This is a genomic window from Nocardia salmonicida NBRC 13393 (assembly GCF_001613085.1).
Lineage (GTDB): Bacteria > Actinomycetota > Actinomycetes > Mycobacteriales > Mycobacteriaceae > Nocardia > Nocardia salmonicida.
In genome coordinates, this window is sequence record NZ_BDBR01000029.1 from 55923 (window position 1) to 112592 (window position 56670).

Consider the following 56670-nt stretch of genomic DNA (forward strand, 5'->3'; position numbering starts at 1 on the left):
CACAGAGTTCGATGACATCGGTGCCGTCGTGTACTTCCTGCGCAAGGTGATCTGGATGGTCCCTGGGTTCACTGTGGAGGGCTACCGCGACCAGTTGCGGCGGCTCCATGATCGAATCCAGCAGGAGGGGCCGTTCGTCGCGTACTCCAGCCGCACACTCACCGAGGCCACCAAACCATGACCCGCAGGGCTGTCAGGCTCCGGCCGCGTAGCCCTCGTTACCCATCGCCTGGGCCGCGAGGCTCTTGCGGTACTGCTCCAGCGCCACCAGGTCGCCGAACAACGCCATGTAGGTGTCGGGCTCCTCGCTGGCGGACAACCGCTGCAGCTTCGATTTGAGCTCGGCGATCTGGCGGCCCACCCAGGCTTCCTGGGTGCGGGCGAGGATGCCGGTGATGAAGCGCGGGGTGTCGTTCTGGGTGCGCACCGGGAGCTGCTCGTTGGCCAGTTCGGAGACCAGGGCGCGGATCATCAGGTCGTCGGTGTGGTCGGCGACGGCGGCAACCCATTCCGCGCCGCTGAGCCCGGCCGCCGTGCCGCCCGCCTGGGCGATCATGATGCGCACAGCCACGTAGGCGGGGTGGGTGAAGGCGGCGGCGTCGATGGCGTCGAAGGCGACACCCGCGATGCCTGGGTATTGCAGTGCGGCGCTGAGGGATTGGCGCTGCGCGAACAGCACCGGATCGTTGGGGGCAGGCCGCACCGAGGAACCCTCCTCGACGCGGGGCGCGGGAAGCGCCGCGGCACCCGACTTCAGGGCAGGCGTGGCATTGCCGCCCGCCCGGTTCTTCTTCGCCTCTTCACCGACCCGGCGCACGACCAGCTGGATGTCATCCCAGCCGACCCAGCCGGCCAGCTTGGTGGCATACCCTTTGCGGGTGGCGTTGTCCTTGATCTGAGCCACCACGGGCACCGTACGGCGCAACGCTTCGACGCGGCCCTCGACATCGTCGAGATTGTGTTCGGCGAGCAGACCACGAATCACGAACTCGTACAGCGGGGTTCGTCGTGCCACCAGATCGCGCACAGCGCTGTCACCGGAGTGCTGGCGCAACTCGCACGGATCCTGCCCGTCGGGCGCGACCGCGATGTAGGTCTGTCCGGCCAGTCGCTGATCGCCGCTGAACGCCTTCAACGCAGCAGCCTGGCCTGCCGCGTCACCGTCGAAGGTGTAGATGATCTCGCCGCGCCAGAAGTTGTCGTCCATCAGCAGCCTGCGCAGCACCTGCAGGTGCTCTTCGCCGAAGGCGGTGCCGCAGGACGCGACCGCGGTTTTCACCCCGGCCAGGTGCATGGCCATCACATCGGTGTAGCCCTCGACGACCACAGCCTGATGACCCTTGGAGATGTCGCGTTTGGCGTGGTCGAGTCCGAACAGCACCTGAGACTTCTTGTACAGCAACGTTTCCGGCGTGTTCACGTACTTGCCGGGCATGGTGTCGTCGTCGAACAGTTTGCGCGCGCCGAACCCGATCACCTCACCGCCGAGATTGCGGATCGGCCACAGCAGGCGACGATGGAACCGGTCGATCGGACCGCGCTTGCCCTGCTTGGACAACCCCGCCGCTTCCAACTCCTTGAACTCGAACCCCAGCCGCTGCAGATGCTTGGTCAGACCGTCCCAGCCCGCGGGCGCGTAACCGCAACCGAACTGCTGCCAGGACGCCTTGTCGAAGTTGCGGTCCGTCAGATATTTGCGGGCGGCCTCGGCCTCGGGTTCGTGCAGCAAGGCCATGTAGTACTCGTGCGCGGCGGCATTGGCGGCGACCAACCGCGAGCGGGTGCCGCGGTCGCGCTGCACCGAGGTGCCGCCACCCTCGTAGTTGATCTGGTAGCCGATGCGATCGGCCATCTGCTCGACGGCCTCGACGAAACCGATGTGTTCCATCTGCTGCAGGAACTTGTAGACGTCCCCGCCCTCACCACAGCCGAAGCAGTGGAACAGCCCGTGGTTGGGACGCACATGGAACGACGGCGACTTCTCGTCGTGGAACGGGCACAGACCTTTGATCGAGTCGGCGCCCGCGCGCTTGAGCGCCACGTACTCACCGACTACGTCTTCGATCCGGACACGTTCACGGATCGCCGCGATATCGCGATCTGGGATTCGTCCGGCCACGATGAGCGAGTCTAGTCGGGTCTGCTCAGCGGCAGTCCAGCGAGGCGGCGACGCGTTCGAACCGGCTCTCGGTGTAGGAGGCGATCTGGTCGATCACCACGCGCACGCGCGCGGCCTCGGTGGCGGCGGCGTTGAACCAGGGCAGCATCTGATCGTCGAGGTGGGCGGGCGCGGTGGTGAGCAGGCGGTCGGCCACGGCCTGTACGCGGTCGCGCTGGGTCTGCTGGCGGGCGAGGTGGCCGGGGTCGGAGCGCACGTAGCGCAACGCCACGGTCTTGAGGACGGCGACCTCGGCGGCCACGATCGGCGGCACGATCAGATCGGCCTCGTAGCGGATGAGCGGGCCTTGGCCGTAGCGCTCGTGGGTGGCCGAGATCGCGGCGGTGGCGAAGCGGCCGACCAGTTCGCTGGTGAGCCGCTTCAACGCCACCGAGGCGGCGAAGCTGCCGTCGTAGGTCGCGGCGTCGGCCACGATGTCGAGTTCGGAGAGCCGTTGGGCGGCGGCGGCGAGCGCTTCGATCGACTGGTCGGGGTGCTGGCCGTGGCCCTGTTCGGCGAGCGCGGCCTGTTCGGCCGGGTCGGCGAGGGCGCGCAGGTCGATGCGGCCGACGATCACGCCGTCCTCCACGTCGTGCACCGAGTAGGCGACGTCGTCGGACCAGTCCATGATCTGGCATTCCAGGCTCTGCTTGCGGTCGGGCGCGTCTTTGCGGACCCAGGCCAGGCGCTCGAGGTCGTCGTCGTAGGCGCCGAACTTGGTGCCGGAACCGCTTCTGCCCCACGGGTATTTGAGGGTCGCGTCCAGGGCTGCCCGGGTCAGGTTGAGCCCGAAGCTTTCGCCGTCGGCGTCGAGGATCTTGGGCTCGAGGCGGGTCAGGATGCGCAGGTTCTGCGCGTTGCCTTCGAAACCGCCGTACTCGTCGGCGAATTCGTCGAGCGCGCGTTCACCGTTGTGACCGTAGGGCGGGTGGCCGATGTCGTGGGCAAGGCCCGCCAGGTCGACGAGGTCGGGGTCGGCGCCGACCCCGTCGGCGATACTGCGCCCGATCTGGGCCACTTCGAGGGAGTGGGTCAGGCGGGTGCGCGGGGTATCGCCCTCGCGCGGGCCCATGACCTGGGTCTTGTCGGCGAGGCGACGCAGCGCGGCGGAATGCAGCACACGGGCACGATCACGGGAGAACTCACTGCGATGGCCCTTGTCCGCGGCACCTGGCCACGCGGTCTTGCCCGGCTCGTGGACCATGCGTTCCTGGTCGTGCGGGGTATAGGTCCGTGTCATCTCACTGTCCCGCCTCATAAGAGAAATCTGCCGAGAAATGAGTGAGCTGGTACCAGAGCAGCGCGCCGGTTTCGCGGGCGATGCCGTGGAATTGCGACTCCCTCGTGTAGACGGCCGGTCCGGTGCGGGTAGGTGCGGTCCACGCCTCCAAGCCTGCGTCGCGAGCCATCGTCCTGGTTCGCAGTGAATGCCACGGATCGCTCACGAGTACGGCTGATGACATGTCGCGCTCCCCCATCGCTGTCGCGACGGCTTCGATGCTGCGCAGGGTGTCGGACCCGGTCTCCACCGCGAGGATGTTCTCGCTCGGAACACCTTTGTCCTCCAAATACTGTTTGCCCGAAGCGGCTTCGGTGTACAGGTCGCCCTCTTGCTTGCCGCCCACGGTGATCACCGTGGGCGCCACACCGGCTTCGTAGAGCCGCCAGGCCTGATACAACCGCGCCTCGAACACCGACGACGGCGTCCCCGAATACTGCGCCGCGCCGAGCACCACGATCGCGTTCGCGGGGGTGTAGTCGTCGATCCGCGCGACCTGCCAGACCCGGACCGCCGTCCCGGCCACCAGCACCAACCCCATCAGCACCGCCCCGGCGATCAACCGGACGAACCACACCGAGACCGTCGACACCAGCCCGCGCGGATGCCTGACATCCTGGGCAGGCGCTGACGTTCGCGAGAAACCCGATTTCACCCTCGTCAGTCTGCCAGGTCGGTCCGACGCGTCGTGTGGTCAGCGGTCACCAGCGGATTCCGTTCCGGTGAACTACCGATCGGTGTCCACGAGATCGTCGCCGCGACGTCGACGAACGAGCGGATCAGCGGGGTGTGCGCGGCGCTGTTCCAAGCCAGCACGAGGCTGCTCGGCGGCTTGTCGACGAGCGGGACCACCACCAGCCCGTCCGGAACCGGATGACCGAGCGGTGTGAGTCCCACGGTGCCGTTCCACAGGACGGTTTGCTGACATTCGTGGACGGTCCGCACCACCGGCCCGGTGTCGGGATCGGTCGGGTGCGACCAGTAGCCGCGCCACATCGGGTCGGTGTCGGGAGGCAGCTGGAACCAGCGTCGATCTGCCAGCTCTCGCAGGTGCAGGTTCGGGCGGTCGGCGAATGGATCATCCACGCGCAGTACGACGCCGACGGGGTCGGTGCGCAGAACCTGTGTGGTGACGCCTGTTTCGTCGAAGGGCGTGCGGGTGAGAGCGATGTCGACGCGGCCGGCGCGCAGTCCCGCTGTCGGGTCGGCGAAGTCGCCTTCTCTGATGTGTACCTGCACGTCGGGGTGCGCGGCTCGGTAAGCGGCCGCCAGTCGGGTGCCTGCCTGTTCGGCGAAGGTGCCGATGGTGATGGTGGTGTCCGCCCCTGCGGCGACCGCGACCCTGGCGCGCACTCGATCGGCCTGGGCCAGCAGGTCGCGGGCCTCGTCGTAGAGCGCGGCGCCGGCGGGCGTGAGGGCGACGCCGGTCGATGAGCGGCGCAGCAGTTCGTAGCCGAGGTCGGCCTCGAGCTGCTTGATCGCCCTGCTCAGCGGCGGCTGGGTCATGTACAGCCGAGCGGCAGCGCGGCCGAAGTGGAGTTCCTCGGCCACCGCCGTGAAGTATCGCAGGAGACGGAGGTCCATGAGCTGCGACGATACCCGCTCGGTATCGGTCACGTCGGATCGGTCTTGGACGCGGCCCGTCTCCGATGGTCAGGTGGAAGCCATGAGCGTCATAGTCCTGATCGGGCGAATCCTGTTCTCCGCGTTGTTCATCGGCGCGGCTGTCGGCCATCTGAGTGCGGCGAAGGACACCGCGCGATATGCCGCGAGCCGTGGAGTGCCGTCGCCCGCCCTGGCGGTGTACGCCTCGGGTGCGGCCATGCTGGTCGCGGGGACGAGCGTGCTACTCGGGGCGTGGGGCGATGTCGGATCGCTTGTCCTGGTGGCGTTCCTGGTGCCGACGGCCTTCCTGATGCACGCTTTCTGGAAGGAGACCGATGCCGAGACCAAGCAACACGAAATGGTCCATTTCAACAAGGACCTCGCCCTAGCCGGTGCCGCGCTGGTCTTCTTCGCGGTCTTCGCCTACACCGCCGACCTAGGCCTGACTCTCACCGGACCGGCTCTCACGCTGCGCTGACTCCCGAAGCAGCCTCACCAACCCCGCGCACGCCATTCGGGCAGATTCGCCCGATCGGCGCCGAGAGTAGTGTCGTCACCGTGGCCCGGGTAGACGACGGTCTCGTCGGGGTAGCGGTCGAAGAGTTTGGTGGTGACGTCGGTGAGGAGGGTGTCGAAGTCGGCGGGACTGTGAGTTTTTCCGACTCCACCTGGGAAAAGTGAATCGCCGGTGAAGAGGTGGGTGTGGCCTGCGTTGTCGGTGAGGGCCAGGGCGATCGAGCCTGGGGTGTGGCCGCGCAGGTGGATGACGTGGAGGACGAGGTCGCCGATTTCGAGGGTGTCGCCGTCCTCGAGCAGGCGGTCGGGGCGGACCGGGATGTGGTCGGCGTCGAGGGTGTGGGCGGCAGTGGGGACGCCGAGGGACTTGGTGACCTCGGTCAGCGCCTGCCAGTGATCAGGGTGGCGGTGGGTGGTGACGAGCTGTTCGACCTGACCGGGGGTTTCGAGCGTGGTGAGTTCGATGATGCGCTCGGCGTCGTTGGCGGCGTCGATCAGCACGGCGGCGCCGGTGGCAGTGCTCTGGATCAGATAGGTGTTGTTGTCCATCGGACCGACGGACATCTTCACGATGCGGGCGCCGGGGACGTCGCGCTGCTGGGCGTCCTCGCCCGCGGTGACGTGACCTGTGTACTGGCGAGCGACTGTGACCATGCGTCCGATCGTAGAAGCCACGCGCTGCGATGTCGCGCTCGTGTCGGTCGCGACGGTTAGATTCGACACATGCCGCTGTCGAGTTCGGCCCCACGTTCGGTTTCCGTGCTCTGCGCGGTGTTCGCCGTGTTGAGTCTGCTGTGCGCGCCGAGTGCCGTCGCCGAACCGCCCGCGCGAATGGGTCCGCAGGTGGTCGACACCGCGAACGTGCTCAGCGCGGGCGACGAGGGGCGAGTGCTCGACGCGGTCGACACCCTCTACCGCGATCACCAGGTCAAGCTGTGGGTGATCTACGTGCGCACCTTCGGGTCGATGGCTGCGCGGGATTGGGCCGCCCGCACGTCCGACCTGTCCGGCTTCAGCGATCGCGACCTGCTGTTGGCGGTAGCCGTCGACGATCGCGGCTACTGGCTCGACGGCACCCTCCCCGACGGTGTGACCGACAGCGAATTGGACTCGATCCTCGCCGGTTCGGTGGAACCGGCTCTGCGAGAACAGAAGTGGGCGCAGGCTGCCATCGATACCGCCGAAGGTATCGGCTCCGCATTGAAGGGCACGAGCGTGCCGTGGGGCGTTCTGATCCTCATCGGCCTGGCCGTGGTCGTGGTGGCAGGCGGTCTGATGTTGTTCGCGCGCAAGCGCCGTGGCGACCGGGATCGGGCCGAACTGGCCAACGCGCGTGAGGTGGATCCGACCGACTCGGCGGCCCTGGCGAAATTGTCGCTGCCGACCTTGCACGCGCTCTCACGCGAGCGGTTGGTCGAGATCGACGATGCCGTGCGAACCAGTGGCGAGGAACTGACCTTGGCGACCAGCGAATTCGGTGAGACCGCGGTGACCCCGTTCCGCTCCGCGCTCGAGGCCGCCCGCGCCGCCACCGCGAAGGCGTTCACGATTCGTCAGCAACTCGACGACGCTGTCCCGGAGACGCCGGATCAGCAGCGCGCCATGCTCATCGAGCTGATCGCGACCGCGGGCAAGGCCGATCGCGAACTCGACGCGCAGGTCACCGATTTCGACGCTATGCGCGATCTGCTCATCGACGCGCCCGCCCGGCTGGACGCGCTCACCCGCGACATCGTCGAACTGACCGCACGCATGCCTGGCTCCGAGGCAGAACTCGCCCGGCTCGATTCGACCTACCCACCATCGGTCATCGCGCCGATCCACGACAACGTGCGCATGGCGAAGGAACGAATCACTTTCGCCGAGAACAATATCGACAACGCCCGCACCGCGCTCGCCCAGCCGGTCGGGCAGCAGGGTGGTGCGGTCGCGGCGATCCGCGCGGCCGAGGGCGCGATCGGGCAGGCCAGGACCTTGCTCGACGCGGTCGACCAGGCCGCGACGAATATCCAGCAGGCCCGAGACGGCCTCCCCGCCGCCCTCGACGAACTGCGCGCCGACCTGAGCTCGGCCAAGAGCCTCACCGAATTCGGCGGCGCCGACCTGGCCGCCGCCGTCTCCTCCGCAACCGCGGCGCTGAACACGCCGAACGCCGACAGCGATCCCCTCGGCGCCTTCCACAGCGCGGTCACCGCGGACGCCGAACTGGATCGGGCGATCGCGGCAGCCTCGGATCGCAAACTGGCCGTGGAGGATCTGCGACGCAGACTCGACCGCACCCTCACCGACGCGGCCGCGCGGATCGATGGCGCGACCTCGTTCATCACCACCCGTCGCGGCGGTGTCGATGCCGAGGCACGCACCCGGCTCTCCGAAGCGCAGCGTCATCTCGACGAGGCACGCGGGCTCGCGGCCGGTGACCCCGAACGCGCACTCGTCAGCGCACAGACCGCGGCCGACCTCGGCGGCCGGGCGATGCAGCAGGCGCAGGCGAGTGTTCAGGCGTGGGAGACCCGTCAGCCGATGTCGGGCGGCGGCTCCCAGACCGGTGCGGTGCTGGGCGGAATCCTCCTCAACGAGCTCCTGCGCGGCGCGATGAGCGGCGGTTCGCGCCGTGGCGGCTACGGCGGAGGCGGCGGTGGCTACCGCCCGGGCTCCTACGGCGGCTCGTCGGGATCGCGACGGGTCAGCCGGGGCGGCAGATTCTGAGCGCTTGACTCTCTCACTGTGTGAGGCCGTACACCGGAAGGCGTCATGTTCAGTATCGGAGATTTCGCCAGGCACGGTCAGGTGTCGGTGCGCATGCTGCGCCACTACGACGCGGTGGGTTTGTTGCCGCCTGCCAGGGTCGACGCGGCCACCGGGTACCGGTTCTACGCGGCGACGCAACTGGCTCGCCTCAACCGGCTCATCGCGCTCAAAGAGCTCGGATTCACCCTGGAACAGGTGGGCAGAATGCTCGAGCCGGGGCCCGACGCGGCAGAACTGCGCGGCATGCTCACCTTGCGCCGAGCCGAGTTGGAACAGCGGATCGCGGCCGACCGTTCGCGGTTGACCGAAGTCGAAGCGAGACTCCGAATCATCGAAAAGGAGGGCGTCATGCCCGATCAGGATGTGGTGATCAAGTCGGTGCCCGCGGTTAGGGTGGCCGAATCGTCCAGCTGGGCGTCGGGATTCGAACCCCAGGCGATCAGCCCGGTGATCGGTCCGCTGTTCAGCGAACTGTCCGACCGGCTGGCGAAGGCCGGGATCACGATCGCGGGTCCCGCGATCGCCTACTACGACGCGCGGGACGACGGGACGGTGGGCGTGCACGCCTGTGTGCCGGTGAATGTGGAACCCGCTGCGGCAGCGGACTTCTCGATCGTCGATCTGCCCGCGCTCGAACACGTGGCGACCACCGTCCATCACGGGAATGTGAGCGGAATCGGCTCGGCGTGGCAGGCGCTCGGCCGCTGGGTCGAGGACAACGGGTATCGGACCGGCGCACCGGTCCGCGAGGTCACCCTGCAATGGACGTCCGATCCCGATGGCTGGGTCACCGAGCTGCAGGAGCCCCTCGCTCCGCGGTGACGCGGGCCGGCGACCGCTGAACTCGAGCAGTCGCGGCTTCCTGACCGGCAGACGACCAGGACAGCTCTGACGCCACGGCGTCCAGCAGTTGGGAGGCGAGCGCGCCGCCGCCCAAACGGCCGATGGTCAGCCTGCCGAGATAGGTGTAGACGAGGAAGGTGACGGCCGCGGACGCCCCCGTCGACGGGCGGGGGTGTGCGGAGAGGTAGACGATCTCGTAGTCGTCGAGGATCAACCCGGCGGGGGCGCGGAACGTCGGCACCGTTCCGGTGTTGGTGAGGGCGATGTGGCCTGCGGTGGAGTGGATCCGGTGGGGTCCGAAGAAATCGGGGAAGTGCAGGACGGACTGTTCGATCACGCCCTCGGCCAGGTCGTCGTGCAGGCTCGTACCGATCCGGCGAGCGAGGACGACGAGGTTCTCGGTGTCGGCGGCGTCAGCGCGGAACGCGGCCAGGCCCGACAGGTTGGTGCCCGCGACCGCCTCGACCGGCGGGTCGAGTCGCCTGCGCAGATCGACCGGATATACGCACGAGACGCTGTCCGCACCGGAGAGATCGGCATAGGCCCGCAACACCGCCGCGGTGACCAATCCATTGACGCTCACCGCATGCGCACGAGCCAGGTCGAGCACCCGCGCGGTCGCGACGGTGTCCAGCTGAATCCGCGCCGGCCGCGCCAGCGAGGCCGGAGCCGCTTCCGACCGCTCGGCCCCGCTCACCGAGTCGGCGGCGACGAGCGGACGCGTCACCGGCTCGAGCCCCGACCGCCGCGCACGCCGGATATCGCGCTGTGCCAGCAACGCCTCGAGCGACACCGGATACTCCCCTGTCACGCCGCCGGTAGCCGAGTCCGCTTGAACCGCGATCCTCCCGGTCTCCACGTAGTCGGTGTAATAGCCCCACAACCGCGCGAACAGTTCCACACAGTGCCCCGCGTCGGCCACGCTGTGGTGCACGAACAACGTGACCCGTGCCCGATCCTCTTCGGCGAGAACAACATCCAGATAGGCCAGCTGATCTCCGGGGTCCATGGACTCGGCCGGAACCCTGACCTCGTCGGGATCGCCGAAACTCACCCACGCCCCGACGGCCTCGATATCCCCGGGACGCAACAGGATTCCGTTCTCCTCGGCATCCTCGACGATCCGGCACACCAGAATAGGGAACCTCCGCTGCAGCGCCGCGAAAGCCGCGCCGAGCCCGGCCGCATCCAGTTCCCCGAGCACCGTGACCGACCGTCCGGTGAAGGTGGCGTGCCGCACGAATCGTTGTTCCGACGGGTCGAGCACCCGCACCACGTCTTCCGGTTCCCACAGCACAACGAAGATCGTGAGGCAAGCGCGCACCCAACGCAAACCGTCAGCTACGCGGTGTGATCAACCGCCCACATCGCGGACGCGAACGAGCCCGCACCGAGTTGCCGGCGCGGGCTCGTTCGACGTGAAGAATCAGGCGCCGATCAGCCGGGCCGCCAGGTAGGACTCGACCTTGTCCAGGGCGATGCGCTCCTGGGCCATCGAGTCGCGCTCGCGGATCGTCACGGCATGGTCGTCGATGGTGTCGAAGTCGACGGTGATGCAGAACGGCGTACCGATCTCGTCCTGACGACGGTAGCGGCGGCCGATGGCGCCCGCGTCGTCGAAGTCGACGTTCCAGTTGCGACGCAACTGGGCGGCGAGATCCTTGGCCTTGGGGGTCAGGTCGGCGTTGCGCGAGAGCGGCAGCACCGCGGCCTTGACCGGCGCGAGACGCGGGTCCAGACGCAGGCTGATCCGCTCTTCGGTGGTGCCCTTCGCGGTCGGCACCTGATCGACGGTGTAGGCGTCGACCAGGAAGGCCATCAGCGAACGGGTCAAACCGGCCGCGGGCTCGATGACGTAGGGCGTGTAGCGGTCACCGCTGGCCTGGTCGCGGTAGCTCAGGTCGACGTTGGAGTGCTCCGAGTGCGTCTTGAGGTCGTAGTCGGTGCGGTTGGCGATGCCCTCGAGCTCGCCCCATTCGCTGCCCTGGAAGCGGAAGCGGTACTCGATGTCGGTGGTGCCGGCCGAGTAATGCGACAGCTTTTCCTTCGGGTGCTCGAACAGGCGCAGGTTCTCCGGATCGATGCCGAGGTCGGTGTACCAGGCCAGGCGGGTCTCGATCCAGTACTTGTGCCACTCCACGTCCTCGCCGGGCTTGACGAAGAACTCCATCTCCATCTGCTCGAACTCACGCGTGCGGAAGATGAAGTTGCCCGGCGTGATCTCGTTGCGGAAGCTCTTGCCGATCTGGGCGATGCCGAACGGCGGCTTCTTGCGCGCGGTCTCCTGGACGTTCTTGAAGTTGACGAAGATGCCCTGTGCCGTCTCCGGACGCAGGTAGTGCATGCCCTCTTCGTCGTCGACCGGGCCGAGGAAGGTCTTGAGCAGGCCGGAGAAGTTACGCGGCTCGGTCCACTTGCCGGGCTGGCCGGTGTCGGGATCGTTGATGTCGGCCAGTCCGTTGGCGGGCGGGTGGCCGTGCTTGGCCTCGTAGGCCTCGATGAGATGGTCGGCGCGGTAACGCTTGTGCGTGTGCAGCGACTCGACCAGCGGATCGGAGAAGGTGGCCACGTGGCCCGAGGCCTCCCAGACCTGGCGCGGCAGGATCACCGAGGAGTCGAGGCCGACGACATCGTCACGGCTGGTGACCATGGTCCGCCACCACTGCCGCTTGATGTTGTCCTTCAGTTCGACGCCGAGCGGACCGTAGTCCCACGCCGACTTGGTGCCTCCGTAGATCTCACCGCACGGGTAGACCAGACCCCGGCGCTTGGCGAGGTTGGCAACGGTGTCCACCTTCGACTTGGGTGCCACGCGAGATTTCTCCATCCACTGCGAGTCGGAATTGTTCGGCATGCCGTACCGGTGTTCGATGCGGCCTACCGTACGTAAGTGGGTCCAGCGTATCGGGACCCGTCCAGTGGGTTTGCAGCAGCCGAGGTGTCCGCGCGGCGCGTCATTTGACATGCGCAATTATGCATATCAAAATGGAATCTGTTTCCAATAAGGAGTTGGTTCATGACCACCGAGGCCGCGCCCGCGCACCCGCACAACCCGTACCACTCCCCCGCGCCCGCCGCCGTGCCGTCGCGCACGGTGCTCGAGGACGCGGGCGAGCTGCTGCGGGCACTGGCCGCGCCGGTACGCATCGCCATCGTGCTGCAGTTGCGTGAGTCGCCGCGCTGCGTGCACGAGCTGGTCGACACACTCGGCGTCACCCAGCCGCTGGTCAGCCAGCATCTGCGCATTCTCAAATCGGCGGGCGTCGTACACGGCGAACGCTCGGGTCGCGAGGTGCTCTACGAACTCGTCGACGATCATCTGGCCCATATCGTGGTCGATGCCGTCGCCCATGCCGAGGAAGGATAAACCGTTGGCAGACAACACCTCCGCGAAGCAGGTCGGGGTTCGCAGCACCCGCCAGCGCAGTGCCATCTCGGCCCTGCTCAGCGATACCGACGAGTTCCGCTCGGCACAGGAATTGCACGACGAGCTCCGTAAACGCGGCGAGGGCATCGGCCTGACCACCGTCTACCGCACCCTCCAGTCCCTCGCCGACGCGAACATGGTCGATGTGCTGCGCACCGACACCGGCGAATCCGTCTACCGCCAGTGCTCGAGCGGCCACCATCACCACCTGGTCTGCCGCCATTGCGGGCGCACCGTCGAGGTCGAGGGTCCGACGGTCGAGGCATGGGCCGAGAAGATCGCGAGCGATCACGGATTCACCGAGGTGAGCCACACGCTCGAGATCTTCGGCACCTGCCGCGAGTGCGTGCACAGCCGGACCGACGCGGACGAGGACGCGCCCGCCTCCGTGTGACTCACCTCACATGATGGAACCTTCGCTTCGTGTGCCCCGTCCAACCTTCACGAAGGGACCGGCCCGCACGGGCGCGTAGTCCTTCGGCATCGAAGGAGGGGCCATCGTGAGTCCGACTTTGGGCGTCGAGCCCGATCAGTTGAAGACCATGGCGACGACCTGGCGTCGGGAGGCAGGCGAAGTCGATGCGCTGAGCTGGGCGGCTTCGGCCGAGGCGACCGGTGACGGCAGCGACGTACTCGCCGCGGTACGGGGGCTGTCCGACCCGGCTTCGCAGGCGATGGACTCGATCGCGACCCGGTACACAACGCTGGCCGACCTCGTCGACAAGTTCTCGGCCGACATCCAGGCCAGGGACGTCGAGACCGCGGGCGAGATCGGGAAGCTCGGTACCCGCTGATGCGGCCCACGATCCCCCAACTCGACACCTGGAATCTCGAGGGCCTGCATCGTGCCGCCGAAGCGGCCCGCGCCAATGCCGATGTCCTCTCGACCTCGGTCGACGACTGCTCACGCGCGGTTTCGGCGGCGGGTAGCTGGCACGGGCAGACCAAGGACGCGGCCTCGCGACGCATCGATGAGGAAGTCGATCACGGGTACGAGGTGCGCACCGTGCTGCTGCGGGTCGCCGACGATGCCGAAGATGCCTATCTGGGCCTCGAACACTCCAAAACCTATGTGCTGGACCAGAAGAACCTCGCGGTCGCGCAGGGTTTCGCGGTTGGCGCCGACGGGCGGGTGACTCATCCCGATCCAGGCAAGGAAGGCGACGCTGGGGTTTTTCAGCTCAACCTGTTGAGTGGGTTGGACGAAATCGAGCGCCTCGACAATCTGTTCGGGGCGCGCCTGCGCGAGTCCGTGGGCGACCTCGGCGCGATGCGCGACGGTCAACCCGACATCACTCTCGCCGACGGGTCGGTCCAGGATCCGGATGCCGTGGCGATCCAGTTGGCAGCGATGTCGCCGGATGAACGGGCGACCTTCCTGGCCGGATTAAGTCTCGAAGCGCAACGCCAACTGGTGATCGCGGCGCCGGAGAAGCTGGGCAATCTGAACGGGGTGCCGTTCGTGATGCGGATCGAGGCCAACGAGATCAACGTCCGCAACGCGCTGACGTCGGAGAAGGCGAAGCCGAACCGCGACGAATCCCGGATCAAGCAGTTGGAGGCGATGCTGGCGCCGGTCCCGAACCCCGAAGGTGCGGGCACTCTCGACACCACCGCCGCGTCGACCGGCGACAAGGCGACGGCGCAACTGGGCATGGTCGACCGCAAGTTCGTCATGTTCAGCACCGAGGGCAACGGTCGAATGATCGAGATGGTCGGTGAGATGAAGTCGGGTGCACCCGGGGTCGGGGTGTATGTGCCCGGCACCAGCACCAATCTCAACGGTTCGGGGTCGAATCACGTAGCCGCATGGAATCTCGCCGATCAGACGGGCGGCCCGATCTTCCTGTACATGGAGGGCGACTTCCCGCAGAGTCTGACCAGCCTTTCCGATGGTGCGCCCAGCCCGAAATTCGCGGCCGACATGGCGCCTCGGCTCGTCGACTTCGGCCGCGAGATCGACCGGGAGGTAGGGGCGACCGCACCTGGAACGCCGGTCTCCTACGTAGGACATTCCTACGGCGGCTCGATCGTCGGGTCAGCCGAGCAGTTGGGCCTTCGGGCCGACCGTGTACTGCACGCCTCGTCGGCGGGAACCGGCGTGTTCGACGGTGGTTGGAACAATCCGAACCCGGATGTCCAGCGCTATTCCATGACCGCGCCCGGCGATCTGATCGGCGTCGTGCAGTCCTACCCTGAAGGCGGGCTGACCATTCCCGGCGGGATTCATCTGCCCGGCAATCCTCACGCCTCGGACGTTCTCGGTGGCGATCCCGATGAAGTACCCGGCGTGATCCGCCTGGACACCGGCTATTACAGCGACGAATCGACCGACCACCGCAGCGAGGTCGTCTTCGGAAGCGACGGGCACGGCAACTACTGGGACGACCCAGGCTCGACAGCGTTCGAGAACATCGTCGGCGTCATCAATGGATCGGACGCGACAGCCTACGTCGAGCGCGGGATCGAAACACGATATGTCGACATCGGTTTGGGCGACAACGGCGACGGTGGCAAGGAAGGATTCGATGCATCGAAGGCCGCCGCTGCCGCGGCCCTCGCGGATGCCTTCGGCAACCCGAACCTCGACCCGTACGCGAACCCTCGCGTCACCGACAACCCCCAACTCGGCGAGAAGATCGACATCACATGAGGACGGCCGTACTCGCGGTGCTTGCCACCGCGAGTCTGACCGGGTGCAGCGCCTTCATCAACGAAGGTCCGACCAACCAGGAGATCAAGGACACAACGGGGCTGACTGTCGCCGAAGCGGGTCCGATTGTCGAGCACAATCTCGAACTCGTCTGGCCGCAACAGGTTCGGATCCAACGCGCCCCGCTGCCCTATTCTGGCGTCGGCTGTCGAACCAACAACTCGATGATGTCGGAAGGGCCGCCGTGGCGGGTCCGCGTCACGATGGAGGAGGTGAACCCGCCCCAGGAGTTTGTCGACCGCGCGCTGGCCAACCTCGAAGTGATGACCACACGGGGATTCACACTCGAACCGAGCCGGCGGCCGGACGACGACCCGGCGAATCGGTTCTACCGCGATTCACACGGCTACACCATCTCGTCGTCCCGCGACACCTCCGTCGGGCCGACAAAAGAAGTGCGGTTCTCGATGACCGCGACCTCACCTTGCGCGGCGGAGTAGGACGGAACTGTCGCGATCAGCATCGCAGTGACTACGATCTCGGAGGCGGGGACGTCATGAACGAGCACTGGTTCTGTGGGAGGGACAAAGGCATGGCAGTTCGAGGTGCGGTGGCGAGAACGTTCGGTGTTGTCGTGATGGCGGGGTTGGCTGTGACGGGGTGCGGGGACGGGAAGCAGGGGACGGCTGCTCCGCAGACGAGCGGTGTGAGTGTGGCGGCGAGTCCTACTTCTGTGGATGCCGAGGCGAAGGTGTGGGATCCGTGTTCGTTGCCGGATTCCGCGATCACCGGGGCTGGTCTGAACGTCGGCAGTCGAAAGAACGAGGTGGCTGGGGTCGACTTCACAGGCTGGAAGACGTGTAGCTGGCAGGACTCTGCCAAGCAGTACACGTTCTCGGTCCTGTCGTCGGAACACACACTCGCCGAATCCCGAGCACGAACAGACTTCACCGACTTCGCCGAGACGACCGTGGGCTCGCACAAGGCGCTCCAACTTCGGACAACCGGATCCACGTACGAACTGGGTTGTACTGTCGCCGTTGAGGTCCCGAATGGGTCTGTCCTGTTCAGGCTTCTGAACCGCGTCAGCGCATCCTCGCCGCCTGCGCCATGTCCGGAGGTGCGCGAACTCACCGACAGCTTCGCTCGATACCTTCCCGAGAGCTAGTGGGTGACCATGCTTTTGAGCATCGACCCCGGCGAGTGGAGCCAACTCTTGGTTCAGGCGGAAGCCGGTCAGCTCTCACTCGATCCCGAAGTCGGCAAGAACCTGGACAGGGTGTGCGACGACCACCTGGATCGACTGGAAGAGGTTTACGCCCAGGTTGACCAGGTCCGCAATATCTCAGGCTTCGGCTCGTTCGATTCGAGTCAGACGCTGGAGCGGAAGTTCTCGCTGACCGCGTCAGGAGGCGACCGCCCGCTGGACGAAGTCCTCAAGAAGCACATCGAGGCTGTTCAGACAGCGAAAGAAGTTGTCGCCAAGGCGATTGCGAACTTCGTCGCCCAAGACGAAGCGACCGGCGCCGAGATCTCCGCGACGGGAGAACACCTGTGACCTACGAGGACTACAAGAGCAAGGTGATCGCCGCACAGGAGCAGTGGAACACCGAACGGGCCAAGATCTACGAGCGACAGATCGCGGGCAACTACTCCACGATCTTCGACGGCGACATCCAACCGCCGCATATCACCACCCCTGACAACTACGACAGCATGACCCTCGAGCAGATGCAGGCGGCGGTAGCGGCGATGAAACCGCGACTCGTCGATGACGCCGTCACCGCGTGGGCGAATATCGGTGGTGCGCTGATGGGCACGTTCACCGGTTTCAACCAGCAGTTCGCGCGCACCGTCACCGGCGCCGACGGACACAGCGGGTGGACAGGCGCGGCGGCTTCCGCCGCTGTCGCCGCTGTGAACAACTATGCACAGCAATCGATTCCGCTGTCTCAGGCCGCGACCGCGATCAGTCTTAAACTGAGCGAGATGCGCACCGGAATCGAACAGACCCAAGCGTTGATGCCCGGTCTCACCGAGCGCACCAACGTCACCGGCAAGTCGCTGCCCGCCGACGGCGTGATGAAGGTCGACGACCACAATCGCGACGAGGCCACCCAGGAGGGCAGGCGGATCCTGCGCTCGGTGTACGGCCAGGTCGCCGGTCAAACCGACAACGGCGTCCCCTTCCTGCCCACAGCACCGACCATCGCCGGCGATGACAGCGGACCCGGCAGCAATGGCGACACGAACACCTTTGGTAACCAAGGTGATTCGAACACCGATGGCAGCAAAGCCGAAGACCCGGCAACGGAAACGCCAGACGGCGGCGCGACGTCCGAGGAATTCGGCACCGAACCATCTCCCACCACAACGTCTTCGACCGACCCCGGCTCGACCGCACCCCAAAGCACCACCACTACAACGCAATCCATCACACCAACTACGACAGCGCCGACCGCCACAACGCCGACCAGCCCCGGCGCGGCGACGCCGGTCGTCGGCAGTCTCGGCGTCGGCGGCTCGGCCGTCGGCCGTCCTGGTGGCAGCAGCCAGGGCGGGAGCGGCTCTCCCCGGGGCAGCAGCGGAACCCCGACGAGCGCGTCCCCCGGCAAAGCAGTACCGGGCGGCCAGTCCCCCGTAGCGGCAGCCGCAGCTGGAACCCGCTCGGGCACAACTGGTCGCGGCGCGGCGGGTATGGGTGGCATGGGCGCCCCCGGCGCGAGGCGTGGCACCTCCGACGAGGACCGAACCAAAGATATCCCCGACTACCTGATCACCCAGGAAAACGGTGAGCTCCTGCTCGGCACGAACGAGATCAGGACCGTACCCCCCGTGCTCGGCGGAGACGGCGACAGTGCACCGAACTGAATTCACCGGAATCGAGTTCGAGATCCTGTGGTCCGGCTACGGGCGCGACCGCCTCCCCTACCCCCTCCAATACCGCAGCGACATCGCCGCATTCGACGAGCTGAAGCAGCACCGAGAAGCGGCCGTCGACACGCTGCTCCGCAAGTACGACCCCGCGGTGGAGCGCGCACTGTCCGTCCTGCTCGACCCCGAAGCCAGGGTCGAGTCCAAAGGCTATGTGGGCCAGGACAACGCGAACATCATCCGCTTCCACGGCGCGGTCCGCGGCACGGTCGGCGCCACCCTGCAACAAGCGCCGGGCACCACCGAGGACACCGGCGCCGACGTCACCCTCACCTACTGCACCCCCATCCAGGTAGCCGCCCTCACCGTCGCCGCGCTCCCCCGCACGAAACCGGGCAAGAAACCCCCGGTCGAGGTCCGCCGAGACCAACTGGCCGCCGAAGAAGACCACTTCGAATACCGAGCAGGCCGCCTCAGCTCCGTCGACCAACTCAACCGCATCTTCCACCGCCCCCGACGAGCCTTCGGCGAAATCTCCGCCCTCTCCGGCCCCGCCCTGGACTCCCGCCCCACCCCCGCCCGCACCTTCTGGTGGATGGACTACCCCGACGGCCGCTACTACGTGAAAACCGGCGACCCCATCGTCGCCGAACCCCTCCCCACCGACCGCATGATCGCCGGCGTCCACCGCATGCTCACCCGAGCCCAGCGCTACCACCAGGAATTCGGCACCGACGACTACCGCACCGGATAGTCGGCCAGCGTCCGGTGCAGCGAAACTCACACAGGGATGTCTCGCCACGGGCGCAGTGGTACCTCGCTCCGGAAGGCCTCTATGGCAGCGGCGACTTCGAACGGCGTGGCAGCGTGCTCGACATGGCTGCGGTACAGAACGCGCTGGGCGACAGCATCGAGATCGAATCCCCACACCATCGACATCAGCGGGTTGATGAACAGTTCAGCGCCGTCGGCGCGGGTGCGGGCGAGCGAATGATGGTTGCCGAACTCTCCGCAAGACGCATCGGTGATCGACGCGCACACGATGCTCTCGCGGCCAGGGGTGTGGCGCTGCGCCCAGGAGACGACGTCCAGCCAATCGTCCACGGCCGGGATCCCCGGCATCAGCGCGAAAACACCGTGGTAGGCACCAGCTTTGGCAAGGGCGGCCACGTTCTCCAAGAAGTGGGCGTGGCAGACACCGTGGAAGGTGTCGACACCGAATCCGACGCAGACTGCGAGCTTGACCGGCAAGTCCAGCGCCGAGGCGGCCAGCAAACTCGTGACATCTTCCACCGGGGTCCCGAGTCCCGCCTCGTCACCGGTCATCAGCAGATCGGTACCGCCATCGACGAGCACGATGCTGTCGAGGTCCAGCTCACGCGCCAGCCATTCGTAGGCTGCACGAACCGAGACGGTGCCACCCTTACGAATCATGAACACCGTGTCGGCGTGACCATGGTCGGCAAGCCAAGTCGCAACATGCTTCTCCGGAAAATATTCCGATTGCCCCTCCGTGTGGGCATCCACCGCGAACAGGTCCGGTGCGACCGAGCGTGCAGTGGTGCGCGTGGCGGCGGTGAACGTGAGATTCGCCAGGTACACGGTCTTGCCCCGCTCCCGCAGAGCGAAGGCGATAGGCAACCCACTGAGCAGATCGAAGCCGCCACCAGCACCTACCACGAGGACACGCTCGGCGTCGGCGAGCCGAAACAGCACTGAGGTGTCCAGCAATGAAGGGGTGAGCATCCATATTCTCAGTTCTGTCGAACAACCCTCTCCGCCTGTTCGGGCGAATACCGTATCGAACCATCCCCGCATACCGAGGCCACGAAGACTTGCGATATAGCGGTCGCGGTGACGATTCAACAGCGAAATGCTCCGCACGAAAGTCGTTCGTGCGGAGCATTTTCGCGGTCATGGTCAGGCGGGAACTGCCACCGGTTCAGGAATTTCGGTAGGGGCGCTCGTCTGGCGGGAGCGCAAGGCGCCGAGGCCGAGGAGGGCGACACCGCCTGCTGCCCAGGCGAATAGGACGGCGAGGGGGGCGATGGCGCCCGCACCGTCGAAGTAGGCGACCGAGCGGAGGAGCGAGGCGGCGGCGCCAGGGGGGAGCACCTGGCCGATGGTGCCCCAGGGCTGGGGTAGGAGTTCGGGGGCCGAGGTGGCGGCGGAGAAGGGGTTGCCGATCAGCAGCATGGTGAGGGCGCCGATGCCGATGCCGGGGCGGCCGATGGCGGCAGCCAGGCCGACGATGACGGCGGCGACGGAGAAGGAGGCGAGGCCCGCGATGGCGGCCAGTTCGAGGTAGGAGCCGGGCAGGATCGAGAGCCAGGTGTGGAAGATGAGGGTGCTCAGGAGCCCGCCTGCGATGCCGAACGCGGCCAATCCGGCGAAGCGGGCGCCGAAGGCAGGGATCAGCAGGGTGAGGAGAACCCCCGCGGCCATGCCGGACATGACCAGAGGCAAGACCATCGAGCCGAAACCGGCGCCGCGCTGGTCGTCGGGATCGATGGCGATCACGTCCTGAATGGCAGCGGCGGGGACACCGCTGAGCTGCTGGGCGACGACGGTGAGTTGCTGGGCGACGGCCGGCGAGGCGGCGGAGGCGACCAAGACCTGCGGTGCACCGTTGCCGGTGACGATGGCGCCGTAGATCTCATTGTCGACCATCGCCTTTCGCGCCTGCTCCGCGTTGGCGACGGTGGTGATCTCGAAGGCATCGGGATCGCGCTGCTGCAGTTGCTGGGCGACCTGAGCGGAGGCGGGGCCCGCGACGGCGATCGGCAGATCGCGCGGGCTGATATTGACGGCGGGCCAGGCGAAGGCGATCAGCATCAGGGCCTGAATCGCGGTGGCCGCGAGGCCGAGAGCTACGGCTCGGCGGGTGATCGTCATGCGGTTTCTCCCATTAAAGCGAATGTTCGTTCTTTTTGGTTTTTCCACCGTGACACCGCCCACCTCGCTTGTCAAGAACGGACATTCGTTTTACGTTTGACCCATGCCCCGCGTCAGCGAAGAACACCTGGAACGCCGTAGACAGCAGATCCTCGACGCCGCGCAGTTGTGCTTCGCCCGCAAGGGCTTCCACGAGACCTCGATGCAGGACGTATTCGCCGAATCACAGATGTCGGCGGGTGCGGTCTATCGGTACTTCACCAGCAAGAACGAGATCATCGGCGCGCTCGTGAACCGGACGATGGGGCCGTTGCGCGAGCGGCTCGCCGAGATCATCCGCAGCGAGACCCTGCCTCCCCCGGCAGAAGTCATCCGCCTGCTCACCACCGAGATCGTCAAGCGGAGTGGACCCGACGGGCCGCTGCGGCTGGCCCCGCAGGCGTGGGCGCTGGCCCTGGTCTCGCCCGAGGCGGCCGTCCCGGTGCGCGCGGCCATCGCGGCGATGCGCGAGCTGTGGTTCGAGTACGCGGACCGGTTGTGCGAAACCGGCTGGCTGCCCCCAGGCACGGATTCCGACGTGATCGCCAAGACGATCATCGGCTTGCTGCCCGGGTTCATCCTGCAGCACCTGCTGCTCGGGGATGTCGAACCGGACGACTTCGCCCGCGGGCTCGCGATCATGCTGCCGGGACCACCACATCCCCCCAGGTGAGCAACGCCACTGTTGCCACCGGCGCCCAACGGGTAGGTTCGGGTGCGGCACCGGAGGGGGTCCCGAGCGCCGGACATCGTTGAATATCGATCCGACCAGGGAGTTTCCTGTGACATTGCACCGTCGAACCCTTCGATCACGCGGCCTGGCCGCACTGGCGACAGTTACCGTCGCGGCCGCGCTGCCCGCGGCCATGGCAGGCACCGCGCAGGCCAGGATGATCGGCGGATTCGAGGTCGGCGGCGCGATCGAGGCCGAATACGACCAGGCGGGCGGGCCTTCGCTGGGCGAGCCGACCTCACCGGAGGCCGACGCGGCGGCCGGTGGCAAGTACCAGACCTTCGCCAACAACGCGGCCATCTACTGGCACCCCGACACCAACGCCAACACCGTCGCGGGCCAGATCCGCGACAAGTTCGCCGAGACGGGCAACGAGTCGGGCAAGCTCGGCTACCCGACCACCCGCGAGCAGAGCACCCCGGTCGGCGGCGGTCGCTACAACCACTTCCAGAAGGGCTCGATCTACTGGTCCGTCGGCACCGGCGCGCACCAGATCAGCGGCCCGATCCGCGACAAGTGGGCTGCGCTCGGTTGGGAGTCGAGCCCGCTGGGCTTCCCGCTCACCGACGTCTCCGCGGCGGGCAAGGGCGACGGCCAGTTCACCATGTTCCCGACCGGCGCCATCTACTGGACGGCGAAGACCGGCGCGCACGCGGTGTGGGGCAGCATCCAGGCCGACTGGATCCGCGCGGGCGGCGAAAACGGCCGCTACGGCTACCCCACCAGCGACGAATACGACTACCAGGGCGGCAAGGCCCAGGATTTCACGGGCGGCAAGATCACCTGGAAGCCCGAACGCTGAGCTACAACCAGCCGTGACGTTGCGCCGCCAAGATCGCCTCCGCGCGGTTGCGGGTGCCGGTCTTGCCGATCGCGGCCGAAAGATGGTTGCGCACAGTCCCTTCCGAGAGGTGTAAACGCTGGGCGATGACCCCGGCCGCCGAACCGTCGGCGGCCGCGGCCAGCACTTGCCGTTCCCTCGCCGTGAGCGGAGAGGTTCCGGCGGTGAGGGTCTCGGTCGCCAGCGCCGGGTCCACAACGCGTAGTCCCAGGTGTACCCGGCGGACCGCGTCGGCCAGTTCCCGTGCGGGAGTGTCCTTCACGACGAAGCCGCTCGCGCCGGCATCGATAGCGCGGCGTAGGTAGCCGGGGCGCCCGAACGTGGTGACCATGAGGATCCGCACACGCGGGTGTTCGGCGTGCAGGCGGGCGGCGACCTCGATGCCGTCCAGGCCGGGCATGTCGATGTCGAGGAGTGCCACGTCGGGGCTGGTGCGGGTCACCGCGGCCAGGACTTCGTCGCCGCGGCCTACCTCGGCGACCACCTCGAGGTCGGATTCCAGACCGAGCAGGGCGACGAGCGCGCCGCGCACCAGTGCCTGGTCGTCGGCGAGCAGCAGCCGGATCATCGGGCACTCCCTTCCGCGGGCACCGCCGCCAGCAGGCCCACGCCGCCGCCCGGTGGCGTGGACACAGTCAGCGTGCCACCGGCCGCGCGCAGTCGCTCGGCCAGCCCGCGCAAACCCGCGCCGGACGGTGCGGTGACATCGAAGCCGCGGCCGTCGTCGGTGATCTCGATGCTGTTCTCGGTGACGACGACGGTGCAGTGTTCGGCCGCACTGTGGCGCACGACGTTGGTCACCGCTTCGCGCAGTACCCAGCCGAACAGCTCGCCGTGCTGCGTGTCCACCATCGTCGAATCAGGCAGTACAGCAACGATTTCGGCGGCGGTCAGCGCCGTATGCGCGGTGGCGAGTTCTCGGTGCAGACTCACCTCACGCAGACCACCGACGGTGTCGCGTACCCCGGCGAGCGCCTCGCGGGCCAGTCGTTCCACGTCGGCGAGTTCGGCCTTGGCGCGCTCCACGTCGACATCGATAAGGCGTTGCGCGAGTTCGGTTTTGATGGTGATGACCGTGAGGGAATGGCCGAGGATATCGTGCACATCGCGGGCGACCCGATTGCGCTCGGCCTCGATCGCCAGGTCGGCGCGCTGACTGCGGGTAATCGCCTGGAGTCGCCTGCCGCGCAGGCCGATCTCTCTGGCGAGCCAGATCACCGGCGGAATCACCGCGAGCACCAGCGCTGTGCCGCCGAGCCACCAACCCGGCGCGAACACGGGTACTGCCACCATCACCGCCGAGACCGCCACCACCACGGCCGACGAGAGCCGGGTGGGTAGCGAGAATATCGCGACCACGGCGATGTAGAGAACGGTCGGGAGCGCGGACGCGCCGAGCAGCGCCATCATGGCCACCGACAACGCGGCCATGCCGGCCAGCAGTGGCCAGATCCGCGGATCGACGGACCGCGGATCGTCCTGCTCGTCCCAGTCGAGTCTGCGGAAGACGACGAACGCCGTCACGATCAGCCCGCCGAACGCGAGCACGGCTGCCGTCGCACCGACCGCCCGCACCGTGCCGTGCTCGACCCAGCTGTCGTGGATCTGCGGCACCAGGTACAGCAACCATCCCGCCGCGAGCGCGGCACCGAACCACCCGCGGCGCATGCCGCTGGCGTCGACCGCCCCGGTGCCGAACACCCGGTCGACGAAGTCACCCGAACTCACGAACATTCCCCTTCTCACAGCACTTGCGCAGATACGCGGGCCGACCCGGCGAGTACCGACGGTACCCACGAATCGGCCCGCGTGATCGTTCGTTCAACGGGCGGTGTCCCGGCGGAACAGAGCGGCCGCGCCCACGACGAACACCGCGGTCCACGCGACGACATTCACCACGGCCAGCGCGATGGTGCCCGCACCGGTGCCACCGAACGGAGTGCGCACCAGCGTGGCGACCCCGTTGGTCGGCAGCACCTTCGACACAGTGGCGAACCACCCGTGGATCGGGAAGAACAGCCCACCCGCGAACGACAGCATCGCCAGTCCGGGGCCGAGCAGTTGCATGACGTTCTCCGAGGGCAACAGATAGCCCATGAGCAGACCGAAGGCCGCGAACACCAGCGAGCAGACCCAGGCGAGCAGGAAGCAGGCCACCCACGCCACCGGCGTCAGAACGGCACCGGAGAACGCGCCGACGACGAACACCGTCACCACCGCCACCAGCCCCAGCGACATCGCGACCGCGACCTTCGTGGCCACGTAGGCCACCGGCCGCAGCGGCGTCAGCCGTAGCTGGCGGGTCCAGCCGTGGGCACGTTCGACCGCCACCATCGCGCCGCCGCTGGTGGTCGCGAGCAAGGCGCCGTAGAGCGCCATCGACACCATGACGTAGCCGGTGATGTTGCCCGAACCGAAGGATTCGTCCCGATTTCCGCCCTGCAGACCGAAGATCACGAAGAAGACCGGCGGCATGATCAGGGTGAAGATCAGGGTGCGCCGGTTGCGGAGCATGCGACGGAGTTCGAGTGAGAGAAAGGCCGGGCTGAAGCCGCCGAGGCGAGGTGTGCTCATCGGTTTCGTCGCGGTGCGGGTTGTCTCGATCATGTCAGCGCTCGCCTTCGGGTGCGGAGGTCAGCGCGAGGAACGCCGATTCCAGGTTGTGGGTGGTGATTTCGATGTCGTGGGCCGCGGTGTGGGTGAGCAGGAAACGGGCGATGTCATCGGAGTGTCTGGCCTGCACCAGGATTCGATCGCCGCGCAGCTCCACGTGCTCGACACCGGGTAGCGCCGACAGGTGAGCCGGGTCGGCGCCGGGCAGGGTGGCCGTCACGGTGCGGCCGACGGCCAGGTTCTTGATCTGGGCGGCGCTGCCGTCGGCGACGATGCGACCGGCACGTATCAGCACGATCCGGTCGGCATAGGCGTCGGCTTCGTCGAGATAGTGGGTGGCGAACAGCACGGTGCGGCCGCTCCCGGCGTCCTCGCGCATGGCCGCCCAGAAATCGCGCCTGCCCGACACGTCCATGCCGGTGGTGGGTTCGTCCAGCACGATCAGGTCCGGGTCGGGCAGCAGTGCCAGTGCGAACCGCAACCGCTGCTGCTGGCCGCCCGAGCACTTGCCGACGAGGCGGTCGGCGATATCGGCGATGCCTGCTCGCTCGAGAACCTCCGGCACCGGCCGCGGCCGGGCGTGCAGGGCGGCGACCAGGCGGACGGTTTCGCCGACGGTGAGGTCAGGCAGCAGCCCGCCCGACTGCAGCACCGCGGCCACCCGACCGGCCTGCACGGCATCCTCTGGTGCTTCGCCGAAGACCGTGACTGTGCCGGAGTCGGGGGTGGCCAGGCCGAGGAGCAGGTCGATCGTGGTCGACTTACCCGCGCCGTTGGGGCCGAGGAAGGCGACGATCTCCCCCGGCGCGACGGTCAGGTCGAGACCGTCGACGGCACGGACCGGATCCGTGGTTCCGGGAAAGGATTTGCGCAGGTCACGCAGATCGATGGCCGCGCGGGTCGTTCGTGGTGAAGGCATGGTTCAAGATTCGCGCGAACCGGGCCGCGAAACCTGAGCCGACTGTCACCCTTCGCCCATGACAGGTGTCACGGACTAGGGCGCGAGCAACCCCTGTCGGGCTCGGCTCGCACCGGACAGCGCGAGCAGCAGCATGGTGGTGAGTGCCCCGTCGTCCAGGCCTTCGGCGGGGAAGGTGTAGCGCAGGATGACATCGCCCAGTTGGCCACGGGCGATCAGCGTGACCGAGCCGAACTGGATCTCGTTGTTGCGTTCGGCGACGCGTTTGTGCAGGGCCGCCTTGAGCGGACGATCCCAGGCCAGGACGCTGGTCAGGGACAGCACGGTGAGGCCGGGGGCGAGGGTGACGGCGCGGATCGAGCACAGTGCGCCGTCGTATTCGAAACCCAGCGACCTGTCGGCGTCGACGCGGACTTCGATGTCCTGCATCTGCAAGCAGGCACCGGCCCGCGCCTGCAGGTCGAGTTCCGGGGTGAGTAGCGCATCCATGTCGGCTCCGTCTTGACTGTCGCTCATTTGGCGCCACCGAAGCGACGATCGCGCTTGGCGTATTCCAGGCACGCGTCCCACAGGTTACGCCGGTCGAAGTCGGGGAAAAGCGTGTCCTGGTAGACGAATTCGGCGTAGGCGGCCTGCCAGATCAGGAAGTTCGAGCTGCGGAACTCACCGGAGGGGCGAAGGAACAGGTCGACGTCGGGCATATCGGGTTCGTCGAGATATTTCGCGACGGTGGTCTCGTCGACCTTCTCCGGGTCGATCTCGCCCGCGGCCACCCGGCGCGCGATTTCCCTTGCGGCGTCGGCGATTTCGGCACGGCCACCGTAGTTGACGCACATGGTCAGCGTCATCACGTCGTTGTCCTTCGTGAGCTCTTCGGCCACCTCGAGTTCCTTGATCACGCTGCGCCACAGGCGAGGTCGGCGACCGGCCCAGCGCACGCGCACACCCATCTCGTGCATCTCGTCACGGCGGCGGCGGATCACGTCGCGGTTGAAGCCCATCAGGAAGCGCACCTCGTCGGGACTGCGCCGCCAGTTCTCGGTGGAGAAGGCGTAGGCGGACAGCCACTTGACGCCGATCTCGATGCAGCCTTCGACGGAGTCCATGAGCACGGCCTCGCCGCGTTCGTGTCCGGCGGTGCGCGGCAGACCACGTTCCTGGGCCCAGCGGCCGTTGCCGTCCATCACCAGCGCGACGTGGTTGGGCACGAGCTCCGGCGGGATCGCGGGCGGGCGCGCGCCGGAGGGATGCTGGGACGGCGGGCGCACGGTGCGGGTGCCGCCGTCCGGCTTGCTCGCGGGAGAAGAGTCACGACGCAGGATCACGGCATCCATCCTGCCTGATCGCCGGGTGCGGGCTGCACGGGCTCCGGATTGGGGAGCGCGGCGGCACGTCGACCGGTCAGCCGACCCGGCCGACGACAGCGGCGTCGGACCGGTCCGTGGACGGGGATTCGATGCGGGATCGCTCGATCAGCGGCAGCGTGCGCAGCTGACGTTCCAGATGCCACTGCAGGTGGGCGGCGACCAGACCGCTGGCCTGGCGGCGGACATTGTCGGGGACGCTGTCGACATAGGCCCACTCCCCCTTCAACAGGGCGACGAGCAGATCGAGCACCCCGGTGAGGGGCGTGCTCGCGCCCGGCGGGCGACAGTGCACGCAGACCGCGCCGCCCGCTGCCACGTGGAAGGCGCGGTGCGGGCCGGGGGTCGCGCAGCGGGCGCATTCGTCGAGCGCGGGCGCCCAACCGGCAAAGCCCATGGCGCGCAACAGGTATGCGTCGAGGATCAGTTCGTGCGGGCGCTGCTTGGCGGCGATGGCGCGCAGGGCGCCCGCGGTGAGTACGTGCAGCTTCGGGGCGGGTGCGCGTTCTTCGCCCGCGAGACGTTCGGCGGTTTCGAGGATCGCGCACGCGGTGGTGTAGCGGCCGTAGTCGTCGATGATGTCGGCGGCGAACGCCTCGACGGTGATGACCTGGGTGACGATGTCGAGTGTGCGACCCGGGTGCAACTGCACGTCGATGTAGGAGAACGGCTCGAGCCGCGCCCCGAACTTCGACTTGGTGCGCCGCACCCCCTTCGCCACCGCCCTGACGAGACCGTGTTGCCTGGTCAGGAGCGTGACGATGCGATCGGCCTCGCCCAGCTTGTGCTGGCGAACCACTACCGCCTCATCCCGATACAACCGCACGTGGCCAGTCTTGCACGCGGGCCCGACACCGCGGTCACGGACACGGATCAGGATCGGAGCAGGCCGGCGATGAGCAGCAGCAGCGATTGCTGGGTTTCGATGCGGGCGCGGTCGGGGTCATCGGCGTGGGCGACGATGAGCGAGGCTTCGGTGATGGCGCTGAGCAGTAGTTGCGCGAGTACCGGGACCGGGGCGACCGGGATCAGGCCCGCGTCGGTGGCGCGTTGCAGTTCGGCGGTGATGAGGCCGAGTCCGTGGCGCGCTTCGAATTCGCGGAAGGCGGGCCAGCCGAGCACGGTCGGGGCGTCCATCAACACGATGCGCAGCATTTCCGGGCGGGCGCAGATGTCGAGGAACCGCGCCAGACCAGCGGTCATGCCGCCGATGATGTCGGCGCGGTCGACAGCGGCCACGGCGCTCGCGATCTCCTCGGTGGCCTCGGTCTCGACCTGTTCGAGGACGGCGAGGAACAGTCCGCGCTTGTCGCCGTAGTGGTGGTGCAGGGCACCGCGGGTGACGCCGGCGGCGGCAACCAACTGCTCGGCCGACGTACCGGCGAAGCCGCGCTCGGCGAACAGGCTGCGGCCTGCCTGCTCGAGCGCGGCTCGGGTAGTGCGGGAACGATCCTCCTGACTACGGCGCTGCATGCAGCCGAGTGAACTCCACGATCAGTTCGGTGAGCAACTCCGGCCGGTCCTCGGAGACGAAAGTGTAGGAATTGTCGATGGTGCGCAGGCTCGCCCGCGGTAGATCGGCGACCAGCCGTTCGGCCAGCGCCATCGGGAACAGTTTGTCCTCGGTCGACCAGACCACCAGCACCGGGACATCGACCGTGCCGAAGTGTTCGGCGGCGGCCACGGTGCATCGATTGTCGACACCGGCGGCGAAGCGGCGCAGGTCGTCGCGAATAGCGGCGTTGCGACGGGTGGGCCCCAAATAGGACTGCGCAATCTCTTGCGGCAGTCCACGTTTGGTGACCATCCCGAATCCGAGCGGCAGTCGCTGCACGAATTCGAAGCGCATCGGCGCCAGCAGCGGGCGGATCACGCCGGGAATCTTCGCCACCTTCAGCAAGCTACGGAAAGGCTGCGGCGGGAACATTTCGTAGCAGTCGACGGCGGCCAGCACGACGCGACCGATCCGTTCCGGTCGGCGGGTCATCAGGATCTGGGTGAGCGCGCCGCCGGTGTCGTTGGCGACGACGGTGACATCGGTGAGGTCGAGTGCGTCGAGGAACTCGGCGATCAGGTCCGCGATGGCGGTGGGGCTCAGGTCGGCGTCGGGCAACGGGATCGTGTGGGATCCGAGCGGCCAGTCGGGTGCGAGGCAGCGGTGTCCGGCGGCGACGAGGCCGGGTACTACCCCGCGCCAGATATCGGCGTTGACGAGCAGTCCGTGGACGAAGACGACCGGCGATCCGGTGCCGGTGTCGTGATAGCGGATACGGCCGCACGACAGGGCGATCTCGTGCGCCGGGCCGAGTGCTGAGCTGATTCCCATGGGTCCTCCCCTGGTCGAATGCTGGACTCCTCCACTGTTACATACATCCCGTATGTATGTCTATACCCACCCTAGGGGATGTGGACGGGTGACCAGCTTCGGGTTACCGTCGAGCCAAGTACCTGCAGAGATGGAGCTCACATGTCCGCGCCCGACCACATCGCGCCGAATTCCTCGGCCGACCTCGGTCTCACCGACCTGTCCGCGGCCATCGCCGAGGGCAGCGTCTCCTCGGTTGCGGCCGTCGCCGACGCGCTCGAGCGGATCGAGGCGTCGCAGCCGACGCTCAACGCGTTCCGGGTCGTGCGTCGCGAAGCCGCGCTCCGGGAGGCTGCCGAGGCGGACGCGCGCGTGGCGGCGGGTGTGCGGCTGCCGCTGCTCGGTGTGCCGATCGCGGTCAAGGACGACACCGATATCAGCGGCGAGGTCACCGCGTTCGGGTGCGGTGGGGAATTCGCGCCGAAGACCGCCGACGCCGAATCGGTGCGCCGATTGCGCGCGGCGGGTGCGGTGATCGTCGGCAAGGCCAATACCTGCGAGCTGGGACAGTTGCCCTTCACCAGTGGTGACGCGTTCGGATACACCCGTAACCCGTGGGATCGCACGCGCACGCCGGGTGGGTCATCGGGCGGGTCGGCGGCGGCGGTCGCGGCCGGATTGGTCCCGGCGGCACTGGGTTCCGATGGTGCGGGGTCGGTGCGCATCCCGGCCTCGTGGACGAACCTGGTCGGGATCAAGCCGCAGCGTGGGCGCATCTCCACCTGGCCGTTGGCGGAGGCGTTCAACGGGCTCACCGTCAACGGCCCGCTCGCGCGCACCGTGCGTGACGCGGCGATGCTGCTCGACATCGCCGCCGGACCGCACGACGGCGACCGACACAGGCCCGCGCCGATCGATGCGAGCGCAGCGGTCGGGCGCGATCCCGGCAGGCTCAGAATTGCTCTCTCCCTGAGCATTCCGTACACCGCGACCAAGACCGCGCTCGATCTGCAGATCGCGGCGGCCGTGCACGCACTGGCGGGCACTCTGCGCACGCTCGGCCATACCGTCACCGTGACGGACCTGCACTACGGGTTGATGATCGGCGCGTCCTTCCTGCCGCGCTCGCTGGCGGGGATCAGCCGCGTGCACCGGGATATGCCCGGAGCCGTTGTCGACCCGAGGACCACGGCCAATGCGCGCATCGGCCGAGTACTCAGCGGGCCCGCACTCGCCGCGGCGCGACTCGCGGAACCGCTGCTGCACAAGCGAATCGGTTCGTTCTTCGACGACTACGACCTCGTGCTGGCGCCGACCACCGCTACCCCTCCCCCGCAGGTGGAACAGATCGATGGCATCGGCGTCGGCGCGACCAACAGCCTGATCACCGCCGCGTGCCCGTATACGTGGCCGTGGAACGTACTCGGCTGGCCGAGCGTGAACGTGCCTGCGGGCTTCACCGAATCCGGGCTGCCGATCGGCGCGCAATTGATGGGCAGCGCAGACAGCGAACCGCTGCTGATTTCCCTTGCGGCCCAGTTGGAATCAGAACTGCACTGGGACCGCAACCGTCCCGTGCGGTGGTGGTGATTCACCGGGTGCTCTAACGCGCCGGTTCGATCCATCCTTCGAGATCGCTCTTCGTGCCCGACGGACAACCGTCCTGGCCGGTCTGCCGAGGAAACATCATCAGGCAGCGCTGCGGGCCCGATCCGCCGACCGCGGCGGTGACCAGGACCGCGATCGACGAGCCGTCGGCGACGCGGCTGGTCGAGAAGCCGAGCGTGCCGGTGACGCCGCGATAGTCGGACTCGCGCAGCTGGACCGCGATGGCGGTTCGGTTCGGCGGGAGGTCGGCGAGGACGCCACGGCTGTTGCGCACAGCCTGGACGAAAAGGCCGCTCACGTCGAAAGCCAGACCGGTGCGGTCGCCGGCCCAGGTGGGCCGGTAGTCGGTGAGCCCGGCGTAGCCACGGAGGTCTTCGATCAACCCGGCCAGTTCGGTACACAGCTGCTCGTGTTCGAACGGCACCGGCTGGCCACCGAGTTTGCCGATGCCGCTGACACAGTCGGCCCCGCCGAGCATGACCGGCGACGCCTTGGACACGTAGCGCACGGTGAGGTTGGCGGGAAGCGCGGCGGTGGCTTTCGGATCGGTGATCAGCCTGGTCACCGCGTCGTTGCCGAGGATCGCCGGGCCCGCGCCGCTGAGGCAGCCGCGACTCACCGATTTGGCGAAAGTCGGGAAGTCGTCGTTGCGGCCCGCGAAGAACAGCAGGGTGCGGCGGCCGAAGCCGGCGGTTTCGCACGGCGCGGGAAAACGGTAGAGCTGCTGTTGTTCGCGCCAGCTCATACTCTCCTGCGCCACCCCGCGTTCGGTGAGTTCTTTCTGCACGTCCTCGACCAAGGTGGTCACGTACAGGTCACCGGCGGCCTCGGGGTGATAGATCGCCACCTTGTCGTAGCGGGGCGCGCCGTTGAGATCGCGAGCACCCTGCACATAGTCGGCGACGAGGCGGGCCTGCACCCTATTGCTCGGTGCCGCTTGGAAATACAGCGGAGACGCCTCTTCGAGACCATCCGCGGACAGCGTGGTGGCTACCGCGGGCACACCCAGCTCGCCGAGACGAGTTATGGCTCTGCGGGTTTCGTCGTTGCTGCGATCGATCCCGACGACGCCGAGCACGCTGGGGTCATCGGCCACGAGCTCGCGCAGCGGATTGTCGACCACCCACCCGGCATGGCGCATATCGGAGCCGCCGTTGGCGATGATGATGCGCAGCAACGGTTCCGATTCGTCGGAGGCCAGTAACGCGCGACGCTGCTGCACAGCCAGACCCGCGAGTTCCTCCACCTGGGCGTGCGGATAGCGCACATTGGTGTCGACGTAGCTGAGGCCGGCGAAGTACACCAGCGAGACCAAGGGGCGGTTCGGATTGCTCGCGCGCGTCGGACGCGGCGACGTTGAGCCGGAACACCTCTCGCTGCATCGCCGACAACTCGGGGTCGTCGGCGAAGGTCTGCCGGGGGTTGTCGCTGTAGCCGACGCATTCACCGCCGCGCAGACTCACCGAGACACCGTTGGTCCACGGCCAATGCGAACACTGCGCACCGCGTAACGGTGGAAAATAGACCAGTGTCGCGGCCGCGGCGATCACGATCGGGATCAGCACGCACAGACCGACGAACCAGCTGCGCGCGGCGAGCGGCGGCGCGGGCGGCAGTGCGAGACCACGGAATCGGGCGTCGCTCACACGCGGTGTGGTGTCGGGCGGCAGGATCGCGCGCAACGGCAGGAACCACGCGTCGGCCTGGCGATGAGTGCGCCGGTTGTCGATCTCGCGCACCCACTCCTGCAGCGGATCGGGCGGTTGTGGGGACGGCGTGTCGGCGAGACTTTCCAGGGTGCGCAGCGGGCGCAGATCACTGATGTGCGAGAGCTCGCCGACCTCGCGGCTCGGCCCCTCGTCCCGCAACGCCACGACCACCAGCGGATCGAAAAGCCCTGTCTCGTTGCGGATTTCGTTGATCCAGGTCAGGATACGCGCACCGTCGCTGCCTTCGGCGAGACCGCCGAGCAACGCCACCGGGTACGCGGTGCGCCGCCAGCTCGACGGGCGCCAGATGCGCCGTCGGTAGGCATCGCGCAGGTCCTCGAGAAACGCGTGCACGAGGAGCTTGGCGACCTGCTCCTCGTTCTCGTCGACCCGGTGCGAAGCGGTGAGCCGGGACGCGAAACCCAGGAAACTGCCCGATAATTCAGGCGCCAGGTAGCGCTGGTGCAGGAACCACCGCGTCACCTTCGACATACCGGGAATGCGCCCGGACACCCACAGCCACAACCGCAGCACCGGCCACAGGGCGAGCACACCGAAGACCACCCGTGAAATCGTGTCGCCCGCAACACCTTCGGCGGTGTCGGAGCGGCTCGTCGGCGAACCGCTGCGCAGTAGTTTGGGCAGCCTGCGGCGCAATTCGTCGGGCGCCTCGGATTCGTCGGAGGTCACCCGCTGGCGGGTCAGCCAGTCGGCGGTGCGGTAGCGCGGGAACTTGATCGCACCCATCGCGGTGTCGTCGGCGGCGAAACCGGCCACCAGATGCTGGACGATCGGCAGGCAGTGGCCCGGGATCTCCTGATCAGTGGCGTGCGGGCCCGCATCGATCGCGTTGAGGTCGGGGGTGAGCTGGGTACGCGGCAGGTCGGGGGCGTGCAGGTCGATCTTGACGCGCGGGGTCGCCCGTCTGCCACCGGATTCACTGAGCCAACTGTAGATTTCACCGACCAACGCCGTATGCCCGGTGACGCCGACGACCTCGATGATCGGGCGAGGCAGCGCATGCCGTCCGTGTACCAGTGTGCGCAGCACGCGCGGGCGGGTATCGGGAATCTCGAGCGCCCGCAGCAACTCCAGCAGCTTGCCGACATCATTGGCATCGGGCACTTCCACGGCCTCCCCGGACGATCAGCGAAGCACGCCGAACGAACCGGCGTGTTCGCCGAACGATACCCCGTACCGCCGACACTCAAACGGTCAAAAGCCCAGCTTCCCCAGCTGTTTCGGGTCACGCTGCCAATCCTTGGCGACCTTCACGTGCAGGTTCAGGTAGATGCGAGTACCGAGAATGTGCTCGATCTGTTTGCGGGCATTGGTGCCGACCTCTTTGAGGCGGGCGCCGTTCTTGCCGATGATGATCGCCTTCTGGCTGGGCCGCTCGACATACAGCAGGGCATGCACTTCGAGCATGTCCTCGTTCGCCGCGTAGGGCTCGATGTCTTCGATGACCACGGCCAGCGAGTGCGGCAGTTCGTCGCGCACGCCCTCGAGCGCGGCCTCGCGGATCAGCTCGGCCATGAGGGTTTCCTCCGGCTCGTCGGTGATCTCACCGTCGGGGTAGAACGCCGGGCCCTCGGGCAACTGCGAGGCGATCAGGTCGACGAGCACCTCGACCTGTTCGCCCTTCACCGCCGAGACCGGAATGACCTCGGACTCGGGGCCGAGCAGCTTCACCAGGGCCATCAGCTGATGGGCGATCTCGTCGCGGCCCACCTTGTCGATCTTGGTGACCACGCCGAGGATCTTGGTCTTGGGCGCCATCATCTTGATCTGCTCGACGATCCAGCGGTCACCGGGGCCGATCTTCTCGTCGGCCGGGATGCACAGCGCGATCAGGTCGACCTCGGAATAAGTGTCGCGGACCAGGTCGTTGAGGCGCTGGCCGAGCAGGGTGCGCGGGCGGTGCAGACCGGGGGTGTCGACCAGGATCAGCTGGGCGTCCTCACGGTGCACGATGCCGCGGATGGTGTGGCGGGTGGTCTGCGGGCGCGAGGAGGTGATCGCGATCTTGGTGCCGACCAGCGCGTTGGTCAGCGTCGACTTGCCGGTGTTCGGGCGGCCGACGAAACAGACGAAGCCGGAATGGAATTCCTTGCCGGAGTCAGCCACCGTGCACCTCGCTCAGCACGGCGCCGGCGCGGTCGGTGCGGACGATCGAGGCCGAAGGCGAGACCTCACGGACCGCGTCGATACCCGCGTCGTCGGCGTCACCAGCGACGACGAACGCCGCTTCGAACCCCTCCGCGCCACTCGAGATCGCGGCGGCCACAGCGGCCTGCAACGCGGTCAGGCGCAGGGCGGTCAGCGCTACCTCGCCCGCGGCGTAGGTGCGCCCGTCGGTGTCGCGCACCGCGGCGCCGCTCGCGCCGCCGGTGCGGCCAAGCGCGCCACGCGCCAGCACCAGCAGCTTGTTGTCCTCGGCGTCCAGTTCACTCATGGTTTTCTCCGTTGTCGTCGGGCACGCGCACCTGGTCGGTGTCGGCGGTTGCCTCGTCGGTCGCGCCCTTGCGGGGCTTGTCGGTCTTCTTTTCCGCTTTGTCCGCTTTGTCGGCCACCCGGCGCACCAGCACGGTGTTGACGCGCATGCGCCCGCGCGCGTCGGCGCCACCCTCGCCGCGCAGCACCAGCCCGTAGACGGTCACCTTGGAGCCGGGCAGCGGGACGCGGCCCAGCTCGTGCGCGAGCAGCCCGCCGACGGTGTCGACGTCGTCGTCCTCGATGTCGAGGCCGTACAGCTCCCCCAGGTCCTCCACCGACAGCCGCGACGAGATGCGGTAGCGGCCGTCACCGAGGTCCTCCACGGGCGGAGTCTCGTCGGTGTCGTATTCGTCGTTGATCTCGCCGACGATCTCTTCCAGCACGTCCTCGATGGTTACCAGCCCCGCGATGCCGCCGTACTCGTCGACCAGCAGCGCCATGTGATTGCGCCGCCGCTGCATCTCGTCGAGGAGTGCGTCGAGCGGCTTGGAATCGGGGACGAAGATCGCGGGCCGCATGACGTCGCGCACCGATACCTTGCGGGCGCGATCGGCATAGGGCACCAGGTCTTTCAGATAGACCACGCCGCGCACGTCGTCGACGTTCTCACCGATCACCGGGATCCGGGAGTGGCCGGAGCGCACGGCCAGCGACATCGCCTGGGCGGCGGTCTTGTCGTCCTCGATCCACACCATCTCGGTGCGCGGCACCATCACCGCGCGAGCTGGAGTGTCGCCGAGTTCGAAGACCGACTGGATCATCCGGCGTTCGTCGTCGGCCACCACGCCGCGCTCGCGGGCCATGTCGACCACCTCGCGCAGCTCGATCTCGGAAGCGAAGGGGCCGTTGCGAAATCCCTTACCCGGGGTGATCGCGTTGCCGAGCAGAATCAGCAGCCGACTGACCGGGCTGAGCACCGCGCCGATGATCTGCAACGGCACGGCGGCGGCCAAGGCGATCGAGTAGGCGTGCTGGCGGCCGAGCGTACGCGGGCCGACGCCGATCACGACGTAGGAAACCACCACCATCAACGTGGCGGTGACCAGCAGTGCCGTGCTCTCGTTCCACAGTTCCAAGGTCGCCGCGGCCAGCAGCACGGTGGCGGTGATCTCGCACAGAATACGCAGCAGGACAACGAGATTCACATAGCGCGGACGGTCGTCGACAATCGTGCGCAGCCGGGCGGCACCGGAGCGCTCCTCGCGGACCATGTCGTCGAGCCTGGCCCGCGACACCGTGTTCAGCGCCGAGTCGACGCCCGCGAACACCCCGCCGATGCCGATCAATACGATCGCCAGCGAAATCAGGGTCAGTACTGTCACGCGGGGCCTTCGCCGGGTGCGGTGAAACCTGCCTTGCCGAGTAGTCGGTCGTCACGCTCGGCCAGCTCCGCACGGCGCTGTTCCTCACGCAGGCTCACGTACCACTCCTCGAGCAGTTGGGCCTGCAGCGCGAACATCTCCTTCTCCTCCTCCGGCTCGGCATGGTCGTAGCCGAGCAGGTGGAGCACGCCGTGCACGGTGAGCAGGGCCAGCTCGTGGTCGAGCGAATGGTCGGCCTTCTGGGCCTGACCCATCGCGAACTCCGGGCACAGCACGATGTCGCCGAGCATGGACGGGCCGGGCTCGGGGCTGTCGGGACGACCGCCGGGCTCGAGCTCGTCCATCGGGAACGACATCACGTCGGTGGGACCGGGCAGGTCCATCCAGCGCACGTGCAGGTCGGCCATGGTGTCGAGATCGACGAGCACCATCGACAGCTCGGCGGCCGGATGGACGTCCATCCGAGCGATCACGAAACGCGCGACGCTGACCAGGTCTTCTTCGGGAACGTCCATACCCGATTCGTTGGCGATCTCGATGCTCACCCGTTCAGGGTACGGTGCCGACCCGACGCCGCCGGGAGCGGCATCGGGCCAGCTCGATCGTGTCCCGCCCCGGTTCCGCCGGTTAGCGACGGTCGGTGCGGCCCGCTGCCCGGCGCTGGGCCCGATTGCCCGGGTAGTGCGGGCCGGGGACCGCGCGCGTCTCGGATTCGAAGCGGTCGTAGGCGTCGACGATGTCGGAGACCAGCCGGTGGCGCACCACGTCGGCGCTGGTGAGCTCCGAGAAGTGGATGTCGTCGATATCGGTGAGGATCTCCGCCGCCGCCCGCAGACCCGAGCGCTGCCCGTTGGGCAGGTCGACCTGCGAGATGTCACCGGTGACCACCATCCGCGAACCGAAGCCGAGGCGGGTGAGGAACATCTTCATCTGCTCGGCCGTGGTGTTCTGTGCCTCGTCGAGAATGATGAACGAATCATTGAGGCTGCGACCACGCATGTACGCCAGCGGCGCGACTTCGATGACACCGGACGCCATCAGCTTGGGAATCGCTTCGGGGTCCATCATGTCGTGCAGCGCGTCGTAGAGCGGACGCAGATACGGGTCGATCTTGTCATTGAGCGTGCCGGGCAGGAAGCCGAGCCGCTCGCCCGCCTCGACCGCGGGCCTGGTCAGGATGATGCGCGTGACCTGCTTGGACTGCAGGGCCTGCACCGCCTTGGCCATGGCCAGGTAGGTCTTGCCGGTGCCCGCGGGGCCGATGCCGAACACGATGGTGTTGTCATCGATCGCGTCGACATAGCGCTTCTGGTTGAGCGTCTTGGGGCGGATGATCTTGCCGCGCCGCGACAGGATGTCCAGACTCAGCACCTCGGCGGGCGATTCGGACACGCCCTCGTCGGTGAGCATCGAGATGGTGTGGCGAACTGCCTCAGGGGTGATCACCCGGTTGCGGCCGGTCAGCGCCACGAGCTGCTCGATAACCCGCTCGGCCAGCGCCACGTCGCCGGCTTTACCGGTGATGGTGACGGTGTTGCCGCGGACATGGATATCGGCCGGGAGCAGTTTCTCCAGCTGACGCAGGTTCTGGTCGGCCGAGCCGAGGAAACCGAACACCGACTCCGGGGCGAGCTCGATGCTGGAACGCACTGTGCGCGGCGCGGGCACTGTGCCGTTGCCGCCGGTTACGGGAGTGGTGGGATCGCCGATCTCGCCTGTGTTCTTCAAAAGTGGCTATAGCCTGCTTCCGGTCTCGACCTGGTGTTCGATGAGTCCAGTTTACCGCCGAGCACCGACACCGCACAGCGGATAAAATGCCGACGGACGAGCCGTTCATCGCTTCACCGGGCGGGTACCCCGTTCCGGTACCGCCCACTCCTTGCGCGATCCGCGGTGTTACCAGCGCGGTGTCAACGCACCGAGAGCACCCAGCGCGACCGCGGCCGCGGTCGAGGTACGCAACACGGTGGGGCCGAGCAGCACGATCTCCGCGCCCGACTCGGCCAATGCCGACAGCTCGGTGTCGTCGAGACCGCCCTCCGGGCCGACGATCAGCACCACTTCACTCGCCTCTGCCAGTGGCAGTTCGGTGAATTTTCCCGCGCCGGATTCGTGCAGGGCCGCGACGATCGCACCGTCCGCCTTGGCTTTTCGCACCAGCTCGACCAGATCGCGGGTGCGGTGCAGGCCTGCGATCTCGGGAATGTAGGCGCGACGGGACTGCCGGGCCGCGGACTTGGCGGCCGCGCGCCACTTGTCGATTCCCTTGGCGGCCTTGGCCTCCCAGTTCGCGACGCAGCGCGCGGCCTGCCAGGGGACGATCAGGTCCGCGCCCGCCTCGGTCATCAACTCGACGGCCAGCTCGGAGCGATCGGACTTGGGCAAGGCCTGCACCACGGTCACCTGCGGGGTGGGCGGGGTGGCCAGGCGGCGGTCACGGACCGCCAGCTCCAGGCGATCCTTCTGGGCCGCGACGACTTCGGAGTCGGCGAGCACACCGTGCCCGTCGGACAGGGTGATCAGCTCGCCGACCTTGATCCGGCGCACGGTCGCCGCGTGGCGACCCTCCGGACCGTCCAGCACCGCGACGGCCCCCGGTTCGGGCACCTCGTCGAGGTAGAAGACCGTCGCGGCCACGGCCTCAGCGTCCGCTGAACGACGCGCGCAGCCGGGCGAACAGGCCGCTGTTGTGCTCGGACTGGGTCGACATCACCTCGGCGCGATCCTTGTCCCGCATGCCCTTGAACTTGCGCAGCAGATCGGTCTGCCTGCCGTCGAGCTTGTTCGGCACCACGATGTCGAGGTGGGCGAGCAGGTCGCCACGCGCGCCCGAACGCAGGCGCGGCATGCCGTGGGCACGCAGCTGGATGACCTCGCCGGGCTGGGTGCCCGCCGCGATGGTGAGCTCGGTGGGGCCGTCGAGGATGGTGTCGACGACCACGGTGGTGCCGAGGATCGCGTCGACCATCGGCACCCGGACGGTGCAGTGCAGGTCGTCGCCGTCGCGGACGAAGGTGTCGTGGGGCTGCTCGACGACCTCGACGTAGAGGTCACCGGCGTGGCCGCCACCGGGGCCGACCTCGCCCTGAGCGGCCAGGCGAACCCGCATACCGCTGGCGACACCGGCCGGGATGGGCGCGGCGATCTCGCGACGAGCGCGCACTCGGCCGTCGCCACCGCACTTGTTGCAGGGGTCGGGGATGGTCTCGCCCGCGCCACGGCAGGTGGGGCAGGGACGCGAGGTGAGCACCTGGCCGAGGAACGAGCGCTGCACCGACTGCACCTCGCCCGCGCCGTCGCAGGTCTCACAGCGGATCGGCTTGGAGTTGCCGTTGGTGCCGGAGCCCACGCAGACATCGCACAGGATCGCGGTGTCGACGGTCAGATGCTTGGTGACGCCGACCGCGCATTCGGCCAGGCTCAGCCTGGTGCGGATCAGCGAGTCGGCGCCGGGCTGCACGCGGCCACGCGGCTTGCGCTGGCCACCGCCCTGGCCGCTCATCCCGCCGAAGAAGGCTTCGAAGACGTCGCCGAGACCGCCGAAGCCGGCACCGTTGAATCCTGCTCCGCCGCCGCCGTTTTCGAGCGGGTCACCGCCGAGGTCGACGATCCGGCGCTTCTCGGGGTCGGTCAGCACCTCGTAGGCGGTGGAGACTTCCTTGAAGCGGGCCTGCGCGCCCTCGTCCGGGTTCACGTCGGGGTGCAGTTCGCGGGCCAGTTTGCGGTAAGCGCGCTTGAGCTCCTGGTCGGTGGCATTCTTGCCGACGCCGAGCAGTCCGTAGTAATCCCGTGCCACGTGAGTTCTCTAGTCCTTGGTCGGTGTGGGCCGGCCGAGCGCCGGGCGCATCCTTTAGTCGAATCCACTCAACTTTACCGGCCGAAGTATCGACCTTAACAGTCCGGTTGTTGTCGTTCCCGCGCTGGCTTCACCTTTCGGCGAGCACCTCGCCGATGTAGCGGGCGACGGTCGCCACCGATGCCATGGTGCCCGGGTAGTCCATGCGGGTGGGGCCGAGCACGCCCATACCGCCCAGTACGGCACCGGCGGCGCCGTAGCCGGTGGAGACCACCGAGGTGCCGCGCATCTGCTCGACCTGGGTCTCCTCGCCGATCTGCACCATCACCTGACCCGGCTGCTGCGCGGCGGCGAGCAGTTTGAGCACGATGACCTGTTCTTCCAGGGCTTCCAGCACGGTGCGCAGGGAGCCGGGGAAGCCGAAATCGGCGACATTGCGGGTGAGGTTGGCGGTGCCGCCGAGGACCAGCCGTTCTTCGGGATGCTCGACCAGCGTCTCCACCAGGACGGTGGAGACCCGGATCAGCACGTCGCGAATCTTGGCCGGTGCGCGTTCCGGCACCCCGGCCACCGCGGCGCTGGCCACCGAGAGCAGTTTTCCGTCCATGGCGCCGCCGAGCAGACCGCGCACGGCGACGAGGTCCTCGTCGGAGATCACCGCGCCCAGGTCGACGATGCGTTGGTCGACGCGGCCGGTATCGGTGATCACCACCAGCAGCAGACGGGCCGGATTGAGTGCGACGACCTCGATGTGGCGCACGATCGCGGCCGAGACGGTGGGGTACTGCACGACGGCGACCTGGCGGGTGAGCTGGGCCAGCAGGCGCACGCCGCGACGCAGGACGTCGTCGAGATCGACACCGGATTCGAGGAACTCCATGATCGCCCGGCGTTCGGCGCCGGAGAGCGGTTTCACCTCGGCGATCCGGTCGACGAATTCGCGGTAGCCCTTGTCGGTGGGGATACGCCCCGAGCTCGTATGCGGCTGGGTGATGTAGCCCTCGGCCTCGAGCACCGCCATGTCGTTGCGGATGGTGGCGCTGGAAACACCCAGGTTGTGCCGTTCCACGAGGGACTTGGAGCCGATCGGTTCCTTGGTGGCGACGTAATCCGCGACGATCGCTCGCAGGACCTCGAAACGTCGATCCTCGGTGCTCGACGCCATCGACCCCACCTTCCTCGCTCGTGCCTGGTACGTCACGCCTGCCGTGCTGCGTTCGCACAGGGTCGCACGTCGACGCCCGTAGCGTCTTGTTCTCCAGTCTAATTGTCTTGTTCTCGATCCCCGGACCGCACGGCTGTCCGGCATCGAACTGTCACACGGGGATATCCGGCCGCGGGGGCGGCGTCCGGCCCGCCGACTCGGTCGAGCGCGGCGGCGAGTTATCCACAGGCTCTAGTTGTCCACAGATGCGGTTCCGGGGGTTGTCGGGGCTCGGGGGGCGGGCGTAGTTTCGGGACTGAATCAGGGGATATACCAGCGATTTTCAACTATCGGCACGTGGCGCGGGGAGGGAACTGTGGTGCATCAGGGTGGGGTCGGCGAGGCGTGGCATATCGGGTCGAGCGCGGTCGCGGTGCGGCCGGCGGAGTTCGCCCGGATCGACGATGCGTGTGCGGAATTTCTGCGGGTGATCGCGCGGATTCGGGCACTTGCCGTGGAAGTCGGCGATCAGACGCAGTGGGGATTGGGCGAGGGGCATGCGCGGTTGATATCCGGTTCCGCTCTGGTGGCGCGATTGCGTTCCGTGGCAGCGGCGAAGGAGAACAGTATCGTTGCCGTCTCGGATGCGCATTCGCGGGTCATCGGCGATATTCGCCGGTCGTTCCGGGAAGCGCGCGATCTGATGGTGGTTGCCGACGAAGAGTGGGCTTATCGGCTTCGGTCGGCGGAAACCTTTGCAGGACAGCAGATTTCCACGGAGCCAGTGTGACCGGCCACGCGCCGAGCGGTATTCGGGGCGGCGGGAACACATATTCGGACTATTCGAGCGACGCCATGGAATCGGGTGTTCCCGGCGGAGGAGAGAACACACATTCTTGGCGACACCGGGAGATCGTCGCGGCATTCGCGGCGCTCGAGGTGACCGACGCGTTGACGCAAGCGGACAGGTTCGAGCAGATCGCGCGGTGGTGGGACGACGGCTTACACGCCTTCCGGCACGCGGTGGAGGGATCGCTCGCACTGGCTTGGTCGGGCGTGGGCGCCGCCGCGGCAGGTTCCGCGGTCGCAGGCTATGTCGCGCGAGCGCACGATCTGACGCTCGCTTTGGAGGAGTTGCCGGGTGTGGTTCGGGCGGCGGCCGAGGCGATCGCGGCGACCAGATACGCGGTCGGGTCGCCGGATGTCGAGGAATCCGACGCTGCGGCGTGGTCGGTGAGCACGGCGGTTCACGCCACGGGCTCAGCATCGGCGCACGGCGCGGCTTCGGCCGCGGAGGAGGATGCGCGAGCCGCGATGCGGCAGCGGTATGTGTTGCCGTTCGCCGAGTTGGTCACTCGCATTCCCTTGCTGCCCATGCCGCTTCGGTCCTTCGACTCCGACGCGACAGGCGATCGACAGTTGCTGATCGGCACCGCGGGGCAGTCGCGGGGCGAGAGACGTATCCAGCCGCCGGACGAGATTTCGACCGGCGGCGCAGAGAACGAGACCACAGCGACCGGGAGGGGCTCTGCGCTGCACGAGGTGATCGGGGATTCGGAAACCATAGGACGCGATGGTCGCGGAACGGACGTTCCGAACGATGGTTCGGACGGGTTCGACAACCTGTCGGCGAAATCCGATGACGGGGCGGTGAGTTCCGGCACCGCTACGACGGTGACCTCGACATCTACTGCTGCCACCGGCATGACTCAGCCGGACGGTACGCCTAGGTTGACAACACCTGGCGGCTCCGGATTACTCACCGCGCCTACCGGGACTTCGGCAGCAGCCATCGACCCCGCGGTCGTTTCGACAGGGCGCGGTCCATCGGCTGACTCAGTAGCTCGGCGTGCGTGGCCGAACGTCAACCCGAGCGGGGCCCGTGCCCGAATGCCGGGTAGCTCCGCGCAGTATCGACCGCCCGGTCAGCGTGACGTTTCCGGTCCAGGGATCGGGAACAGCATCCCCGGTTCCACCGGCCCGGTCATCGGCGCCAACCCGCCGTCAGGGCATACCCCAACCAGGTCGGGCGATCGCTACTTCCATTGCGGCGGAGCACTACCGGCAGCACCAGGCGTGGATGCCACACGTGGCCTGCCGGAGTACTTGATCACACTGGCGAACACCGCGGAACTGCTCGGCGAGCCACGACCGGCAGTAGCAGGTGGCGTGATCGGGGGTGGCGATGACTTCGTGCCCGGCGAGCAGCGCTCACCGGCGACTCGGGGCTGACGGCGATGTCAGCGAGTCGACGGGACTCTTCAGCAATGGCCGCCCGGTCGGGCGGCCGATGCCGAATCAGACTCGGGCAGCTGCGCCGCAGCGAGCGGCCGAGTCGGGAGCGCCGACCTCTTTGCCCGCGAGGGCATCCAGGCCGAGCATCGCCAGCAGCGAGCCGCAGTCGTCGGCGTCATTGGAGTGCGACGCGACCGTCCTAGCGGCGACCGCGCACTGACGCGCGTTCTCCGCCTTCTCAGCGGAGCGCGCTTCAGCGAATTCGCTCTGCTCGTGGACGAGGGTGATGTGCCGTTCGGTGGACATATAACTCCCTAGGATCGAGTTGAAGCCTACGCCCCTAATCGTTATCTTCCACCCCGAACCCACCGAACATACCCTTAGAGCACCCACTGTTCCGAGCTCCTCATCAGGTGTGCATTGGTTTGTTCCCCCACTATGACCGGGCATTTTCTGGTATCGATCCCAGGGCTGAAAAATCTCGAAATTCAGATCACGATGACATCACCGCCGCGCGATTCGTCAGCGGACGAAATGATCAGTCGAGAAGGTCGCGAACGATGCCGTCGGCTAGGAGACGACCTCGGTCGGTGAGCACCAGGTTGTCGCCGGTGATGCGAACGAGGCCGTCGGCGAGGATCCGGTCGAGGGCGGGGGCGGCGGACGGGGCCAGGTCGGCGAGGGGCAGGCCGGTGCGCAGGCGGACCGTGAGCATGAGGTGCTCGGTGTAGCGCTCCTCGTCGGTGAGGGCTTCCCAGCCCGCGGCGGGGAGGCCGCCCAGCGCTACCCGGTCGGCGTAGCGGGCGGGGTGTTTGACATTCCACCAGCGAACGCCGCCGACGTGGCTGTGCGCGCCCGGGCCCGCGCCGAGCCAGTCACCACCGTCCCAGTAGCCGAGGTTGTGCAGGCAGCGGGCGGAATCGCTTGCGGCCCAATTGGATACCTCGTACCACGTCAGACCGGCGGCGGCGAGGCGGGCATCGATGCGTTCGTAGCGGGCGGCGAGGACATCGTCGTCGGGTGCGGGCAGTTCACCACGGCGGACCTTGCGTGCCAACGCGGTTCCGTCTTCGACGATCAGGGAGTAGGCGGAGACATGATCGACACCGGCCGCCAGCACCGCGTCCAGACTCAGGTCCAGATCGGCGTCGGTCTCGCCGGGAGTGCCGTAGATCAGGTCGAGGTTCACGTGATCGAACCCGGCCGCGCGCGCTTCCTTCGCCGCGGCGACCGCGCGCCCCGGGGTATGCGTGCGGTCGAGCACCTTCAGCACATGCTGTGCGGCGGACTGCATACCGAGCGAGATCCGGGTGTATCCGGCCGCGCGGAGCCGCTCGAAGAACTCGGGCGAGGTGGATTCCGGGTTGGATTCGGTGGTCACCTCGGCGCCGGCGGCCAGGGTGAAGTTCGCCCGCACCGCATCCAGCACCGAGACCAGACCGTCGCCACCGAGCAGCGACGGCGTCCCGCCACCGACGAAGATCGTCGATACTTCGGGGGTCGCGCTCGGCAGGGCACCGAACTCGGCCGCGGCGGTCGCGAGCTCGCCGCGCAACGCCTCCAGCCACGACTGGGGCGAGGCCGAAGTACCCAGCTCCCCCGCCGTATAGGTGTTGAAGTCGCAGTACCCGCAGCGCGTGGCACAGAACGGCACGTGCACATACACCCCGAACGCGCCGCCCCCGAAATCGCGCAGCACCGGTCGATCGGCATCGGCCGGTGTCACGCCGGGAGCCCCGGAAGCAGCGCTGGTAGTCACCCCTCCAGTCTGCCGGGCCCTGGTCCTGCGTCCCGCGCGACCCCTCTCGCGTCAGTCCGTCACGACAGGGGTGTTCTGGTTGGCGGTGAGCACCCAGGCGCCGTCCTCCTTCGTCATCACATACATCGGCGTGCCCTGACCGGACAGCTCGCCGTCGAGGGTGAAGTAGCTCTGCCGGATCTTGACGGCGGCGACATCGGGCCGCAGGAAGAGCACGTGCTCGACGTCGTAGGTCGCGGAGCCGTGCGTCGTCGCGCCGGGCAGCACCTGAGCGGTGAACTCGGCGATGGCCGGGCGGCCGAACAGGCGCTTGCCGTGGCCGGTGGTCCAGATCGCGTCTTCGCGGAAGACGGCGACGAACTCCTCGGCCAATTCGTTGGCCTGGGCGTGCGCGATGGTGTCGACGACGGCGCGGATGGCCGCGAGTTCGGCGTCGAGATCGGCGGGGGTCTGACCGGTGGCAGTGGCGTCGTTGCTCATGCGACTACTGTGCAACCTCGAGCGCGCTCCAGGTCAACCGAGCTGTGCGACACCGCACGCGCGCCCCCTCGGGCGTATCACAGGCCGGTTCCGGGCGATGGGCTATGACCCCCGTCACAGAACAGGACGGCCGTCCAGGGAATTTCCCCCAAAAGTGCGGGAAATATCTCCTTGCGGTCGGAACGACCCGGCTGACGTGGCACAATAGGCACATGCACGCAACTGGAGTACGACTCGTGGCCCGTCGCCACGTCGACTTCCAGCGTGTCTGTAGCGCCTGTTGTCGGCCCGGTTTCCACCGGTAGCGCAGCGGCGTCCACGCCCGGGTATCCCCCGGTGCCTTCGACTTTCATCGGCCCGCTGACCGCCTGACGCGAGCCAGCCCCTCGCGCCTTCAGCACGGATGTCCAACCACCCCGCAGGAGCGACCCCACCATGACGTCGAGCACCGACGCCGGTTCGACCGAACAGTCGACGGCGCAGGCCCGCACTGAGCGTTCAGCTGCCCAGCGCCCGGCCCGCCCGAGCACCGATGCCCCGGTCGCACCGCGCGCCCGCACCGGAAAGCCGGTCCGCCGCCGTTCCGAAGGCCAGTGGGCCCTCGGCTACCGCGAGCCCCTGAACCCGAACGAACAGTCCAAGAAGGACGACAACCCGCTCAACGTGCGCGCGCGCATCGAGAACATCTACGCCAAGGGCGGCTTCGACTCGATCGACAAGGCCGACCTGCGTGGCCGTTTCCGCTGGTGGGGTCTCTACACCCAGCGTGAAGAGGGCTATGACGGCACCTTCACCGACGACGACAACATCGACCTGCTCGAAGCCAAGTACTTCATGATGCGGGTGCGGTGCGACGGCGGTGCGCTCTCCGCCGCCCAGCTGCGCACGGTCGGGCAGATCTCCACCGAGTTCGGCCGCGACACCGCCGACCTGTCCGACCGCGAGAACGTCCAGTACCACTGGATCGAGGTCGAGAACGTCCCGGAGATCTGGCGTCGGCTCGAGTCGGTCGGTCTGCACACCACCGAGGCGTGCGGCGACTGCCCGCGCGTGATCCTCGGTTCGCCGCTGGCCGGCGAGTCGCTCGACGAGATCATCGATCCGACCCCGGCGATCGACGAGATCGTCAAGCGCTACATCGGGAAGAAGGAGTACTCCAACCTTCCCCGCAAGTTCAAGACCGCGATCTCGGGCCAGCAGGACGTGGTGCACGAGATCAACGACATCGCCTTCGTCGGGGTGAACCATCCCGAGCACGGCCCCGGTCTGGATCTGTGGGTCGGTGGCGGTTTGTCGACCAACCCGATGCTGGCCCAGCGCGTCGGTGCGTTCGTGCCGCTCGACGAGGTGCCCGATGTGTGGGAAGCGGTCGTCGCGCTCTACCGCGATTACGGCTACCGCCGCCTGCGTACCAAGGCCCGGCTGAAGTTCCTGATCAAGGACTGGGGCATCGAGAAGTTCCGTCAGGTCCTCGAGGACGAGTACCTGAAGCGCAAGCTCATCGACGGCCCCGCCCCCGAGCAGCCTGCCAAACCGATCGACCACGTCGGTGTGCAGAAGCTGCGCAACGGCCTGAACTCCGTGGGGTTCTCCCCCATCGCCGGTCGCGTCTCGGGCACCATCCTGAGCAAGGTCGCCGACGCCGCGGAGAAGTACGGCTCGGACCGCATCCGCTTCACCCCGTATCAGAAGCTGATCGTCCTCGACATTCCCGACGACCAGGTCGACGCGCTGATCGACGAGCTCGAACCGCTCGGTCTGCAGGCCCGCCCCTCGGTCTGGCGTCGGAACCTGCTGGCGTGCAGCGGCATCGAGTTCTGCAAGCTCTCCTTCGTCGAGACCCGCAAGCGTTCGCAGGTGCTCGCACCGGAGCTCGAGCAGCGCCTCGCCGATATCAACGCCGAACTCGATGTGCCGATCACCATCAACATCAACGGCTGCCCGAACTCGTGCGGCCGGTCCCAGATCGCCGATATCGGCTTCAAGGGCCAGCTCGTCGACGACGGCACCGGGAATCAGGTGGAGGGTTTCCAGGTTCATCTCGGTGGCAGCCTCGGCCTGGACAGCGCGTTCGGCCGGAAGTTGCGTCAGCACAAGGTAACCAGCGTCGAGCTCGGTGACTACATCGATCGCGTCGTCCGCAACTTCGTCAAGAACCGGGAATCCGGGGAACGCTTCGCGGTGTGGGCTGTGCGCGCCGACGAGGCCGACCTCCGATAGTCGATGAGGAGATCCCCACTGTGACAACGAATCTCGCGGCAAAAATGTCCGAAGAAGAACTGCGCACGCTCGCCGAGCAGGGCGCGGCCGAGCTGGGCCCCGATGCCTCGCCCGCCGACCTGATCGCGTGGACCGACCGCAACTTCGGCAACGGCTACATCGTCGCCTCGAATATGCAGGACGGCGTGCTGGTCCATTTGGCCGCGCAGACCCGACCCGGTGTGGACGTGCTGTTCCTCGACACGGGCTACCACTTCGCCGAGACCATGGGCACCCGCGACGCGGTCGAGGCCGTGTACGGGGTGAACGTGATCAACGTGCGCCCCGAGGCGAGCGTCGCCGAGCAGGACGAACTGCTCGGCAAGGATCTGTTCTCCCGTGATGCCGCCGAGTGCTGCCGGCTGCGCAAGGTCGTCCCGCTGAAGAGGTCGCTGAGCGGCTACAACGCGTGGATCACCGGCATCCGCCGCGTCGAGGCGCCCACCCGCGCCAACGCGCCGCTGATCTCGTTCGACGAAGCTTTCGGCCTGGTGAAGATCAACCCGATCGCACCGTGGTCCGACGACGAGATGCAGGCCTACATCGAGGCCAACGGCATTCTCGTCAATCCCCTGGTGGAGGAGGGTTACCCGTCCATCGGCTGCGCACCGTGCACGCGCAAGCCCGAGCCGGGATCCGATCCGCGCAGCGGCCGTTGGGCCGGTATCGCCAAGACCGAATGCGGATTGCACCAATCATGACCATCACCACCACTGGGAGTGAGCCTGTGAGTACCAACACCACCGAACGCGAGCTCGGCCTGACCGAGTTCGACACCCTCGCGGCGCTGGAATCCGAGGCGATCCACATCTTCCGTGAGGTCGCGGGCGAATTCGAGCGCCCCGTGATCCTGTTCTCCGGCGGCAAGGACTCCACCGTCCTGCTGCACCTGGCACTCAAGGCCTTCTGGCCCGCGCCGCTGCCGTTCACGCTGCTGCACGTGGACACCGGGCACAACCTCGACGAGGTGCTCGAGTTCCGCGACAAGGTGGTCGAGCGCTACGGCCTTCGCCTGCACGTCGCCTCGGTCGAGGAATACCTCGCTGACGGCCGCCTGACCGAACGCCCCGACGGCATCCGCAACCCGTTGCAGACCGTGCCGCTGCTCGACGCCATCACCGAACACCGCTTCGACGCCGTCTTCGGCGGCGGGCGCCGCGACGAGGAGCGTTCACGCGCAAAGGAGCGGATCTTCTCGCTGCGCAACGCCTTCGGCCAGTGGGACCCGAAGCGTCAGCGGCCCGAGCTGTGGAACCTGTACAACGGCAAGCACGCCGCGGGTGAGCATGTGCGCGTGTTCCCACTGAGCAACTGGACCGAGCTCGATATCTGGCGCTACATCGCCCGCGAGGACATCGACCTGGCGTCGATCTACTACGCACACGAGCGTCCGGTGTACTCGCGTGACGGCATGTGGATGACCCCCGGCGTGTGGGGCGGCCCGAACGAGAACGAGGTCCTGGAAACCCGTTCGGTGCGCTACCGCACCGTCGGCGACGGTTCCACCACCGGCGCCATCATCTCCGACGCCGCCGACAACCAGGCCATTCTGGCCGAGGTCGCGGCGTCCCGACTGACCGAACGCGGTGCGACCCGCGGCGACGACCGTGTGTCGGAAGCCGCCATGGAAGACCGCAAGCGCGAAGGCTATTTCTGATGCGTTCTGCGCTACTCACCAGACCGAACGCGGTGCACAGTGCCCGACTCGGGGCGAGCGACGACCGCGTGTCCGAGGCCGCCATGGAAGACCGCAAGCGAGAGGGTTATTTCTGATGTCCGACCTATTGAGGCTGGCCACCGCCGGTTCTGTCGACGATGGTAAGTCCACCCTGGTCGGACGCCTTCTCTACGACACGAAGTCCGTGCTGGCCGATCAGATCGACGCCGTCACGCGCGCCTCGGTCGACCGTGGGCTGTCCACGCCTGACCTGTCGCTGCTCGTCGACGGTCTGCGCGCCGAGCGCGAGCAGGGCATCACCATCGACGTGGCGTACCGCTACTTCGCTACGCCCAAGCGGTCTTTCGTGCTCGCTGATACCCCGGGCCACGTGCAGTACACGCGCAACACGGTCTCGGGCGCGTCCACCGCGCAGCTGGTGATTCTGCTGACCGACGCCCGCAAGGGCGTCATCGAGCAGACCCGTCGCCACGCGGCCGTGCTGGCGCTGCTCGGTGTGCCGCGTCTGGTGCTCGCGGTGAACAAGATCGATCTCGTCGACAATCCGGCCGAGGTGTTCGCCGAGATCTCCGCCGAGTTCAACGATCTCACCTCGAAGCTGGGCTGGGCCACCGAAGACGTCATCGAGATCCCGGTTTCGGCGCTGCACGGCGACAATATCGCCAGCCGCTCCGAGAACACCCCGTACTACGACGGCCCCTCGCTGATCGAGCACCTGGAATCGGTTCCGGTGGACGCGGATTCGACCGGAACGCACGCGCTGGGTCTGCGTTTCCCCGTGCAGTACGTGATTCGCCCGCGCACCGCCGAGTACCCCGATTACCGGGGCTACGCGGGTCAGATCGCGGCGGGTTCGGTTTCGCCCGGTGACGAGATCGTGGTGCTGCCCTCGGGCAAGAAGACCACCGTCGAGCGCATCGACACCCCCGACGGCGAGCTGGCCGTGGCGCAGGTCGGGCGCAGCGTGACGCTGATCCTGGCCGACGAGGTCGACATCTCGCGTGGCGACATCATCGCCTCGGCGCACGACGCGCCGGAGCCCATCGACGCCTTCGACGCGACCGTGTGCTGGCTCGGCGACAAGGGTCTGCGTCCCGGCGCCCGGCTGCTGCTCAAGCACGGCGCCAAGACCACGCAGGCCATCGTCGGCGCGCTCGTGGAGCGGTTCGACGAGCAGACGCTCACCGCGCAACCGAGCCCGGAATCGCTGGAGCTCAACGACATCGGTCGTGTCTCGCTGCGGCTGGCCGAGCCGATCCCGGCCGACGACTACCGCACCAACCGGCACACCGGTTCGTTCCTCTTGATCGACCCCGCCGGTGGCAACACCCTCGCCGCCGGCCTGGTCGGCGACGTGCTGGCTACGGTCGAGGTCGGTACCGCGGTCTGATGTATCGTCTGTCCGCCCCGCCGCGTGGCGCCGTTTCGGCGCCACGCGGCGCAGGCGGGCCCGCGTTGATCGCGGTCGCCCACGGCAGCCGTGATCCGCGTTCGGCGGCGACCATGGCGGCCGTGGTCGCCGAAGTCGCCGCCGCCCGGCCCGAAATCCCGGTTCGGTTGGCTTTCCTCGATCTCAGCGCCCCTTCGGTGGACGAGGTCGTCGACGATCTCGCCGCGCGGGGGCACACCGACGTGATCGTCGTTCCTCTCTTACTGGGCAACGCTTTTCACGCGCGTGTCGACCTCCCGGCGCTACTGGCCGATGCCACCCGTCGGCACTCTCGGCTACAACTCACCCAGGCACCTGTCCTCGGCCCCGATCCTCTGCTCATCTCGGCACTCGCCGATCGGGTCGCGACGGCATGCAGGCTCCCGTCACTTACTGCCCCGATGACGACGGATTCGCAACCGACGGTGCAGCTCTCAGCGGACCAAGGCTCGACGGCGACCGCACTTCACACCTCGGTGGGACCATCGTGGCTCGCGCCGCTGAGCGTGGTAACTCCCATGACCGGACCGATAGGTGGACCTTCGCTGGGGATCGCCGTCGCCGCTGTCGGATCGCGCGATGCCGCGGCCAATCGGCGGACCGCCGCCGTGGCGCGCCGACTGGCGGCCGTCACCGGCTGCCCGACCGAAATATGCTTCGCGACAGTCGAACCCGGCCTCGCTCCGGCCGTGGATCGACTGCGCGCTCGCGGTGCGGAACGAATTGTCGTCGCGCCGTGGTTCTTGGCGCCGGGGCTGCTGACCGATCGGCTGGTCGCCACCGCGCCCGAGGTCGTGCATGCCGACGTCATCGGTGCGCACACCGCGCTGGTCGACGTGATCTGGACCCGTTACGACGACGGCGTCGCCGCCGATCTCGATCTCTCCGCCTGATTCCAGCGCGATCCCGGCTGCAGACTTCCCCACGAGTCTTAGCTCGACCGTGTTCTATGCCGAACCGCGGAGGCGAGTGCGAGGCCATCCAAGTCCTCCCACGACCCGCTTCGCCCCTCTGATGGACACCGTCGGCAGCAGGGCGGCTCGTACCGAGGCCCCCATTCACAGAGCAGCTTGTAGCGCGGCTGATCTATAGCCCCGAGCGTTCGGCACTCCAGTGCCGCAGCTCACATGCCTCCACCTCTTTACTGCATACCCCCCTGGGGTATATGTTGAAGTCAACGCACAGCGAACCGAGAGAGGCGAAACAATGACCACCCACGCCCACGCCGGACACACCGACCACGCCGCTACCGCAGCCGAGCCCGCACACGGCGATCACCTGAACCACACCGCTCACCGCACCCCTGCCGACAACCACGACCACGGCCGACATGTGGCCACCGAGCAAGTCACGCACGCGCACGCAGGACATGCAGCCGGTCACGCCGGGCACGATGCGGGCTCACCCGGCGGACTGCAGATCACCCAGGACGGATACACGCTCGATCTCGATACCGCGATCGCCGAACCGGGCAGGATCGACTTCCGGTTTCGGATCCTCGGACCAGACGGATCAGCCGTGACCGAGTTCGACACGATTCACGATCGGGAACTGCACCTGATCGTGGCGCGACGGGAGTTGACCGGGTTCTGGCACGTACATCCGCAGCGGGAAGCGGACGGCACCTGGGCGATCCAGCTGGAACTGCCAGAGGCGGGGGCTTACCGGGTGTTCACCGATATCGCCCCGCGGGCACTCGGCCGGACGATCACGATCGGCGCGGACCTGGCCATCGCCGGACACTATGCGCCACAACCCGTTCCAGAGGTAGCTCGCGTCACCGAGGTCGACGGCTACGAGGTGACCGTAGACGGCGAGTTGCGCACCGAGGGCGATCTGTTGACGCTCACCGTGCGCAAGAACGGCGAGCCGGTCACCGATCTACAGCCCTACCTGGCAGCTTTCGGCCACCTCGTCATCCTTCGCGCGGGAGACCTCGCCTACGTCCACGTGCACCCCAACGGCGCACCCGGCGACGGCGTCACCCCCTCGGGCCCCGAAATCACCTTCCACACAGCAGTTCCCGGCCCCGGTACCTATCGACTGTTCCTCGATTTCGAACACGACGACGCCGTCCGCACCGCCGCCTTCACTCTCACCACCGCTCCCCAGCACGCCCCCGCTCACAACCACCACCAATGATCCCGGCCGTACCCACGCACCACACGGGCTCATCACACCGAGCACAGGCGGCGCCGCTACCCTCACCGGTGGCGGCGCCGTTCTGTTCCGCCTCCCCGTCGGAGCAGTGTCATCTCCCGCTGCGGCCCGACCACCCTGGAATCCCCAGCCATCACTATCGCAGAACTCCGCGCCGCGTATTCCGGCCGGAATCAGGCGCCACCTCGGCAACATGGGCGAGCTCGCCAGTGCCCGGCGAGTGGCCCATACTCTCCGGAATCACTGACCGAAGCGGGTCGACGAAGCAGCGTTTCCCGTCGCGTCAGAGCTGAATACGCGCGCCGACATACCGCGAGAGCGCCCGGCTAGGCCCCACTCGCCGCGTCCGACAACAAGCGGGTCGCGATGGTGCGGGCCGCCTTGACGCGGGTCGAGTCACCGGTCTGGCGGGCGATATTGGCGGCGCTCACGATCGCATCCAGCTCGAAGACCAGCAGGTCGGGGTCGACGGCGGCGAGTTCGCCCATGGCTTGGGCCTTGCGGACCTCGTCGGCAAGGAAGGACAGCCAGCTGTCGTGGTCGGCGACGACGGCGTCGCGCACGGGGCCGGGCTTGCTGCTGAATTCGGTGAGGGTGGCCACCCGGAAACAGCCGCCGGGGAAGGGGGGATTCTCGATGTGGGCGAACCAGCCGTCGATCATCGCGCGGACCCGGGTTCCGCCGCGCGGGGTGCGCAGACCGGGGGCGATGACTCGTTCGATGAAGATGTCGCGGCCTGCCTGGACGGCGGCGAGTTGCAGGGCCTCCTTGGTGCCGAAGAGGGTGGCGATGCCGCTTTTACTGATGCCGAGGTCGATGGCGAGTCGGCCGATGCTGAGGCCGTCGAGGCCTTCGACAGAAGCGAGTTCGGCGGCGCGACGGGCGATGGTGGCGCGGGCGCGGGCGCCCTTGGCCAACCGCTGGTCGCTCGGTTCCGTCAGCTGGGTCATAGGAATCATTGTTCCACCGCGGGGTTGCAAAGGCGAACGATCGGTCGTACTTTTATTTACGAACGATCGTACGTTCTTATTTCTCCCCCGCAAAGGACTCCGCATGACCGACGTGTCAGCTCGGCCCGAAGATCCGCTCGACACCGCGACTCCCGACTCCAGCGCCGCGGGCCGCACCCTCGCAGTCGCCGCAGGTGCCGCATTCATCGCCTTCCTCGATCTCTCCGTCGTCAATATCGCGTTCCCGACGATCGCCCTGAGTTATCCCGGCACCTCCACCGGCACGCTGACCTGGATCGTCAGCGGCTACGCGATCGGGTTCGCCGCCCTACTCACCCCGGCCGGTCGCATCGCCGACGCCCTCGGCCGTCGGCGTCTGTTCGCCCTGGCACTGGCCGGATTCGCCGTCACGTCACTGCTGTGCGGGCTCTCGCCCGGCGCGAACTGGCTCATCGCGGGACGAGTTCTGCAGGGCATCGCAGCGGCATTCATGGTGCCCGCGGCGCTCGGACTGGTCTTGGAGGCCACGCCTCGGGCAAAGATCGGCGCCGCCATCGGCGCCTGGTCGGCGGCCGGCGGGTTCGCGGCGGTGGTCGGTCCGGCGCTCGGTGGCGCGTTGGTCGAGGTGTTCGGCTGGCGTGCGGTCTTCCTGATCAACGTGCCGATCGCCGTGGCGTTGATCGTGCCGGGGTTGCGACTGCCCGGCGGCGACAAGGCTGCGGGCGAGGCGGCGCTGCCCGATCCGCTCGGCACGCTCGCCATCGCGATCGGACTCGGCGCGATCGTCGCCGCCGTCACCGAAGGTCAGTCATGGGGTTGGACCGCGCCCGGCACGCTAGTCGCCTTGCTCGGCGGTAGCGCGTTGACGGTGTTCGCGTTGGTTCGCTCGCGTCGACATACCAACCCCGCGGTCGCCGTCCAGCTCTGGCGTGAGCGGCAATTCGCGCTCGCCAACGCGGGTTCGTTCCTGTTCGGCGCGTCGATGTTCGCGTGGCTGCTGGCCGGGCCGCTCTTCCTGAACGCGATCTGGGGCTACTCCGTACTCGAGTCGGCGGCGGCGCTGACCGTCGGCGCCGTGGCATCGATGGTGACCGCCGTTGTCACCGGACGGATCACGACTCCGCGTGGCCAACGGTGGGTGGGAGTGCTCGGTGCACTGATGTCGACGGCCGCGCTGGCCTGGATGAGCACCGACGCCTTCGGGCCCGAACCCGCGCTGTGGACGGCGTGGATTCCCGCCGGCGTGCTCGGTGGCGGCGGGATCGGCATCGTCGTGACGGTGCTCGGCACAGCGGCGGCGAATTCTGTTCCACCGCAGCAGTTCGCGGCGGGCATCGGGATGAACGTCACCGCTCGCCAGGTGGGCGGCGCGCTCGGCATCGCCGTACTGGCGGCGATCTTCTCGGCGACCTCCGACGACCCACTCAGCGGTTTCCACATCCTGTTCGCCGTGTGCGCGGGGATCAATATCGCCGTCGCTGTGGTACTCGCCTTGCCCGCACAGGCCCGTTCGACCGACTGAACCAGGAGATCGACATGTCTTCCAGCACACCACTGTCCGTAGGATTCGCCGTCGAGGCCGAGGACCCGCTGGTGCCGGCGCCGGAGCAGATCTCCGCACTTCTCGCGGGGGCACCGTGGCAGCGTTTCGCGGTGCTCGGCGATTCCATCGCGGCGGGGACCGGGGATCGGAGCCCCGGTTACGCCCCGACCGGCTGGGCCGACCGGGTCGCGGCGAACCTCGCCTCGGTGAATCCCACACTGGCCTACCGCAATACGGGCCGTATCGGTGCGACCAGCGGCCAGGTCATCGACCGGCAACTGTCCGAA

The 56670-nt window shown here is 67.5% G+C and carries 58 protein-coding genes (2 of these 58 running past the window's edge); 26 read left to right on the forward strand and 32 right to left on the reverse strand.

The window, feature by feature from the left end; translation table 11 throughout:
• Positions 1-181: the end of a class I SAM-dependent methyltransferase gene (locus tag NS1_RS24765; protein WP_062988201.1), read on the forward strand. It extends 575 nt beyond the left edge of the window; only the last 181 of its 756 coding nucleotides appear in the window; the start codon falls outside the window, past its left edge; the stop codon is at positions 179-181.
• Positions 182-193: 12 nt separating this feature from the next.
• On the opposite strand, the gene dnaG is transcribed toward NS1_RS24765, so the two are convergent.
• The 4 genes from dnaG to NS1_RS24785 form a co-directional block, all read right to left on the reverse strand.
• Positions 194-2119 (reverse strand): DNA primase, encoded by a 1926-nt coding sequence (gene dnaG / locus NS1_RS24770; protein WP_062988203.1) that lies wholly within the window; start codon positions 2117-2119, stop codon positions 194-196.
• 25 nt (positions 2120-2144) lie between these two features.
• On the reverse strand, positions 2145-3398 hold the full coding sequence (locus NS1_RS24775) for a deoxyguanosinetriphosphate triphosphohydrolase (protein WP_062988205.1): 1254 nt from the start codon (positions 3396-3398) through the stop codon (positions 2145-2147).
• Position 3399: 1 nt separating this feature from the next.
• On the reverse strand, positions 3400-3978 hold the full coding sequence (locus NS1_RS24780) for a YdcF family protein (RefSeq protein WP_235569851.1): 579 nt from the start codon (positions 3976-3978) through the stop codon (positions 3400-3402).
• A 119-nt stretch (positions 3979-4097) separates the two neighbouring features.
• Positions 4098-5021, reverse strand: a complete 924-nt coding sequence (locus NS1_RS24785; protein ID WP_084504377.1) for a LysR family transcriptional regulator — start codon at positions 5019-5021, stop codon at positions 4098-4100.
• 82 nt (positions 5022-5103) lie between these two features.
• On the opposite strand from NS1_RS24785, the gene NS1_RS24790 reads away from it, so the two are divergent.
• Entirely contained in the window at positions 5104-5520 is a 417-nt protein-coding gene (locus NS1_RS24790) for a DoxX family protein (protein WP_062988305.1), read from the forward strand.
• Between the two features lie 14 nt (positions 5521-5534).
• Here the strand turns inward: NS1_RS24790 and NS1_RS24795 are convergent, their stop codons facing one another.
• Positions 5535-6212, reverse strand: a complete 678-nt coding sequence (locus NS1_RS24795) for an MBL fold metallo-hydrolase (RefSeq protein WP_062988308.1) — start codon at positions 6210-6212, stop codon at positions 5535-5537.
• 69 nt (positions 6213-6281) lie between these two features.
• Here NS1_RS24795 and NS1_RS24800 point away from each other — a divergent pair, with 69 nt between their 5' ends.
• Positions 6282-8267, forward strand: coding sequence for a TPM domain-containing protein (locus tag NS1_RS24800; RefSeq protein ID WP_062988207.1), 1986 nt, complete (start codon positions 6282-6284; stop codon positions 8265-8267).
• A gap of 45 nt (positions 8268-8312) precedes the next feature.
• The gene (locus NS1_RS24805; RefSeq protein WP_062988209.1) at positions 8313-9131 is read left to right on the forward strand and encodes a MerR family transcriptional regulator; all 819 of its coding nucleotides are present in this window, start codon (positions 8313-8315) and stop codon (positions 9129-9131) included.
• Here NS1_RS24805 and NS1_RS24810 read toward each other — a convergent pair.
• Together NS1_RS24810 and NS1_RS24815 are read right to left on the reverse strand one after the other, a co-directional pair.
• Complete coding sequence (locus NS1_RS24810; protein ID WP_062988310.1) at positions 9097-10449, reverse strand: phthiocerol/phthiodiolone dimycocerosyl transferase family protein; 1353 nt, start codon at positions 10447-10449, stop codon at positions 9097-9099. The genes NS1_RS24805 and NS1_RS24810 overlap by 35 nt on opposite strands.
• A gap of 129 nt (positions 10450-10578) precedes the next feature.
• Positions 10579-11979: a glycine--tRNA ligase gene (locus tag NS1_RS24815; RefSeq protein ID WP_174562677.1), complete on the reverse strand. Its 1401-nt coding sequence runs from the start codon at positions 11977-11979 to the stop codon at positions 10579-10581.
• A 189-nt stretch (positions 11980-12168) separates the two neighbouring features.
• On the opposite strand from NS1_RS24815, the gene NS1_RS24820 reads away from it, so the two are divergent.
• The 9 genes from NS1_RS24820 to NS1_RS24860 all read left to right on the forward strand — a co-directional run bounded on the left by NS1_RS24820 (position 12169) and on the right by NS1_RS24860 (position 18860).
• Positions 12169-12519 carry an ArsR/SmtB family transcription factor gene (locus tag NS1_RS24820; RefSeq protein ID WP_056821345.1) on the forward strand — a complete coding sequence of 117 codons (351 nt, stop codon included), beginning with the start codon at positions 12169-12171 and terminating at the stop codon, positions 12517-12519.
• Complete coding sequence (locus NS1_RS24825) at positions 12503-12973, forward strand: Fur family transcriptional regulator (RefSeq protein ID WP_056821346.1); 471 nt, start codon at positions 12503-12505, stop codon at positions 12971-12973. Before NS1_RS24820 ends, NS1_RS24825 begins: the two co-directional genes overlap by 17 nt.
• 106 nt (positions 12974-13079) lie before the next feature.
• Entirely contained in the window at positions 13080-13373 is a 294-nt protein-coding gene (locus tag NS1_RS24830) for a type VII secretion target (protein ID WP_255284677.1), read from the forward strand.
• The gene (locus NS1_RS24835) at positions 13373-15232 is read left to right on the forward strand and encodes an alpha/beta hydrolase family protein (RefSeq protein WP_062988211.1); all 1860 of its coding nucleotides are present in this window, start codon (positions 13373-13375) and stop codon (positions 15230-15232) included. The genes NS1_RS24830 and NS1_RS24835 overlap by 1 nt, the downstream gene beginning before the upstream one ends.
• Complete coding sequence (locus tag NS1_RS24840; RefSeq protein ID WP_062988213.1) at positions 15229-15732, forward strand: hypothetical protein; 504 nt, start codon at positions 15229-15231, stop codon at positions 15730-15732. The genes NS1_RS24835 and NS1_RS24840 overlap by 4 nt, the downstream gene beginning before the upstream one ends.
• Positions 15733-15788: 56 nt before the next feature.
• The gene (locus NS1_RS24845) at positions 15789-16400 is read left to right on the forward strand and encodes a DUF3558 domain-containing protein (protein ID WP_062988215.1); all 612 of its coding nucleotides are present in this window, start codon (positions 15789-15791) and stop codon (positions 16398-16400) included.
• Between the two features lie 9 nt (positions 16401-16409).
• Positions 16410-16790: a hypothetical protein gene (locus NS1_RS24850; protein ID WP_084504379.1), complete on the forward strand. Its 381-nt coding sequence runs from the start codon at positions 16410-16412 to the stop codon at positions 16788-16790.
• The gene (locus NS1_RS24855; RefSeq protein WP_062988219.1) at positions 16787-18103 is read left to right on the forward strand and encodes a hypothetical protein; all 1317 of its coding nucleotides are present in this window, start codon (positions 16787-16789) and stop codon (positions 18101-18103) included. Before NS1_RS24850 ends, NS1_RS24855 begins: the two co-directional genes overlap by 4 nt.
• Positions 18090-18860: an ESX secretion-associated protein EspG gene (locus NS1_RS24860; protein WP_056821355.1), complete on the forward strand. Its 771-nt coding sequence runs from the start codon at positions 18090-18092 to the stop codon at positions 18858-18860. Before NS1_RS24855 ends, NS1_RS24860 begins: the two co-directional genes overlap by 14 nt.
• Before the next feature lie 26 nt (positions 18861-18886).
• Here the strand turns inward: NS1_RS24860 and NS1_RS24865 are convergent, their stop codons facing one another.
• Positions 18887-19852 (reverse strand): DUF1152 domain-containing protein, encoded by a 966-nt coding sequence (locus NS1_RS24865; protein WP_062988221.1) that lies wholly within the window; start codon positions 19850-19852, stop codon positions 18887-18889.
• 174 nt (positions 19853-20026) lie between these two features.
• Complete coding sequence (locus tag NS1_RS24870) at positions 20027-21001, reverse strand: hypothetical protein (protein WP_062988223.1); 975 nt, start codon at positions 20999-21001, stop codon at positions 20027-20029.
• 103 nt (positions 21002-21104) lie between these two features.
• Here NS1_RS24870 and NS1_RS24875 point away from each other — a divergent pair, with 103 nt between their 5' ends.
• Positions 21105-21713 carry a TetR/AcrR family transcriptional regulator gene (locus NS1_RS24875; RefSeq protein WP_062988225.1) on the forward strand — a complete coding sequence of 203 codons (609 nt, stop codon included), beginning with the start codon at positions 21105-21107 and terminating at the stop codon, positions 21711-21713.
• A gap of 109 nt (positions 21714-21822) precedes the next feature.
• Complete coding sequence (locus NS1_RS24880) at positions 21823-22575, forward strand: LGFP repeat-containing protein (protein WP_307592861.1); 753 nt, start codon at positions 21823-21825, stop codon at positions 22573-22575.
• Position 22576: 1 nt separating this feature from the next.
• Here the strand turns inward: NS1_RS24880 and NS1_RS24885 are convergent, their stop codons facing one another.
• From NS1_RS24885 to NS1_RS24925, 9 genes are all read right to left on the reverse strand, one after another.
• The gene (locus NS1_RS24885; RefSeq protein ID WP_062988227.1) at positions 22577-23182 is read right to left on the reverse strand and encodes a response regulator transcription factor; all 606 of its coding nucleotides are present in this window, start codon (positions 23180-23182) and stop codon (positions 22577-22579) included.
• Positions 23179-24342: a sensor histidine kinase gene (locus NS1_RS24890; RefSeq protein WP_255284678.1), complete on the reverse strand. Its 1164-nt coding sequence runs from the start codon at positions 24340-24342 to the stop codon at positions 23179-23181. The genes NS1_RS24885 and NS1_RS24890 overlap by 4 nt, the downstream gene beginning before the upstream one ends.
• 93 nt (positions 24343-24435) lie before the next feature.
• Positions 24436-25221 (reverse strand): ABC transporter permease, encoded by a 786-nt coding sequence (locus NS1_RS24895; protein WP_062988231.1) that lies wholly within the window; start codon positions 25219-25221, stop codon positions 24436-24438.
• A gap of 1 nt (position 25222) precedes the next feature.
• Entirely contained in the window at positions 25223-26146 is a 924-nt protein-coding gene (locus tag NS1_RS24900; protein WP_062988233.1) for an ABC transporter ATP-binding protein, read from the reverse strand.
• Positions 26147-26221: 75 nt separating this feature from the next.
• Positions 26222-26575, reverse strand: coding sequence for a YbjN domain-containing protein (locus tag NS1_RS24905; protein ID WP_235569852.1), 354 nt, complete (start codon positions 26573-26575; stop codon positions 26222-26224).
• An 83-nt stretch (positions 26576-26658) separates the two neighbouring features.
• Positions 26659-27480: an isoprenyl transferase gene (locus NS1_RS24910; protein WP_174562675.1), complete on the reverse strand. Its 822-nt coding sequence runs from the start codon at positions 27478-27480 to the stop codon at positions 26659-26661.
• Positions 27481-27547: 67 nt separating this feature from the next.
• Complete coding sequence (gene recO, locus NS1_RS24915) at positions 27548-28336, reverse strand: DNA repair protein RecO (protein ID WP_062988236.1); 789 nt, start codon at positions 28334-28336, stop codon at positions 27548-27550.
• 47 nt (positions 28337-28383) lie between these two features.
• Positions 28384-28983, reverse strand: a complete 600-nt coding sequence (locus NS1_RS24920; protein ID WP_062988238.1) for a TetR/AcrR family transcriptional regulator — start codon at positions 28981-28983, stop codon at positions 28384-28386.
• Positions 28970-29836: an alpha/beta fold hydrolase gene (locus NS1_RS24925; RefSeq protein WP_062988239.1), complete on the reverse strand. Its 867-nt coding sequence runs from the start codon at positions 29834-29836 to the stop codon at positions 28970-28972. The genes NS1_RS24920 and NS1_RS24925 overlap by 14 nt, the downstream gene beginning before the upstream one ends.
• A 141-nt stretch (positions 29837-29977) precedes the next feature.
• Between NS1_RS24925 and NS1_RS24930 the strand changes: the two genes are divergently transcribed.
• Positions 29978-31405 (forward strand): amidase, encoded by a 1428-nt coding sequence (locus NS1_RS24930; RefSeq protein ID WP_062988241.1) that lies wholly within the window; start codon positions 29978-29980, stop codon positions 31403-31405.
• Between the two features lie 13 nt (positions 31406-31418).
• On the opposite strand, the gene NS1_RS41840 is transcribed toward NS1_RS24930, so the two are convergent.
• The 10 genes from NS1_RS41840 to hrcA all read right to left on the reverse strand — a co-directional run bounded on the left by NS1_RS41840 (position 31419) and on the right by hrcA (position 41911).
• The gene (locus NS1_RS41840) at positions 31419-32600 is read right to left on the reverse strand and encodes a type 1 periplasmic-binding domain-containing protein (RefSeq protein ID WP_255284679.1); all 1182 of its coding nucleotides are present in this window, start codon (positions 32598-32600) and stop codon (positions 31419-31421) included.
• Positions 32509-34263, reverse strand: coding sequence for a hypothetical protein (locus NS1_RS41845; protein WP_255284680.1), 1755 nt, complete (start codon positions 34261-34263; stop codon positions 32509-32511). The genes NS1_RS41840 and NS1_RS41845 overlap by 92 nt, the downstream gene beginning before the upstream one ends.
• 84 nt (positions 34264-34347) lie before the next feature.
• Positions 34348-35259 carry a GTPase Era gene (gene era, locus NS1_RS24940; protein WP_056821377.1) on the reverse strand — a complete coding sequence of 304 codons (912 nt, stop codon included), beginning with the start codon at positions 35257-35259 and terminating at the stop codon, positions 34348-34350.
• The gene (locus NS1_RS24945; protein ID WP_062988243.1) at positions 35252-35587 is read right to left on the reverse strand and encodes a cytidine deaminase-like protein; all 336 of its coding nucleotides are present in this window, start codon (positions 35585-35587) and stop codon (positions 35252-35254) included. The genes era and NS1_RS24945 overlap by 8 nt, the downstream gene beginning before the upstream one ends.
• Positions 35580-36950, reverse strand: a complete 1371-nt coding sequence (locus NS1_RS24950) for a hemolysin family protein (RefSeq protein ID WP_062988245.1) — start codon at positions 36948-36950, stop codon at positions 35580-35582. Before NS1_RS24950 ends, NS1_RS24945 begins: the two co-directional genes overlap by 8 nt.
• Complete coding sequence (gene ybeY / locus NS1_RS24955) at positions 36947-37495, reverse strand: rRNA maturation RNase YbeY (RefSeq protein ID WP_056821384.1); 549 nt, start codon at positions 37493-37495, stop codon at positions 36947-36949. The genes NS1_RS24950 and ybeY overlap by 4 nt, the downstream gene beginning before the upstream one ends.
• 82 nt (positions 37496-37577) lie before the next feature.
• Positions 37578-38660 (reverse strand): PhoH family protein, encoded by a 1083-nt coding sequence (locus NS1_RS24960; RefSeq protein ID WP_062988318.1) that lies wholly within the window; start codon positions 38658-38660, stop codon positions 37578-37580.
• Positions 38661-38846: 186 nt separating this feature from the next.
• Positions 38847-39587: a 16S rRNA (uracil(1498)-N(3))-methyltransferase gene (locus NS1_RS24965; RefSeq protein WP_062988247.1), complete on the reverse strand. Its 741-nt coding sequence runs from the start codon at positions 39585-39587 to the stop codon at positions 38847-38849.
• Between the two features lie 4 nt (positions 39588-39591).
• Complete coding sequence (gene dnaJ, locus NS1_RS24970) at positions 39592-40746, reverse strand: molecular chaperone DnaJ (protein ID WP_056821388.1); 1155 nt, start codon at positions 40744-40746, stop codon at positions 39592-39594.
• A gap of 130 nt (positions 40747-40876) precedes the next feature.
• Positions 40877-41911, reverse strand: a complete 1035-nt coding sequence (gene hrcA, locus NS1_RS24975; RefSeq protein WP_062988249.1) for a heat-inducible transcriptional repressor HrcA — start codon at positions 41909-41911, stop codon at positions 40877-40879.
• 355 nt (positions 41912-42266) lie between these two features.
• On the opposite strand from hrcA, the gene NS1_RS24980 reads away from it, so the two are divergent.
• Together NS1_RS24980 and NS1_RS24985 are read left to right on the forward strand one after the other, a co-directional pair.
• Entirely contained in the window at positions 42267-42680 is a 414-nt protein-coding gene (locus NS1_RS24980) for a hypothetical protein (protein ID WP_062988251.1), read from the forward strand.
• Positions 42681-42829: 149 nt separating this feature from the next.
• Positions 42830-44122 carry a hypothetical protein gene (locus NS1_RS24985; protein WP_157125373.1) on the forward strand — a complete coding sequence of 431 codons (1293 nt, stop codon included), beginning with the start codon at positions 42830-42832 and terminating at the stop codon, positions 44120-44122.
• A gap of 66 nt (positions 44123-44188) precedes the next feature.
• Here NS1_RS24985 and NS1_RS24990 read toward each other — a convergent pair whose 3' ends face one another.
• From NS1_RS24990 to NS1_RS25000, 3 genes are all read right to left on the reverse strand, one after another.
• A complete protein-coding gene (locus tag NS1_RS24990) occupies positions 44189-44431 on the reverse strand; it encodes a hypothetical protein (RefSeq protein WP_056821395.1) in 243 nt (80 codons plus the stop codon).
• A 232-nt stretch (positions 44432-44663) separates the two neighbouring features.
• Complete coding sequence (gene hemW / locus NS1_RS24995) at positions 44664-45884, reverse strand: radical SAM family heme chaperone HemW (protein WP_218019971.1); 1221 nt, start codon at positions 45882-45884, stop codon at positions 44664-44666.
• A 51-nt stretch (positions 45885-45935) separates the two neighbouring features.
• On the reverse strand, positions 45936-46364 hold the full coding sequence (locus NS1_RS25000) for an SgcJ/EcaC family oxidoreductase (RefSeq protein WP_062988257.1): 429 nt from the start codon (positions 46362-46364) through the stop codon (positions 45936-45938).
• A gap of 435 nt (positions 46365-46799) precedes the next feature.
• Here NS1_RS25000 and NS1_RS25005 point away from each other — a divergent pair, with 435 nt between their 5' ends.
• The 6 genes from NS1_RS25005 (at position 46800) to NS1_RS25030 (ending at position 53872) form a co-directional block, all read left to right on the forward strand.
• Complete coding sequence (locus NS1_RS25005; protein WP_062988259.1) at positions 46800-48584, forward strand: nitrite/sulfite reductase; 1785 nt, start codon at positions 46800-46802, stop codon at positions 48582-48584.
• A 44-nt stretch (positions 48585-48628) separates the two neighbouring features.
• Positions 48629-49324, forward strand: a complete 696-nt coding sequence (locus NS1_RS25010) for a phosphoadenylyl-sulfate reductase (protein ID WP_056821400.1) — start codon at positions 48629-48631, stop codon at positions 49322-49324.
• Positions 49303-50280 carry a sulfate adenylyltransferase subunit CysD gene (gene cysD, locus NS1_RS25015; RefSeq protein ID WP_228537684.1) on the forward strand — a complete coding sequence of 326 codons (978 nt, stop codon included), beginning with the start codon at positions 49303-49305 and terminating at the stop codon, positions 50278-50280. Before NS1_RS25010 ends, cysD begins: the two co-directional genes overlap by 22 nt.
• A gap of 115 nt (positions 50281-50395) precedes the next feature.
• Positions 50396-51691, forward strand: coding sequence for a sulfate adenylyltransferase subunit 1 (locus NS1_RS25020; RefSeq protein ID WP_062988261.1), 1296 nt, complete (start codon positions 50396-50398; stop codon positions 51689-51691).
• Positions 51691-52623: a sirohydrochlorin chelatase gene (locus NS1_RS25025; RefSeq protein ID WP_062988262.1), complete on the forward strand. Its 933-nt coding sequence runs from the start codon at positions 51691-51693 to the stop codon at positions 52621-52623. The genes NS1_RS25020 and NS1_RS25025 overlap by 1 nt, the downstream gene beginning before the upstream one ends.
• A 313-nt stretch (positions 52624-52936) precedes the next feature.
• Complete coding sequence (locus tag NS1_RS25030; protein WP_062988264.1) at positions 52937-53872, forward strand: DUF8832 domain-containing protein; 936 nt, start codon at positions 52937-52939, stop codon at positions 53870-53872.
• Positions 53873-54216: 344 nt separating this feature from the next.
• Here the strand turns inward: NS1_RS25030 and NS1_RS25035 are convergent, their stop codons facing one another.
• On the reverse strand, positions 54217-54840 hold the full coding sequence (locus NS1_RS25035; RefSeq protein ID WP_062988320.1) for a TetR/AcrR family transcriptional regulator: 624 nt from the start codon (positions 54838-54840) through the stop codon (positions 54217-54219).
• 103 nt (positions 54841-54943) lie between these two features.
• Between NS1_RS25035 and NS1_RS25040 the strand changes: the two genes are divergently transcribed.
• Both NS1_RS25040 and NS1_RS25045 read left to right on the forward strand, forming a co-directional pair.
• The gene (locus tag NS1_RS25040; protein ID WP_062988266.1) at positions 54944-56362 is read left to right on the forward strand and encodes an MFS transporter; all 1419 of its coding nucleotides are present in this window, start codon (positions 54944-54946) and stop codon (positions 56360-56362) included.
• 14 nt (positions 56363-56376) lie between these two features.
• On the forward strand, positions 56377-56670 hold the start of the coding sequence (locus NS1_RS25045; protein ID WP_062988268.1) for an SGNH/GDSL hydrolase family protein. Its footprint extends 402 nt past the window's final position; 294 of the gene's 696 nt are visible here — the first part of the coding sequence; the start codon lies at positions 56377-56379; the stop codon falls past the right edge of the window.

What these genes read in the sequence shown, in the direction of transcription:
- NS1_RS24990 (WP_056821395.1), bottom strand. Translation starts at nt 44,431, where the DNA reads ATGTCCACCGAACGGCACATCACCCTCGTCCACGAGCAGAGCGAATTC.
- NS1_RS24870 (WP_062988223.1), bottom strand. Translation starts at nt 21,001, where the DNA reads ATGACGATCACCCGCCGAGCCGTAGCTCTCGGCCTCGCGGCCACCGCG.
- NS1_RS24820 (WP_056821345.1), top strand. Translation starts at nt 12,169, where the DNA reads ATGACCACCGAGGCCGCGCCCGCGCACCCGCACAACCCGTACCACTCC.
- NS1_RS24885 (WP_062988227.1), bottom strand. Translation starts at nt 23,182, where the DNA reads ATGATCCGGCTGCTGCTCGCCGACGACCAGGCACTGGTGCGCGGCGCG.
- NS1_RS24930 (WP_062988241.1), top strand. Translation starts at nt 29,978, where the DNA reads ATGTCCGCGCCCGACCACATCGCGCCGAATTCCTCGGCCGACCTCGGT.
- NS1_RS24850 (WP_084504379.1), top strand. Translation starts at nt 16,410, where the DNA reads ATGCTTTTGAGCATCGACCCCGGCGAGTGGAGCCAACTCTTGGTTCAG.
- NS1_RS24925 (WP_062988239.1), bottom strand. Translation starts at nt 29,836, where the DNA reads ATGGGAATCAGCTCAGCACTCGGCCCGGCGCACGAGATCGCCCTGTCG.
- NS1_RS24805 (WP_062988209.1), top strand. Translation starts at nt 8,313, where the DNA reads ATGTTCAGTATCGGAGATTTCGCCAGGCACGGTCAGGTGTCGGTGCGC.
- NS1_RS24835 (WP_062988211.1), top strand. Translation starts at nt 13,373, where the DNA reads ATGCGGCCCACGATCCCCCAACTCGACACCTGGAATCTCGAGGGCCTG.
- NS1_RS24845 (WP_062988215.1), top strand. Translation starts at nt 15,789, where the DNA reads ATGAACGAGCACTGGTTCTGTGGGAGGGACAAAGGCATGGCAGTTCGA.
- NS1_RS24900 (WP_062988233.1), bottom strand. Translation starts at nt 26,146, where the DNA reads ATGCCTTCACCACGAACGACCCGCGCGGCCATCGATCTGCGTGACCTG.
- NS1_RS25025 (WP_062988262.1), top strand. Translation starts at nt 51,691, where the DNA reads ATGTATCGTCTGTCCGCCCCGCCGCGTGGCGCCGTTTCGGCGCCACGC.
- NS1_RS25040 (WP_062988266.1), top strand. Translation starts at nt 54,944, where the DNA reads ATGACCGACGTGTCAGCTCGGCCCGAAGATCCGCTCGACACCGCGACT.
- NS1_RS25010 (WP_056821400.1), top strand. Translation starts at nt 48,629, where the DNA reads ATGTCCGAAGAAGAACTGCGCACGCTCGCCGAGCAGGGCGCGGCCGAG.
- NS1_RS24800 (WP_062988207.1), top strand. Translation starts at nt 6,282, where the DNA reads ATGCCGCTGTCGAGTTCGGCCCCACGTTCGGTTTCCGTGCTCTGCGCG.
- NS1_RS25020 (WP_062988261.1), top strand. Translation starts at nt 50,396, where the DNA reads ATGTCCGACCTATTGAGGCTGGCCACCGCCGGTTCTGTCGACGATGGT.
- NS1_RS24790 (WP_062988305.1), top strand. Translation starts at nt 5,104, where the DNA reads ATGAGCGTCATAGTCCTGATCGGGCGAATCCTGTTCTCCGCGTTGTTC.
- NS1_RS24910 (WP_174562675.1), bottom strand. Translation starts at nt 27,480, where the DNA reads ATGGATGCCGTGATCCTGCGTCGTGACTCTTCTCCCGCGAGCAAGCCG.
- NS1_RS24785 (WP_084504377.1), bottom strand. Translation starts at nt 5,021, where the DNA reads ATGGACCTCCGTCTCCTGCGATACTTCACGGCGGTGGCCGAGGAACTC.
- NS1_RS24815 (WP_174562677.1), bottom strand. Translation starts at nt 11,979, where the DNA reads ATGGAGAAATCTCGCGTGGCACCCAAGTCGAAGGTGGACACCGTTGCC.
- NS1_RS25005 (WP_062988259.1), top strand. Translation starts at nt 46,800, where the DNA reads ATGACGTCGAGCACCGACGCCGGTTCGACCGAACAGTCGACGGCGCAG.
- cysD (WP_228537684.1), top strand. Translation starts at nt 49,303, where the DNA reads ATGCGGATTGCACCAATCATGACCATCACCACCACTGGGAGTGAGCCT.
- NS1_RS24825 (WP_056821346.1), top strand. Translation starts at nt 12,503, where the DNA reads ATGCCGAGGAAGGATAAACCGTTGGCAGACAACACCTCCGCGAAGCAG.
- NS1_RS25035 (WP_062988320.1), bottom strand. Translation starts at nt 54,840, where the DNA reads ATGACCCAGCTGACGGAACCGAGCGACCAGCGGTTGGCCAAGGGCGCC.
- NS1_RS24920 (WP_062988238.1), bottom strand. Translation starts at nt 28,983, where the DNA reads ATGCAGCGCCGTAGTCAGGAGGATCGTTCCCGCACTACCCGAGCCGCG.
- NS1_RS24895 (WP_062988231.1), bottom strand. Translation starts at nt 25,221, where the DNA reads ATGATCGAGACAACCCGCACCGCGACGAAACCGATGAGCACACCTCGC.
- NS1_RS24865 (WP_062988221.1), bottom strand. Translation starts at nt 19,852, where the DNA reads ATGCTCACCCCTTCATTGCTGGACACCTCAGTGCTGTTTCGGCTCGCC.
- NS1_RS24875 (WP_062988225.1), top strand. Translation starts at nt 21,105, where the DNA reads ATGCCCCGCGTCAGCGAAGAACACCTGGAACGCCGTAGACAGCAGATC.
- hrcA (WP_062988249.1), bottom strand. Translation starts at nt 41,911, where the DNA reads ATGGCGTCGAGCACCGAGGATCGACGTTTCGAGGTCCTGCGAGCGATC.
- NS1_RS24905 (WP_235569852.1), bottom strand. Translation starts at nt 26,575, where the DNA reads ATGCAGGACATCGAAGTCCGCGTCGACGCCGACAGGTCGCTGGGTTTC.
- NS1_RS24795 (WP_062988308.1), bottom strand. Translation starts at nt 6,212, where the DNA reads ATGGTCACAGTCGCTCGCCAGTACACAGGTCACGTCACCGCGGGCGAG.
- NS1_RS25000 (WP_062988257.1), bottom strand. Translation starts at nt 46,364, where the DNA reads ATGAGCAACGACGCCACTGCCACCGGTCAGACCCCCGCCGATCTCGAC.
- NS1_RS24775 (WP_062988205.1), bottom strand. Translation starts at nt 3,398, where the DNA reads ATGACACGGACCTATACCCCGCACGACCAGGAACGCATGGTCCACGAG.
- NS1_RS24780 (WP_235569851.1), bottom strand. Translation starts at nt 3,978, where the DNA reads ATGGGGTTGGTGCTGGTGGCCGGGACGGCGGTCCGGGTCTGGCAGGTC.
- NS1_RS24840 (WP_062988213.1), top strand. Translation starts at nt 15,229, where the DNA reads ATGAGGACGGCCGTACTCGCGGTGCTTGCCACCGCGAGTCTGACCGGG.
- NS1_RS25030 (WP_062988264.1), top strand. Translation starts at nt 52,937, where the DNA reads ATGACCACCCACGCCCACGCCGGACACACCGACCACGCCGCTACCGCA.
- NS1_RS24945 (WP_062988243.1), bottom strand. Translation starts at nt 35,587, where the DNA reads ATGAGTGAACTGGACGCCGAGGACAACAAGCTGCTGGTGCTGGCGCGT.